Annotated in this window: 52 protein-coding genes (1 of these 52 running past the window's edge); 15 read left to right on the top strand and 37 right to left on the bottom strand. The window is 63.4% G+C overall.

Annotation, left to right across the window (positions count from 1 at the left end; translation table 11 throughout):
- From gyrA to VGH98_10975, 6 genes are all read left to right on the top strand, one after another.
- On the top strand, positions 1 to 93 hold the final stretch of the coding sequence (gene gyrA / locus VGH98_11000; GenBank protein ID HEY2376490.1) for a DNA gyrase subunit A. It extends 2427 nt beyond the left edge of the window; only the last 93 of its 2520 coding nucleotides appear in the window; its start codon lies off the left edge, out of view; its stop codon occupies positions 91 to 93.
- A 380-nt stretch (positions 94 to 473) separates the two neighbouring features.
- Complete coding sequence (locus tag VGH98_10995; protein ID HEY2376489.1) at positions 474 to 1463, top strand: threonine/serine dehydratase; 990 nt, start codon at positions 474 to 476, stop codon at positions 1461 to 1463.
- A complete protein-coding gene (locus VGH98_10990; GenBank protein HEY2376488.1) occupies positions 1456 to 3006 on the top strand; it encodes a diguanylate cyclase in 1551 nt (516 codons plus the stop codon). The genes VGH98_10995 and VGH98_10990 overlap by 8 nt, the downstream gene beginning before the upstream one ends.
- A 176-nt stretch (positions 3007 to 3182) precedes the next feature.
- Positions 3183 to 4118 carry a serine/threonine-protein kinase gene (locus tag VGH98_10985; GenBank protein ID HEY2376487.1) on the top strand — a complete coding sequence of 312 codons (936 nt, stop codon included), beginning with the start codon at positions 3183 to 3185 and terminating at the stop codon, positions 4116 to 4118.
- A 7-nt stretch (positions 4119 to 4125) separates the two neighbouring features.
- On the top strand, positions 4126 to 5850 hold the full coding sequence (locus VGH98_10980; GenBank protein HEY2376486.1) for a M1 family metallopeptidase: 1725 nt from the start codon (positions 4126 to 4128) through the stop codon (positions 5848 to 5850).
- Positions 5851 to 5860: 10 nt separating this feature from the next.
- Entirely contained in the window at positions 5861 to 6871 is a 1011-nt protein-coding gene (locus VGH98_10975) for a hypothetical protein (protein ID HEY2376485.1), read from the top strand.
- Positions 6872 to 6899: 28 nt separating this feature from the next.
- On the opposite strand, the gene VGH98_10970 is transcribed toward VGH98_10975, so the two are convergent.
- A complete protein-coding gene (locus tag VGH98_10970) occupies positions 6900 to 7364 on the bottom strand; it encodes a CoA-binding protein (protein HEY2376484.1) in 465 nt (154 codons plus the stop codon).
- A 181-nt stretch (positions 7365 to 7545) separates the two neighbouring features.
- Between VGH98_10970 and VGH98_10965 the strand changes: the two genes are divergently transcribed.
- Positions 7546 to 8688, top strand: coding sequence for a saccharopine dehydrogenase C-terminal domain-containing protein (locus VGH98_10965; GenBank protein HEY2376483.1), 1143 nt, complete (start codon positions 7546 to 7548; stop codon positions 8686 to 8688).
- Between the two features lie 17 nt (positions 8689 to 8705).
- Here VGH98_10965 and dacB read toward each other — a convergent pair whose 3' ends face one another.
- The 10 genes from dacB to VGH98_10915 all read right to left on the bottom strand — a co-directional run bounded on the left by dacB (position 8706) and on the right by VGH98_10915 (position 20932).
- On the bottom strand, positions 8706 to 10334 hold the full coding sequence (gene dacB / locus VGH98_10960) for a D-alanyl-D-alanine carboxypeptidase/D-alanyl-D-alanine-endopeptidase (protein HEY2376482.1): 1629 nt from the start codon (positions 10332 to 10334) through the stop codon (positions 8706 to 8708).
- Positions 10335 to 10492: 158 nt separating this feature from the next.
- Positions 10493 to 11779 carry a DUF5009 domain-containing protein gene (locus VGH98_10955; protein HEY2376481.1) on the bottom strand — a complete coding sequence of 429 codons (1287 nt, stop codon included), beginning with the start codon at positions 11777 to 11779 and terminating at the stop codon, positions 10493 to 10495.
- A 103-nt stretch (positions 11780 to 11882) separates the two neighbouring features.
- A complete protein-coding gene (locus VGH98_10950) occupies positions 11883 to 12746 on the bottom strand; it encodes a cytochrome c oxidase assembly protein (GenBank protein HEY2376480.1) in 864 nt (287 codons plus the stop codon).
- Positions 12747 to 12768: 22 nt separating this feature from the next.
- Entirely contained in the window at positions 12769 to 13140 is a 372-nt protein-coding gene (locus tag VGH98_10945) for a cytochrome C oxidase subunit IV family protein (GenBank protein HEY2376479.1), read from the bottom strand.
- Between the two features lie 8 nt (positions 13141 to 13148).
- On the bottom strand, positions 13149 to 13871 hold the full coding sequence (locus VGH98_10940) for a cytochrome c oxidase subunit 3 (GenBank protein ID HEY2376478.1): 723 nt from the start codon (positions 13869 to 13871) through the stop codon (positions 13149 to 13151).
- 21 nt (positions 13872 to 13892) lie between these two features.
- Positions 13893 to 15902, bottom strand: coding sequence for a cytochrome c oxidase subunit I (gene ctaD, locus VGH98_10935; protein HEY2376477.1), 2010 nt, complete (start codon positions 15900 to 15902; stop codon positions 13893 to 13895).
- 47 nt (positions 15903 to 15949) lie between these two features.
- Positions 15950 to 17290: a cytochrome c oxidase subunit II gene (gene coxB / locus VGH98_10930; protein HEY2376476.1), complete on the bottom strand. Its 1341-nt coding sequence runs from the start codon at positions 17288 to 17290 to the stop codon at positions 15950 to 15952.
- Between the two features lie 157 nt (positions 17291 to 17447).
- Positions 17448 to 17846, bottom strand: a complete 399-nt coding sequence (locus VGH98_10925) for a hypothetical protein (protein ID HEY2376475.1) — start codon at positions 17844 to 17846, stop codon at positions 17448 to 17450.
- A gap of 102 nt (positions 17847 to 17948) precedes the next feature.
- Entirely contained in the window at positions 17949 to 19010 is a 1062-nt protein-coding gene (locus VGH98_10920) for a hypothetical protein (GenBank protein HEY2376474.1), read from the bottom strand.
- Entirely contained in the window at positions 19010 to 20932 is a 1923-nt protein-coding gene (locus tag VGH98_10915; GenBank protein ID HEY2376473.1) for an aspartate ammonia-lyase, read from the bottom strand. The genes VGH98_10920 and VGH98_10915 overlap by 1 nt, the downstream gene beginning before the upstream one ends.
- A gap of 221 nt (positions 20933 to 21153) precedes the next feature.
- Between VGH98_10915 and VGH98_10910 the strand changes: the two genes are divergently transcribed.
- Positions 21154 to 22323 carry an isoaspartyl peptidase/L-asparaginase gene (locus tag VGH98_10910; protein ID HEY2376472.1) on the top strand — a complete coding sequence of 390 codons (1170 nt, stop codon included), beginning with the start codon at positions 21154 to 21156 and terminating at the stop codon, positions 22321 to 22323.
- Positions 22324 to 22395: 72 nt separating this feature from the next.
- On the opposite strand, the gene VGH98_10905 is transcribed toward VGH98_10910, so the two are convergent.
- Together VGH98_10905 and VGH98_10900 are read right to left on the bottom strand one after the other, a co-directional pair.
- On the bottom strand, positions 22396 to 22932 hold the full coding sequence (locus VGH98_10905; GenBank protein HEY2376471.1) for a plastocyanin/azurin family copper-binding protein: 537 nt from the start codon (positions 22930 to 22932) through the stop codon (positions 22396 to 22398).
- Positions 22933 to 23184: 252 nt separating this feature from the next.
- Positions 23185 to 25401: a methyl-accepting chemotaxis protein gene (locus VGH98_10900; protein ID HEY2376470.1), complete on the bottom strand. Its 2217-nt coding sequence runs from the start codon at positions 25399 to 25401 to the stop codon at positions 23185 to 23187.
- A 118-nt stretch (positions 25402 to 25519) separates the two neighbouring features.
- Here VGH98_10900 and leuS point away from each other — a divergent pair, with 118 nt between their 5' ends.
- A complete protein-coding gene (gene leuS / locus VGH98_10895) occupies positions 25520 to 28081 on the top strand; it encodes a leucine--tRNA ligase (GenBank protein ID HEY2376469.1) in 2562 nt (853 codons plus the stop codon).
- On the opposite strand, the gene VGH98_10890 is transcribed toward leuS, so the two are convergent.
- Entirely contained in the window at positions 28078 to 28596 is a 519-nt protein-coding gene (locus VGH98_10890; GenBank protein ID HEY2376468.1) for a hypothetical protein, read from the bottom strand. The genes leuS and VGH98_10890 overlap by 4 nt on opposite strands.
- A gap of 85 nt (positions 28597 to 28681) precedes the next feature.
- Entirely contained in the window at positions 28682 to 29836 is a 1155-nt protein-coding gene (locus VGH98_10885) for a VIT1/CCC1 transporter family protein (GenBank protein HEY2376467.1), read from the bottom strand.
- Between the two features lie 115 nt (positions 29837 to 29951).
- Here VGH98_10885 and VGH98_10880 point away from each other — a divergent pair, with 115 nt between their 5' ends.
- The 3 genes from VGH98_10880 (at position 29952) to VGH98_10870 (ending at position 34048) form a co-directional block, all read left to right on the top strand.
- The gene (locus VGH98_10880) at positions 29952 to 31436 is read left to right on the top strand and encodes a PDZ domain-containing protein (GenBank protein ID HEY2376466.1); all 1485 of its coding nucleotides are present in this window, start codon (positions 29952 to 29954) and stop codon (positions 31434 to 31436) included.
- Between the two features lie 183 nt (positions 31437 to 31619).
- Positions 31620 to 32792, top strand: a complete 1173-nt coding sequence (locus VGH98_10875) for a DUF1343 domain-containing protein (GenBank protein ID HEY2376465.1) — start codon at positions 31620 to 31622, stop codon at positions 32790 to 32792.
- Between the two features lie 32 nt (positions 32793 to 32824).
- Positions 32825 to 34048, top strand: a complete 1224-nt coding sequence (locus tag VGH98_10870; GenBank protein ID HEY2376464.1) for a phosphodiester glycosidase family protein — start codon at positions 32825 to 32827, stop codon at positions 34046 to 34048.
- 88 nt (positions 34049 to 34136) lie between these two features.
- Here the strand turns inward: VGH98_10870 and VGH98_10865 are convergent, their stop codons facing one another.
- Complete coding sequence (locus VGH98_10865; GenBank protein ID HEY2376463.1) at positions 34137 to 36254, bottom strand: potassium transporter Kup; 2118 nt, start codon at positions 36252 to 36254, stop codon at positions 34137 to 34139.
- 165 nt (positions 36255 to 36419) lie between these two features.
- Positions 36420 to 36893 carry a PadR family transcriptional regulator gene (locus VGH98_10860; GenBank protein HEY2376462.1) on the bottom strand — a complete coding sequence of 158 codons (474 nt, stop codon included), beginning with the start codon at positions 36891 to 36893 and terminating at the stop codon, positions 36420 to 36422.
- Between the two features lie 387 nt (positions 36894 to 37280).
- On the opposite strand from VGH98_10860, the gene VGH98_10855 reads away from it, so the two are divergent.
- Positions 37281 to 37481 (top strand): CsbD family protein, encoded by a 201-nt coding sequence (locus VGH98_10855; protein HEY2376461.1) that lies wholly within the window; start codon positions 37281 to 37283, stop codon positions 37479 to 37481.
- A 167-nt stretch (positions 37482 to 37648) separates the two neighbouring features.
- Entirely contained in the window at positions 37649 to 37927 is a 279-nt protein-coding gene (locus tag VGH98_10850; protein HEY2376460.1) for a hypothetical protein, read from the top strand.
- A 229-nt stretch (positions 37928 to 38156) separates the two neighbouring features.
- Here the strand turns inward: VGH98_10850 and VGH98_10845 are convergent, their stop codons facing one another.
- From VGH98_10845 to VGH98_10790, 12 genes are all read right to left on the bottom strand, one after another.
- Positions 38157 to 39110, bottom strand: coding sequence for a GGDEF domain-containing protein (locus tag VGH98_10845; GenBank protein ID HEY2376459.1), 954 nt, complete (start codon positions 39108 to 39110; stop codon positions 38157 to 38159).
- A complete protein-coding gene (locus tag VGH98_10840; protein HEY2376458.1) occupies positions 39107 to 40801 on the bottom strand; it encodes an HD domain-containing phosphohydrolase in 1695 nt (564 codons plus the stop codon). Before VGH98_10840 ends, VGH98_10845 begins: the two co-directional genes overlap by 4 nt.
- On the bottom strand, positions 40801 to 41433 hold the full coding sequence (locus tag VGH98_10835) for a hypothetical protein (GenBank protein HEY2376457.1): 633 nt from the start codon (positions 41431 to 41433) through the stop codon (positions 40801 to 40803). The genes VGH98_10840 and VGH98_10835 overlap by 1 nt, the downstream gene beginning before the upstream one ends.
- A gap of 156 nt (positions 41434 to 41589) precedes the next feature.
- A complete protein-coding gene (locus VGH98_10830) occupies positions 41590 to 43239 on the bottom strand; it encodes an HD domain-containing phosphohydrolase (GenBank protein HEY2376456.1) in 1650 nt (549 codons plus the stop codon).
- Between the two features lie 86 nt (positions 43240 to 43325).
- Complete coding sequence (locus tag VGH98_10825; protein ID HEY2376455.1) at positions 43326 to 43991, bottom strand: hypothetical protein; 666 nt, start codon at positions 43989 to 43991, stop codon at positions 43326 to 43328.
- Positions 43992 to 44365: 374 nt separating this feature from the next.
- Positions 44366 to 45586 carry an ABC transporter permease gene (locus tag VGH98_10820; GenBank protein ID HEY2376454.1) on the bottom strand — a complete coding sequence of 407 codons (1221 nt, stop codon included), beginning with the start codon at positions 45584 to 45586 and terminating at the stop codon, positions 44366 to 44368.
- A gap of 17 nt (positions 45587 to 45603) precedes the next feature.
- Positions 45604 to 47409 carry an efflux RND transporter periplasmic adaptor subunit gene (locus VGH98_10815; protein HEY2376453.1) on the bottom strand — a complete coding sequence of 602 codons (1806 nt, stop codon included), beginning with the start codon at positions 47407 to 47409 and terminating at the stop codon, positions 45604 to 45606.
- A 111-nt stretch (positions 47410 to 47520) separates the two neighbouring features.
- On the bottom strand, positions 47521 to 48909 hold the full coding sequence (locus VGH98_10810) for a TolC family protein (GenBank protein ID HEY2376452.1): 1389 nt from the start codon (positions 48907 to 48909) through the stop codon (positions 47521 to 47523).
- Positions 48906 to 49334 (bottom strand): hypothetical protein, encoded by a 429-nt coding sequence (locus VGH98_10805; GenBank protein ID HEY2376451.1) that lies wholly within the window; start codon positions 49332 to 49334, stop codon positions 48906 to 48908. Before VGH98_10805 ends, VGH98_10810 begins: the two co-directional genes overlap by 4 nt.
- The gene (locus tag VGH98_10800) at positions 49334 to 49723 is read right to left on the bottom strand and encodes a hypothetical protein (GenBank protein ID HEY2376450.1); all 390 of its coding nucleotides are present in this window, start codon (positions 49721 to 49723) and stop codon (positions 49334 to 49336) included. Before VGH98_10800 ends, VGH98_10805 begins: the two co-directional genes overlap by 1 nt.
- A complete protein-coding gene (locus VGH98_10795) occupies positions 49720 to 50286 on the bottom strand; it encodes a sigma-70 family RNA polymerase sigma factor (protein ID HEY2376449.1) in 567 nt (188 codons plus the stop codon). Before VGH98_10795 ends, VGH98_10800 begins: the two co-directional genes overlap by 4 nt.
- A 115-nt stretch (positions 50287 to 50401) precedes the next feature.
- Positions 50402 to 50965 carry an HD domain-containing protein gene (locus VGH98_10790; protein HEY2376448.1) on the bottom strand — a complete coding sequence of 188 codons (564 nt, stop codon included), beginning with the start codon at positions 50963 to 50965 and terminating at the stop codon, positions 50402 to 50404.
- Between VGH98_10790 and VGH98_10785 the strand changes: the two genes are divergently transcribed.
- Positions 50955 to 51917, top strand: a complete 963-nt coding sequence (locus VGH98_10785) for an AAA family ATPase (GenBank protein HEY2376447.1) — start codon at positions 50955 to 50957, stop codon at positions 51915 to 51917. The genes VGH98_10790 and VGH98_10785 overlap by 11 nt on opposite strands.
- A gap of 138 nt (positions 51918 to 52055) precedes the next feature.
- Here the strand turns inward: VGH98_10785 and VGH98_10780 are convergent, their stop codons facing one another.
- From VGH98_10780 to VGH98_10745, 8 genes are all read right to left on the bottom strand, one after another.
- A complete protein-coding gene (locus VGH98_10780; GenBank protein HEY2376446.1) occupies positions 52056 to 52244 on the bottom strand; it encodes a hypothetical protein in 189 nt (62 codons plus the stop codon).
- A 26-nt stretch (positions 52245 to 52270) separates the two neighbouring features.
- Positions 52271 to 52729 carry a peptidylprolyl isomerase gene (locus VGH98_10775; protein HEY2376445.1) on the bottom strand — a complete coding sequence of 153 codons (459 nt, stop codon included), beginning with the start codon at positions 52727 to 52729 and terminating at the stop codon, positions 52271 to 52273.
- 109 nt (positions 52730 to 52838) lie between these two features.
- A complete protein-coding gene (locus VGH98_10770) occupies positions 52839 to 53315 on the bottom strand; it encodes a hypothetical protein (GenBank protein ID HEY2376444.1) in 477 nt (158 codons plus the stop codon).
- Between the two features lie 59 nt (positions 53316 to 53374).
- The gene (nth, locus tag VGH98_10765; protein HEY2376443.1) at positions 53375 to 54196 is read right to left on the bottom strand and encodes an endonuclease III; all 822 of its coding nucleotides are present in this window, start codon (positions 54194 to 54196) and stop codon (positions 53375 to 53377) included.
- Positions 54197 to 54206: 10 nt separating this feature from the next.
- Positions 54207 to 55937: a PHP domain-containing protein gene (locus VGH98_10760; protein HEY2376442.1), complete on the bottom strand. Its 1731-nt coding sequence runs from the start codon at positions 55935 to 55937 to the stop codon at positions 54207 to 54209.
- A 10-nt stretch (positions 55938 to 55947) separates the two neighbouring features.
- The gene (locus VGH98_10755) at positions 55948 to 56298 is read right to left on the bottom strand and encodes a hypothetical protein (GenBank protein HEY2376441.1); all 351 of its coding nucleotides are present in this window, start codon (positions 56296 to 56298) and stop codon (positions 55948 to 55950) included.
- A gap of 152 nt (positions 56299 to 56450) precedes the next feature.
- On the bottom strand, positions 56451 to 57350 hold the full coding sequence (locus VGH98_10750; GenBank protein ID HEY2376440.1) for an alpha/beta hydrolase: 900 nt from the start codon (positions 57348 to 57350) through the stop codon (positions 56451 to 56453).
- 122 nt (positions 57351 to 57472) lie between these two features.
- A partial coding sequence (locus tag VGH98_10745) for a hypothetical protein (protein HEY2376439.1) occupies positions 57473 to 57671 on the bottom strand: 199 nt, incomplete at its 5' end.

The raw sequence follows: 57671 nt of genomic DNA, 5'->3' as shown, positions 1-57671 counted from the left end.
GCGCGCGTCGTGCCTGAGGATGAGGGCGAAGTTGCCGGCGACGACTCCGGCGAAGTCGTGCCCGTCGGTCCAGAGGACGACGATGAGGAATAGCAACGGAAACCGGACGAAATGACGGACGGTGGCGTATGTGTGCGAACGAACTTTGTACACGTGCCCGCCTCCGCTTTTTTCCGGATTTCCTTCACTGCGGCGTGCTGGCGATCTTGAGTTCTTCTCGGCTTTACCAGCCACTCGTGCAATGCTAGCTTAGGCGGCCCTCCCTTCGCCGCAACGCGTCCCGTCGCTCGACCGGGAACGGGCGCATTCACGCGCCGCAATTACGGCGCGGAGTGACGCTGCCGCGACTTCGGGAGGCTCGACCGAAAAAAAACTTCCTCATTGCGGAAGCGTGACGCGCCCTCGGTTCGCGAAGCTGCGTCCTTGTGTTCTGCGCTCGTGCGCGATGAGCTTGCCAATGGAGTCAAGAACGCATGACGACGATGTCCGCGAGCCAACTCGGCCTCGTGACTCTCGACGACATCGAGAGCGCTGCCCGCGGTCTCGAGGGCGTCGCTGTTCGAACACCCTTGCTTGCTTTCGACGCGGTCTCGGAACGCGTCGGCGCGCCCGTGTTCGTAAAGCCCGAAATGCTGCAGCGCGGCGGGGCGTTCAAGTTCCGTGGCGCTTATACGTATCTGTCCCGTCTCTCAGCCGAAGAGCGTGTTAAGGGCGTGATCGCGCCCTCCTCCGGCAACCACGCACAAGCCGTCGCTCTGGCAGCGAAGCTATTCGGCGTTCCTGCCACCGTCGTCATGCCGACTACCGTCACACCGGCGAAGCGTGCCGGCGCCGAGCGACTCGGCGCGCGCATCGTTCTCGCGGGCACAACTACAAACGACCGCTACGAGAAGGCGCTCGAGATCGTTCACAACGAGGGCGGCACGCTCGTGCCGCCCTACGACGATCCGGCAATCATCGCAGGACAAGGAACTCTCGGTCTCGAGATCGCCGCCGACGCGCCAGAGGTCGGTACCGTCCTCGTTCAGGTAGGTGGTGGAGGGCTGAGCGCCGGCGTTGCGACCGCCGTCAAAGAGCGAGTGCCGTCGGCACGTGTCGTTGCTATCGAGCCGTCTGGTGCCCCGAAGCTGAGCCGCGCCCGCGCGGCTGGGCACCCGGTACGTCTCGAAAAGACGAAGAGTCTCGCCGATGGTCTGATGGCGGTAGAGATCGGGCGTCTTCCTTTCGCCCATCACGAGCGATACGTCGACGAGGTCGTCACGGTCGACGACGCATCACTTGCTCCAGCGGTGCGGCTGCTGCTCGATCGCATGAAGCTCGTGGCCGAACCCAGTGGAGCGATCACGATCGCCGCACTTCTCGAGGGACTCGTTAGGCCCCGGGACTCGCGCCCCGTCGTCGCGGTTTTGAGCGGCGGCAATATCGAGTGGGACGGACTTCAGGAGCTGCTCTCGCGTGCGTGAGAGTTCTGGCGACCCGCTTCCCACCGCTCAACACACCGACGCGCCAACGATTGGTCGGGGTGCTCCGGCCGCGCCGCACGTTTTGGTTGCCAATGACGACCCCCACGCGAGCAGTGCCCTTGCATGGCTGCTGCGCGAGCAGGGTTATCAAGTCACGAGCATTTCCGAGCGACGTCATCTGATCGACGCGCTCGAGCGCAGCAGGCCCGACCTCCTTCTCGTCGACGTCGAGAATCTCGGTCCGGACGGCGAGCAGCTCCTCGAGCGCGTAAAGCGCGACGAGCGCTGGCGCGACGTGCCGATCGTCGTCGCAACGACGCTGCCATCGAATGGGAAAGCCTCGACGGCGCTCGTGCCACCACGGATGGCCGACGATTACGTCACGAAGCCCTTCCGCGTCCCTGAGCTCCTCGCGCGAATTCACACCCAGCTCCGTGCGCAGACCGAGCTCCGCTCTGCTCGTGTCGCGCTCGCCGCTGCTCGCGCCGAGCTCGAACGCGCGCGCGAGGACGTGGCGAGTAATCGCCAGATCGTCGACATCCTGAATGAAGTCACAGGCGAGCTCTCGGCGACGGAGATCTACCGCATTCTCGTCCGCCGCGTCTCGCGCGCCCTTGGGTTGTCGCGCTGTGCCGTGGTCCTGGGAAGCGCCGGGGACACGGTCGGCGTCGTAGCGGCGTCTTGCGAGGATTTGCGAACGCCGAATCTCGAGATCCAGCTCGAGCGCTATCCGGAGATCGTTGCCGCCCTCGGGAATCAGCGCCCCGTGCTGGTCCGCGACGTTCAGGCCGATCCCCTTTTCGAGTCGGCGCGCAAACGCTGGCTCGAGGAGGGCAAGGACGTGCCTCTCCGCTCGGTCGCCGCGCTGCCATTCAGTATCGATCGATGGCGCTCTGGTGTGCTCATGCTCAAGAGCGACCGGTTTGAGAGGAACCTGACGCAGTATGACGTCGAGTTCGCCGAGACGGTCTTGAATGCTGCCGTTGCCGCGATCAAGCGTGCCCAGGCGCTCGAGTCGACGCGGGCCGACAATAGACGCCTCGAGGCGCTTGCCACGACCGATCCCCTCACTCGTCTGCTGAACCGACGGGCGCTACTCGAGCGGCTATCCCGGGAAGTCGACCGCGCCAAGCGCTACGAGTCCATGCTCACGTTGCTCCTCCTGGACATCGATCACTTCAAGCGGATCAACGACGAACGGGGACACCTGGTCGGAGACGGCGTTCTGCGGCAGATCGGTGCGCTCGTAGATGCGTCCGTGCGAACCGTAGACATCGCGGCACGTTACGGGGGCGAGGAATTCGTGCTGATCCTTCCGGAGACGTCTCAGGAGGGCGGGATCATCTTCGCGGAACGCCTCCGGGAGTCGATCGAGCGATATCCGTTCGACGCCAGCAGCGAGGAACCACTCCATTTGACGGCCAGCATCGGCGTTGCCACCTTTCCGTCACCGCGCGTAGACTCAACCGAGGATTTATTCGCGCGAGCCGACGAGGCGCTGTACCGCGCCAAGTCCAGCGGTCGGAACCAGGTGCGCACCTGATGAATCGCTGTCCCGCCTGCGGCACGACATACCCTCCTGACGCGCGGTTTTGCCCTCGCGACGGGTCGCGGCTCGTCTCACGATCGGTTCTGAGCCCCGCGTCGGGAACCAGTGGCTCTGCGCCCGCGGCACCGAGCAATACCCCGCCGCGTCCGACGGAGCCGCCCGTGCGCTCGATGCGGCAAACGCCGCTCACGGCAGCGAACCTCACGGGCAGGACGCTTGACGGTCGCTACAAGATGATTCGGAAGGTCGGCGAGGGCGGAATGTCGTTCGTGTACCTCGCTCACGACGTCGCGACCCAGGAACGGTTCGCGATCAAGGTCCTCTCGCCGGCTTTATCCGAAGACGTGAACGCCATGCAACGGCTGAGGCGGGAGGCAGCGCTCGGCATGCGTCTCGCCCATCCGAACATCTGTCACATCATGCGGCTTGGCGAAACCGAAGATGGTCTGGTCTATGTCGTCATGCCGTTCGTCGAAGGTGAGCTGCTCGCGGATCGTACGAACCGCCTTGGGCAGATCTCACTCGAAGACACCGCGCGCTTTGTGCGAGACATGTCGGAGGGGCTGCATGTCGCGCATCAGCTTAAAATCGTGCACCGCGATCTCAAACCCGAGAACGTGATGATCTGCAGTCGGCCGGATCCAGATGGCACTGAATACGCCGTCGTCATGGACTTCGGACTGGCGAAGGAGCGTCGCGCCGAGGGGGAGCTGCAAAAGCTGACAGCGACGGGGATCATCCTCGGGACCCCGGAGTTCATGAGCCCGGAGCAGTTGCGCGGCAAAACGCTCGACCCCCGTACCGATATCTATTCGCTCGCGTTGCTCGTCTACGAGATGCTCACGGGAAAGCTGCCGTTTCAGGGACGTACCCAGCAGGAGATGATGATCTCGCGTCTCCGCAACGATCCGATTCCACTGCGTCGCATGCGTGCGGAACTCACCTTTCCCGAAGCGGTTGAGCGTGTGCTCAACAAGGCAATGCAGCGCGCGCCCGAGGCTCGATATCAAACGACCCTCGAGTTCGCCGAGGCCTTCACCGCCGCGGCCGTGGACGGCACGACGCCGGGCGACTCGCGCATTCTGGGGAAGTTGTTTGGGCGTTAGGCAAACCGTGCGCGCGCAATGCCTCGCGCCACTCGTTACCGCGTTGGTGATTCCAGCATGCCTGGCGGCGCAGGCGAGCATCGGCCCTGGCGCAACGCGCGACGCGGCAATCGAGCATCGATACCGTCCCGGCGTCGATGTGCAGAGCTACGAGCTCTCGCTCGATCTGCCGGCAGCGGGCAACGTGATCAGCGGCTATGCCGTGCTGCTTATACGTCATACCGAGCGCGTCGACACGCTCGTGCTCGATCTCGTGCGTCTCACCGTCGACAGCGTACGAATGAGCGGCGCGCGCGTGCCATTCACGCGTACGGCGAAGGAGATTCACATTCCTTTTCAGCCACGGGGCAAGCAGTCGATACCCGTCGAGGTTGCATACCATGGAGCGGTAGAAGACGGGCTCATCGTGCGCACCGACAGCGCGGGCCGGTGGACGGGCTTCGGCGACAACTGGCCGAATCGCGCTCGCTTCTGGATCCCGAGTGTGGATCATCCGAGCGACAAGGCCACGGTGAGCTGGACCGTCACCGCACCCGCGGGAAGGACGGTGGTGGCGAACGGGCTGCTCGTCGACCGAACGCCGCTGCCTAACGGACGCGTACGCACGCGGTGGCGCGAGTCGCATCCGATCGCGCCGTATCTCATGGTGATCGCCGCGGCGCCGCTCACCGAGTACTCGCTTGGGCCAACGGCATGTGGCTTCGCGAATGGCGAGAGACGCGAGAGCGAGCGCGAAGCGCGAGCGACTTCAAATAGGCAAGCATCCGCGAGCCCGGCGAGCGGCTGTGTTCAGCAACACGTGTATACGGCACCCGAACAGCGCGCGATGCTGCCGGGGGCTTTCGCGCAGGCTGGCGAGATCGTTCGCTACTTCTCATCGCTCGTGGGTCCGTTCCCGTACGAAAAGCTCGCGCATCTCCAATCGTCGACGCGTTTCGGTGGAATGGAAAACGCGACGGCAATTTTCTACGCCGACGCCTTGTTCCGCACCGGACGAATGGGCGAAGGCATCATCGCTCACGAGACCGCTCACCAATGGTTCGGCGACGCGGTCACCGAGCGAGAGTGGCCACACCTCTGGCTCTCGGAAGGGTTTGCGACCTACTTCGCCGCGCTTTGGAGCCAGCACGCCCATGGCGACAGCGCCTTCCGACACGATATGCAGGGCATTCGGTCGGAGGTGCTCGCTGACTCTGCTGCCGTCCCGACGCACGCAGTAATCGACGCGACGCAGCACGACCTGCTCGCACTGCTCAACGTAAACAGCTACCAGAAGGGCGGTTTCGTCCTCCACATGCTCCGGCGGCAAGTGGGCGACACCGCGTTTTTCGCGGCGCTCCGCAATTACTACTCGAGCTTTCGCGATGGCACCGCACTCACGGACGATCTCCGTGAGGCCATGGAGCGGGCGAGTGGCCAGAAGCTCGACTGGTTCTTTCACCAGTGGCTCGAGCGCCCTGGTTTTCCCGAGATCGACGTGACCTGGTCATCCGATTCGTCGTCGCACCAGATAACACTCGACGTCGTTCAGGCCACTCACTTCGGTGCTTTCCGCTTCCCACTCACCGTGGAAGTTCTAGGTGCCGACGGAGCGCCCCGACGGGCGACCGTGCTCGTGCCAGCGGAGATTCATTCTCACCTCGCGTTTCCGCTGTCGGTGTCGGCGCCACGAATGCTCGTCGCTGACCCCGACGTCGAGCTCCTCGCACGCGTCACCGTCCACCCTCAGTAGCCAGCGACACATGAGAGATCTCGCGCAACGCCTGCTCCCGCGTCGAACAGAGGGGCTGGTGCTCGTCGCCATGTTGGCGGTCCTTCTCGCGTGCGCGACATCGAGCCGCGCGACGGCGCAGCTCGGCGGCGGGATTGCAGAGGCGGACTCGATGCTCGCTGCCGGTCGCGTTGGCGCAGCGGAATCGCTGTACTACTCGGCATCGAGCGCGCGGCCGCGGGACGCAGTTGCTCGTGCCGCGCTCGGCCGCTATCTCGCCGCGCGGGGCGCGCTGCGCATCGGCGCTGTTCTGCTCGAGGAGGCAAGGCTCTTCGGCGGCGACACGACCCGGATCGCTCGCTCGCTGGCCCCGATCTACGGCTCGTTAGGCGATTATCGTGCGCTCGCCTCGCTGCCAGCGACACCGCTGTCACCCGCGGAACAGAAGCGAGTTCGCTGGCTCGTGAGTCACCCGCCCGTGCTCGAGTTTCCCGATTCGGTGGTGACTCTCGGCTACAAGCCGCTCGTTGATGGTTCGGGAGTCGGCGTGGTCTCGCTAGGCATCGGCGAGCATCGCGTCGATGCACTCATCGACCCTCGTGGCTCGGGCGTCCTGCTGCGCGGCCGCGCGGCGCGCAGTCGCGACGGACTGCGCGTGTTCGGTGAAGATTCGAGCGGTGTCGCGGCGGTTGTCTCGGAGCTGCATCTTGGCGACGTCACGCTGAGCAATGTGACAGCGCGATTGGCCACGGACACCAGCCGCCGCGCTAAGCGTGAGCGTCAGAGCGTCGTTATTGGGCTGGACGTGTTACGTCGCCTCACACCGACGTTCGATCCGGTGGCGCAAACGATCACATTGAGGCGCGGACAGATTTCTGCGATGACGGTGGGTACGCGCTGTCCAATGCTCATCGACGAGCAAGGTCTTCGCTTCATCGTCGAGGGTCACTGGGAGACCGGCGCTTCGGCGGCGGCCGCGAAGCTGCTCGGAACGCAGCGCTGGACGAGCGACGCGAAGCACGGCGTACTGCTGCTGCAGTAGGTTCTGTCGTGCTGAGTGAAAAGAAGTGCTACTTCCCGATGTGCTGCAACTCCACCATCAAGCAACGATCCTGCACGACATCGATGCCCGCGCGCGCGAGCTGTTCGGCTGCGTCATCGCTGCGGATGCCGAGCTGAAACCAGACTGATTTGGGTTGCTTGCGAATGATGTCGTCGACATGCGCGGGAATGCGGTGCGGCCGGCGAAAGACATTCACCATGTCGACTTCGCCGGGAATCTCCGCGACGGTTCTGTAGACTCTTTCCCCGAGTATTTCCGTGCACTCCGGGTAGTACACTGGCACCGGGACGATCTCGAACCCGGCCTGCTGCACGTACTCCGGAACATAGAATGCGGGAGCAGCAGATTCTGCGATCTTGATGCCGAGCACGGCGATCCGGCGCGTCTCCTCGAGCACGCGACGAATGCCACGCGTGTCCTCGATGAGATGACGGCGCCAATCGCTGGTGTTCGCGAGCGCGGGCTCGCTCATGTGCATCTCATAGTTATCGGGCCTCGATGATAACGAGGGAGAATCTCCCTTAGGCTGCCGCTCTCAAATTCCATTCCCGGCACATCGATCGACAACCTTAGTCGGGTGCCGTGTGAGAAGGGACGTGTTTAGCTTTTCCGTTGCCCTGCAGCGTTTTCACCACTTGAGGAGACGTTTCTGAATGCGGATGCTCGTTCTCGGTGCCGGTTTACAAGGCTCCGCTTGCGCCTATGATTTGTTGCAGGATAAAGAAGTCGAACAGGTCCGACTCGCAGATCTGAAGATCAATCATCTGCCCGACTTCCTCGCGCCGCATTCCGGCCGTCGTTTGCTTCCGACGCCGCTCGACGTGCGGGACGAAGACGCCGTTCGCGGGCTGATGCGCGAGTGCGACGCGGCCATGAGCGCCATTCCCTACTACTTCAACTTCGACATGGCGCGTCTCGCCGTCGAAGCGGGGGTTCATTTCACCGACCTGGGCGGCAACACGGAGATCGTCAACCAACAGAAAACGCTCGACGCCGAAGCGCGGCGGAAGAGCATCACCGTCGTGCCCGACACGGGACTCGCGCCGGGAATGGTGAACATTCTCGCCGAGTACGGCATTCGGCAGCTCGACAACGTTCGCGCCGTGCGAATCTATGTCGGCGGATTGCCGCAGGAACCGGAGCCGCCGCTCAATTATCAGATCGTCTATTCGTTCGAGGGCGTACTCGACTACTACACGACGCTTTCGTGGGTGCTGCGAAATGGTAAGCGCACACACGTGCGCGCGCTCTCCGAGCTCGAGCCAGTGAACTTCGGGGATGGTGTTGGTACACTCGAAGCTTTTCACACCGCTGGCGGTCTCTCGACGATGGCGTTCCGGTACGAAGGGAAGATCCCGGAGATGGAGTACAAGACGCTGCGCTATCCGGGGCACGCCGAGCGAATGGAAGCAATTCGCGAGCTGGGGCTGCTGGACCTCGATCCAGTCGAGGTCAAGGGGATGAAGATCATCCCGCGCGAGGCGTTCATGGCGATCGTCGGGCCGCGCCTAACGAAACCGGAAGGAAAGGATCTCGTTGCCTTACGCGTCGTCGTGAACGGTACGAAGGGAGGCTCGCAGAAGACGTTGACTTTCGAGCTCATCGACCGCTACGACGAGACGCATCACGTGAGTGCAATGATGCGAACGACGGGCTACTCGCTGTCGATCACCGGCATGATGCAGGTGCGTGGCGAGGTGAAGCCGGCTGGCGTACACACGCCTGACGAGTGCGTTCCAGCCGCGCGCTATATCGAGGAGCTCGGCAAGCGAGGCATTAAGATCCGCCAATCGTAGTCGTCGCCGCGCGTTCTCTAGCGCACGAATTCGGCTAACGTCGCCCCCATCTGATCCATCGCCAGCTTTGCGTTCCAACGATCGCTGCCGTTGTAGATGAACGAGAACGCGAGGATCTCGCCGTTCTTGGCGGTGACGTAGCCGCCTAACGACGCAACGGTATTGGTCGTACCGGTCTTCGCGTGGAGATTACCGCGGGCCGGCGTGTGGCGGGCGCGATGGCGCAGCGTCCCGGACTCCCCCTCGAGCGGCAGCGACGCATGGAACGTCGCGCCCCACGGTGCCTGATGCGCGAACGAGAGGAGCTCGACCATCGAGCGCGGTGTGACGCGGTCGAGCACCGAAAGCCCGCTGCCGTCGGAGACCTGAACGTCCTCGGGACGCGCCGCAACTTTGGCCGAAAGGAGACTCCGAAGCGTGGCGAGCCCCGTCTGCGCGGAGCCAACCTGATCCGGCGCCGCCGCGTGGGCTGCGTCGCGGAAGAGCAGCTCCGCATAGAGATTGATGCTCTCCCGGTTCATCTCGGCGATGATATTCGCCAAGGTCGGTGAGGAGATTGACGCGAGCTCCGTCGCAGTACCTGGTGTCGTACCCACCGTCACGCGGCCATCGACTGTGACACCCGCCTTCTCCAACGCAGCGCGCAGTGCGCCGGTCGTGAACGACGCCGGGTCATCGACGACAAGCGAATATCTTTGCGGCGGTGCACTGCTGCCGATCGAGCCGCGAACGAGAATCGAGCCGTCCTTCTGTCGAACGGCGCTGATGCGGCCACCACTACCACCGACAACGCGAACGGTGCTCTGCACCGGAATCGTCGTCGTGGCCGGGTCGAGCGTGACGACAGCCTTCTTGCCGTCCGCCTGCACGACGACCCACACGAGATTCTCGTTCAACGAAAGTGCCGATACGCGCGCGGCGTACGCGGCACCGAGGTATCGCGTCTGCCAGCCTTCCGGCACGAGTTGCGGATCGAATGCACTCGCATCGCCGACGATGTCACCGTGAATGTGCCGCACGCCCCTGGCGAGGATGAGCTGCGCGAGCGAATCCATCGGGTTTGTCGTGCCCCAGAACCGAGGCGAAAGCGACGGGTCACCGCTCCCACGCAGATAGAGATTCCCCGCGAGAAGACCATCAGGATTGAGCACGCCGTCGTGAAGTGCGGCGGTCTTGAACTGGTACTCAGGCCCGAATCGATCGAGCGCAAGCACAGAGGTGTACATCTTCATCGTCGACGCGGGCTGCATCATTGCGTCGGGACTCTCGCGGAACAGCGTATCACCACGCGTGAGCGAGACGATCATCACGCCCCATTGCCCGCGACGGGTGTGCTGCGTGAGCGCGCTCCGCAGGTCGCTCTCGAGCGACTCCACGCCACGAGGGGATGTCCACAACGGAGCAGCGGCTTTGCTCGCGATCTCGCCGCGGCTGACGTTGCTTCGTGAAGAGCGGCGTCTCGATAGCTTGGACTTGCGCCCGGTCTTGCGCGGCGTCGCGGTCAGCGAATCGGACGCGCCGCCGGCGTCCTGCTGGCTAGCCTGAGCGGATTGGAACCGCGCGCTCGTCGGTGCAGCGCGGAGCTCACGAGCGCCGACTGCCAAGCCCGAGGCACAGAGAAAGAACAGCGCGTGCCGCGAGAGCATGCCGAGACGACGACTCCTGATAGGGGTGCGATTCGCGCTCATGACGTCGAGGGTGGCAACTCGTGTTCCAGACTCCGTACACTCCGCGCGCGGAATCGCTCCGGTTTCGCGCGCGGAGCACGAGACTTTTAGTCGAGTATCGGTGGTCGAAGGCTCGCTTAGACCTTCAGGAAGATCTTGCGTCGGTACAAGACGAGCAGGACGCAGTACCAGAGACCGACGAAGCACAATGCGAAGGCGAGCGACGCGTTCACGGGGGACAGCCAAGACCCGAAAAGCGTCTCGTAGATCGCATTCTCGAGCGAGGTTCGAGAGCCGTGATAATTCACGGAAATCACGGAATAAATGAGCCGCGCGACGAGTCCCGAGCCCATGAACGCGATGAGCGGATTCGTGCCGTAGATGACAAAGAAGTTGGTCCACCGCCGCAAACCGTGGACATCGACGAGCCACATGATTGTCGCGATCGACAAACCCGCCATTCCGGCGGTGAAGATCACGTAGGAGCTCGTCCAGATGCTCTTGTTGATCGGAAAACCCCAGTTCCAGATCATGCCGAACGTCATCGCGAGGCAGCCGGCGGCGAAGAGCCCGTTGAGTCGTTCTTCTATTGCTCGCTCGCTGCCGATCCAGCGGCCCGCGATCACGCCGAGCATGGCCGTGCAGATGGCCGGTATCGTCGAGAGCAAGCCCTCGGGATCGAAGGTGACGCTCCCGGTCCAGATGTGATTGCCCAGACCGAAGCGGCTCCAGTCGAGTAACAAACGATCCCAGTACGCCGCCATCGTTCCGGACGGAACGTCGAGCACCAAACCGCCGAGCGTTCCGCCCGAGCCTGGGACGGGCAACGCGGTCATGATCATCCAATATCCGAGGAGCAGCGCGCCAACGGTGATGACGATTCGTTTGAGTGACGCACCCTGTGTGAGAAGTGCGGCGCACATGTATGCCAGCCCGATACGCTGCAGCACGCCCATGATCCGCCAGTGAAAGAGGCGGTCAACCACCCTGTGCAGGAAGCTCGGATCGGCGATGCCGCTGACATCGCCCCAGGTGAAGAATGGGAATCCGTTGAGGAGGAATCCGAGCAAAAAGATAAGTGCGCCGCGACGAAGGATTTGTCGGCGGATGTCGGTCTCGTCGGCGCCGCGCGCACGGCGAGCGCTGAGCGAAAGGTGAGTCGTTATGCCGACGATGAAAAGGAAGAACGGGAAGACGAGGTCCGTCGGCGTCCAGCCATTCCACGACGCGTGCTCGAGCGGCGGATAGATGGCGCTCCATGTCCCTGGATCGTTCACGAGCAACATTCCCGCGACGGTGAGGCCGCGGAAAACGTCCAGCGAGAGCAGTCTCTCTCGCGATCGCTTGGGTCCGCCAACCGTAGTCTTCGGTCGGCCCGCGACCGTTCCGATTTGTTCGGTGGGCGGAAGAAGAGTTGTACTCATGAACGCCTCGGCTAAAACGCTTCGGATGCCAGGTGACAGGTGCTAGGTGTCAGCGCGCGATTCCGGCACTTCTCACCTAGCACCCAGCACCTAGCAGACGATTCTACCGCGCGACCGGCAAATGCCCGGCCGCTACTTGCGCACCGGCAACTGTCTCGTCGCCGTCGTGCTGCTGCCATCGGAAGAAGATGACCGAGATGATGGTGAAAAAGAACAGGCCGCCGGGGATCCACATGATCAGTCCACCGATGAGCTGGTCCTGCATCGGCGAGATGCCCCAGATGCGTGGCGCGATTGAGTACGCCGGATAAAGCACCGAGTCCGCATACGCGATATACACCGCGACGATCGACATGGGGATGCTCATGAGGAACAGGTAGAGCATCTGCATGGGATACGCGAGCCGCGGGAGCTCGGGCAGCGGACTCAGGATGGGCCACCACATCAGCACCGCTGCAATCAAGAACATGAGGTGCTGGACGATGTGCACGTTGTGGTGCGCCATCGCGAGGTTGTAGAGCGGCGGTAGATGCCAGCCGCACATCACGACGTTGAAGATCGCGAAGGCGCGCAATGGATTGGTCACCCAACGGGCGATGGCAGCGACAGGGCGATTGGCGAGCGCCGGACGGAGCATCCAGCCTGGCGTTGCCATGATGAGAATCGGTGCGACGAGCAGCGCGAGCACGAGGTGCTGGACCATGTGCGCGCTGAACAAATAGGAGTCGCTCAAGTCGTGCAGCCAGCCATTGAGAGAAAGGAAGAGCGTGATCAGAGCAAACGTCAGCAGCGCCGGCTTGCTTCTAACGAGCTCATGTCCCTCACGTGCGCCGACCTGGGCGCGCCAGCGGTAAAGCGCCGCGAGCGCGATGATTCCGATCACCGTGCTGAGATGAACGGAGAAGCGCCACGGACTGAGCGTGGCGCCGGCGTGCAGGAGAGGAAAAAAGAGGAACGGAAGACTCATCCTAGCTTCTTCGGCATGACAGCTAACCCGTCCGAATGACCAGCTTCGCGAACAAAAACATCAGCGCGACGATCGTCGTCATCGCGATGAGCAGCGGCCCGGTGAACAACGCCCGGAACAGCTTATGATCGTACTTGAGATGCATGTAGAAGAGCACGACGATCGCGAATTTCACCGCGGACATGATAAGGAGCGCCGGTACGAACAGACGGGACGCGACGAAGGCGGGGATGTAATACACCCACACCTCCATGATCGTGATCACGGTGAGGATCAGCGCGACCCACTTGTACGTGCCCCAATTGGGGTGCTCGTGTACCACCCCCTCGGCTGCGTGCGCCTCGGCGGCCGCGATCGAATCGCTGCTGGTCTCGTGGACAGGTTCGTGAGCCATAGACACCGCTACCGGATGAGGTAGACAAGAGTAAAGATCGCAATCCAGACGACGTCGACAAAGTGCCAGTACAGCGCCGAAATGTCGACGAGGACTGCGTCGCGCGGTCCGAGACCGCGCTTGATATCGATCGCGAGGAGAGTCAGGAGCCAAAGCACGCCGGCAGTCACGTGTGCGCCGTGGAATCCCGTCAGCGTGAAGAAGGACGATCCGAACAGGTTTGTTTTGATCGTCAGTCCTTCATTGACGAACGAAGTAAACTCGTACGCCTGGTAGCACAAAAAGCCGGCGCCGAGGATGGCGGTCATGAGGAGCCACAACTTTGAGTTCTCGAGCAACCGTGCGCCCCAACCTGGTCCCGCCCACCCGGGCTTGTCCTTGTTCTCGACCGCGGCGAGGGCAAGCACCATTGCCAGCGATGACATGAGCAGCACGAAGGTCGACTGCGACGTCACTGGGATGTTGAGAATCGGCTTGAAGAGGGCGCCAGCTGGACATCCCGCGATCGGAGTTGCCGACGTCGCGTTCGTCGTTTGGCACCAATACTCGTGGGGGAAGGGGCCAACTTTGCTGCGGCCTTTGTAGATCAGGTAGGTCGAGATCAGAGAGGCGAACAGCATGCACTCGGATCCGATGAACGCCCAGATTGCGACCTTGCGGTGATCGACACCCGTGGTGGTCGGGGGATGGCCGGCGTGCCCGTGCGCGTGAGCGACTGCTGAAGTGGACATCGTGGAGGAATGACCTGTGTGCTAGTGCTCGTCTTCGAGCGGCGTGAGGAGCCAACCATACAGCGAAGTCGCGAGCGCGCAGGCGAAGATGATCACGAGCGCGATGGCGAGGTGCAGTTTGTCTTTGTGAATCGCGATCAGTGACGAGAACATCAGCGTCATGAAGAGCGCGACGAACAGCGGCTTGATCGACGGATTCGGCATCGGAATACCGAGCTCGCGCGCGGTCGGGAGTCGACGCGGCGGGACGGGCGTGAGTGGCGATGCCGCTGCCTTTTCCACCGACCCAACGGGGCCACCCGGCGGATTACCGATCGCGCGACCGACCTTCCCGGTGTGATGTCCCCCGACGTCGACGTCGATGCGCTCTTCGCCCATCCGCGAATGTGGGACTTCACTCGTTAGGGCTGGCGACTTGACGTCCCACAGCGGATACCGCGAGGTCACGGTGGGCACGCGCGCGAAGTTGTAGTCTGGTGGTGGAGATGGGATCGACCATTCGAGCGTCGGTGCACCCCACGGATCGTTGCCGGCAATCGCGCCATGCTTCCGGCTTCGCCAGAAGTTCCAGAATCCGATCGCGACGCCGACGGCCTGGAAGATCACCCCAATCGAACTGAGGAGATTAAAAGTCTCCCAACCCTGGCCGACGTCGTAGCGATAGATCCGACGCGGCATCCCGTACAATCCCGAGAAGTGCATCGGGAAGAACGTGAGATTCACGCCGATGAAGAAAAGCCAGAAGTGCCACGAGCCGAGCTTCTCGTCGAGCATCCGGCCCGTGAACTTCGGGAAGTAGAAATACACGCCGGCGAAGAGCCCCATCATCGAGCCGGCGACGAGCACGTAGTGGAAGTGCGCGACGATGAAGTAGGTGTCGGTCTGCTGCAGATCAGCCGGAGGCGACGCGTGCATCACGCCGGAGATTCCGCCCACCGTGAAGAGAGCGACGAGCGTGATCGCGAACTTCATCGCCGTCGTGAAGCGCAGGACGCCGCCCCACATCGTGAAGATCCAGTTGAAGATCTTCACGCCCGTCGGGATTGCGATGAGCATCGTCGTGACGCCGAATGCCGTGTCGGCGATCGGGCCCATGCCAACGGCGAACATGTGGTGCGCCCACACGCCGAAGCCGAGGAACGCGATGAGCATTCCCGAATAGACCATCACGGGATAGCCGAACAGCGGCTTTCGCGAAAAGGTCGGCAGCACCTCGGACACGATACCGAAGGCCGGCAGAATGAGGATGTAGACCTCCGGATGTCCGAAGATCCAGAAGAGGTGCTGCCAGAGCAGGGGATCGCCGCCCTGCGCGATTTCGTAGAAGTTCGTGCCGAAGAAGCGATCGAACTGCAAAAACACGAGCGCGATCGTGATCACCGGAAAGGCGAGCACGATCAGGAACTGCACGATGAACGACATCCAGGTGAACATCGGCATGCGCATGAAGTACATGCCGGGCGCCCGCATGTTGATGATCGTCGTGATGAAGTTGAATCCGGCGCCGAGCGACGAGACGCCAAGGATCTGCAGGCCGAGTACCCAGAAATCGATGTTGAGATTATGCGAATACGCGAGTGTCGTGAGGGGCGTGTAGCCGAACCAGCCACCGTCAGGAGCGGACCCGACAAACCAGGACACGTTGAGAAAAATCGAGCCGAAGAGATACACCCAATAGCTAAAGGCGTTGAGACGTGGAAAGGCCACGTCTCGAGCTCCTATCTGGAGCGGGATGAGCAAATTGAAAAAGGCTGCCGAAAGCGGCATGACGACGAGGAAGATCATCGTCGTCCCGTGCATCGTGAACAGCTCGTTGAAGCGCTCCGCCGACACGACCTGTCCGTTGGGGAATGCGAGCTGCGCGCGGATGATGCTCGCTTCGAGTCCGCCGACGAGGAACCAGAACAGCGACGTCCCGAGGTACAGCGCGGCGATGCGCTTGTGATCGACCGTGGTCAGCCAGCCCCAGAGCCCACTCTCGGCATGTGCTTCGGCGCCGGCGTAGACAGGAGCGGTGGCAGTTGTTGCCATGCGTCTATGTCTCCAGATGTTCGTCGAATGGCCTAACGATGTTCGTGCTACTTCAGCGCCTGCAGGTACGCCACGATGTCGGCGATTTGCTGGTCGGTGAGACCGGCCTTCATCGTCGTGTTCAGCTGCGGATCGTACTCGTTGAGCCCGATCGTCGGCATGAGCACGCCCGGCTTCATCTTGCGCGCGTTCTTGATCCACAGGGCGAGATGTCGCGCGTCGTTGGGATACAGCCCGGCAGCGATCGTGGTGCGGCTCCCGACGTGCGTAAGGTTCGGTCCGATCTGGCCGATCATGCTCGGATTGCCGCGAATCGTATGGCAGCCGAGACATGCCCCCTGACCATGCAGGAGGAGCGTGGCGCCGCGTGCCGGATCGCCGTATGGATCGCTGTACTGGATATCGGGCGTCGGCGTTTCGGGAACCGTGTACGCCGGCATCTTATCACGCGGGAACGCGATGAAGCCGGCCTGCGCGACTGAAGTCGGCGGCGTCACTTCCGGCGCGGCAGCGCGTGCGGCAACCGCGCCGGCGCCGCCCCGTACGGCGGAAGCGGTCGTAGCGGCAACCGCAGCAGCTGGATTTGCCGCGGGTGGCGTTGGAATTGGCGTTGCGAACGCGGCGGGTGTCTCCTGATGCGCGATCCAGCTCGCGAACTCGTCAGGCGTCACGACAAACGTGCGAAACCGCATGTTCGCGTGCGACGCGCCGCAATACTCGACACAAAAGCCGTTGTACGCAGTCGATGCCGCCGAGTCTGGTGTGAACCAGAGATAATTCGTGTGGTTTGCGATGAGGTCGCGCTTGCCCGAAAGCGACGGCACCCAGAACGAGTGAATCACGTCGTTCGAGTGCAGCGTGAAGTTCACGGTGCGGCCCTTCGGCAGGTAGAGCTCGTTCGCCGTGACGACGGTGTCGAGCTTTCCCGTTGGGCTTCGCGACGTGTATTGAGGATATCGGAATTCCCACCACCATTGGTGGCCGATCACTTCGACCTGCAGCGCGCCGCTCGCGGCGCGGCTCTGCGTGCGGAAGATCGTGCGGACCGTAGGAATCGCGATGAACACGAGGATCAACGCGGGGACGATCGTCCACGTGATCTCGAGCGTCGTGTTGCCGTGTACGTGCTCTGGTTGTCGCGCGGTGCCGCTACGTCGACGGAAGCGAATGAGCGTATAGACGAGAATCGCTTCGACGATGACGAATACGATGGAGCCGAACCAGATCAGGATCTCAAAGAGAAATCCGATGTCGCGATTGGTGTCCGTCCGTTGGTGGAAGACCGAATTCGGATATTGAGTGCAGGCGGCAATGACGAGCGAGGAAGCCGCCAGCGCTACCGTCAGCGCGGCACGAGCGAGCCGGCGCGGGCGGAATCGATGATGCATTGCGCTTTCCTTTTTTCCGGCGTGCAGTGCGCCGCTGGCGGCGCGACGTCATGTCGCGCATGCACGGGACGCAAAGTCGAGAGCATGGGCAAGCTACCGGCTGACTCTGGCTGAATCAAGCGGCGAGGTACCCTGCACAGCGCGCGCCGCAACGTGCTCAATGCGCGCTGTTGCCGTCCCTGTTTCCGTCCCCTTTTCCCTCCGCGAGCTCGTGCTTTTCCTTCGTGTGTGCGATCGCGATCTCGAGCGCGGTCTTCACCTGCGCGACGCCTTCGCGCAGTGCGCGCACTCTAATCTGCTCGCTCGCGCCACGGCTCGACACGAGGTGCGTCTGCATCACTTGATCAGCGATCATGCCGAATTGAGCCTTGAGCATTTCGCTGAGATGCGGAAGCTGCCGCCGGAGATTCGTGAGGAATGTCGACCCGGACTGGTTGCGCTTCACCTGTAGCGCGTACTGCTCGACGAGTCCGTTGATGCGCAACAGCGTGTTGAACGCGTCATCGAGCGTTTTCATCTTCGCCTGTCCGGCGCCGTCGAGTCGAAGACCAGCCATTGTCGGGCAGAGGGGAAGTGGGTGACGGGTAGAGGCTTGACGACCGAACCGGCGATTCGCAAACGCTCTATGACCCTCGATGCGCAACGCTCTACCCTCCACTCACTTTGCCCGATCCATCTTCGGATTCGGCCGGAGCTCGCGGCCCACTTTCGCTTGAGGCGTGCCGTCTACGAGAACGATGTCCGCCGTGAAGTCGAACTTGCCATCGTGCACGATCCAGGTGCCGACCGCGTAGACGTCGACCGGCGCTTTCTCCTCCTCGAACTCGCGGACGCGCGCGGCGTTCAATCCGCCCGACACGACGATCTTCACCTCGCCGAATCCCTCGGCGTCGAGCGCGTTACGCACATTCCAAACGAGCAGCGGATTCACGCCCGTCGGACGAAACGCGCCCATCTGTGGAATCACCGACTTGTCGACGAGATTCTCCGACGTGTCCAGTCGCACGCCCCACAATCGTCCCTCGAGGGCTCGCGCGACTTCGAGACTCGTGCGCACGCAATCGTTCTCGTAATCGACGAGCGCAATGAGCTCGACGCCGGAACAATGGGACGCGAATGCCATCGCCGCGCGCGCCGTGTCGCCGTCATACGCCGCGATGAGCGAGTGCGGCACCGTACCAATGCCCGTTCCAGTGAAGAGCGATGCTTGTGCGTCGGTCGAGACGGATGACGCTCCGCCGGTGTGCGCGGCGTAGCCGTCTCCTGGTTGCGCAGCCCAGTAATCTTGCCGCGCACCGAAAAACAACACTGGCTTCGGCCGCGCGGCTTCGACGAGTCGTCGGGTGTTCGTGCAGATGCGAGTGCGCCGCGTAAGGACGCCGAGGTAGAGCGTCTCGAGGTGAGCGAAACACTCGTAAGGCCCTTCGATCGTCATCACGGTGTCCCACGGCTCGAGCTCATCCCCCTCGTACAGCGCGTGAATGATGAGTGCGCTCCAATCTTCGGAGCACAATCGGAGAATCGCGATGGCTTCGTCGATGCCGCTGAGGAATCCCGCGTTCTTGCCGCTCACCTGCATCAGGACACGCGGCGAATGCGAATCCGCGCGCATGATTTCGCGCGTGCGCTCGAAGTACTTGTCGGTGTAAAAGCCTTTCTGGATCTCGTCGACTGGGAGCCGAAAGAGTGCCGGATCGAGACGCTTGCGGCGGCGTGGCATTAGGGCGTTCTCGATCCTCCGTGAGTCTCTGCACCGTCGCCCGTCATCGCTTCCGGATCGAGCAGCCGATCGAGTTCCTGCCGCGTGAGCAAACCCTGCTCGCAAACCACGTCGTACACGCCGCGTCCGCTGTCGAGGGCCTCCTTCGCCACCTGCGTCGCGCGTTCGTAGCCGATTGCCGGTACGAGCGCCGTGACGACACCGATCGACTGCTCGACGAAGTATCGCAGGCGGTCTGCGTTTGCCGTTATACCGCGCACACATCGCTCGCGCAGGACGACGCACGCATTGCGCATCTCACTGATCGCGGACAGCAGTCGGAACGCGATCAGCGGCTCGAAGACATTCAGCTGGAGTTGCCCGGCGCCCGCGGCGAGAGTCACGGCGACATCGGCGGCGATCACGTCGAAGCAGACCTGATTCACCACTTCGGGAATGACAGGATTGACCTTCCCTGGCATGATCGACGAGCCGGGCTGCATCGCGGGAAGGTTGATTTCGCCGAGGCCGGCGCGTGGCCCCGAGCTGAGCAGCCGCAGGTCATCGCAGATTTTCGAGAGCTTCACCGCGCAGCGCTTGAGCACGCCGGACAGCTGAACGAAGACGCCGGTGTCCATCGTCGCTTCGACGAGATCGGGCGCTGTCACCAGCTGCTGCCGCGTTATGCGCGCCAGGTGCTCGCGCACGACATTCGAATAGCCGCGAGGTGCATTGATCCCCGTGCCGATCGCCGTCGCGCCCATGTTGATCTCGCTGATCAGCCGTTGCACTTCGGCCAGTCGCTCGACGTCCTCGAGGATCGTGTGTCCAAAGGCGCGAAACTCCTGGCCTAACGTCATCGGCACGGCATCCTGCAGCTGCGTGCGTCCCATCTTGATCAGCGTCGCGAACTCTTTTCCTTTTGCAAGGAACGCATTGGCAAGCGCCGTTTCCGCGGCGCGCAACTCGTCGATCGAGCGGTGGAGCGCGAGCTTCACCGCCGTAGGATAGACGTCGTTCGTCGACTGGCTGAGATTGACGTGATTGTTGGGATGCACCGACGCATAGTCGCCACGCGGCTTGCCCATCAGCTCGAGCGCGCGATTCGCGATCACCTCGTTGGCGTTCATGTTCGTCGATGTCCCCGCGCCGCCCTGGATCATGTCGACGAGGAAATGCTCATGATGCCGGCCGGCGCGGATCTCTTCCGCCGCGCGCACAATCACATCGGCGATCGACTGGTCGAGAAGTCCAAGCTCGGCGTTCGACAGCGCCGCCGCTTCCTTCACCGCCGCGAGTGCCTCGACGAGCTCGGGGAATTCGCGCAGCGGGATGCCCGTGATCGGAAAGTTCTCCAGTGCGCGGAGCGTCTGCACGCCGTAGAGCGCGTCGTCGGGTACCTCGCGCTCGCCGAGCAGGTCGTGTTCCCGTCGCGTCCGCGATCCGGTAAAACCGAGTGTGCGTCCGTGCCCAACGAGTGTCGCGTCCGTCGCGGCAAGCCGGCGCGAGATCGTGCGCGCCGCGCGCGCGACGAGCGCCGCGTACAGCGCCGGGAGCTCCTTGAGCATTTCCTGAACTTGCGCCGCCGTGATGACATACGCCTCGGTCCGCTGAACCGCGCGAGCGCTCGTCCCATGCGGCGAATCGTCGAGCAGCAATCCCTCACCTAACGCTTCACCGGCGCCGAGCGTCACGAGCCGAACGGGCCGGCCTTGCACCGTCTTCTCGATCGCGACTGCGCCGGTGGCGAGAATCGCCAGAAAAGTGCGCGGCGCGCCCTCGTCGAAAAGCACCGCGTCGCACTCGTAGGTTCGAGCGGTGACGAGTCGCGACAGTTGGTGCAGTGCCGACTCGGTGAGTCCCTCCAGAAATTGCGCCTGACGCAACTGGTCGCGAATCGACGCGCCGGGCGCGGATTGAGCTGGAGGTGGTGGTGCGGCCATGATTGGGCGTCCGGTGATTTCTCTGGCGAAGCGCCGCGGGCCGCAGCGGCGCGGCCCGGTGTCGTGCGGAGCAAAAGCTACGCAGCCCTACGCGCCTTGGGCAGAGGAGTACCTCGGCAACCGGGGACTGCCCAGCAGCCACGACCGCGGGATAACGGCCGCTCCGAACCGGAGGTAGAATACGCGGCTAGCCGTCCCCTTCTGTCCTGACCGGAGGATCCATGTCCGTCTCGCGCCGCGATTTCCTCGGCACCGGTGCCGTCGCCGCCGCCAGCCTCGCGCTCCCCTCTTCCGCCCAAGCGAATCCGTTGATCTCGCTCGCCGAGCTAGGCGCACCAACTGCGACCGCGCCGGCTCGGCGGCCGATTGTGGTGTGCTCGGCAAACGGATTCTATCGCGACAACCCCGGCGGCAGCCCGATCAAGAAGGCCTACGACCTGATCGTCGGCGGTGTCGATCCCCTCGACGCGGCGATCGCCGGCGTCAACATGGTCGAGCTGGATCCGAGCGACATGAGCGTCGGGCTCGGAGGATTGCCTAACGAGGACGGCGTCGTCCAGCTCGACGCGAGCTGCATGCATGGTCCCACGAAGCGCGCCGGCGCCGTTGGCTGCCTCGAAGACATCGCCACGCCGTCGCTCGTTGCCAAAGCGGTCATGGACCGTACCGACCACATCTTCCTCGTCGGTGCGGGCGCGAAGAAGTTCGCGATCGAGATGGGCTTCAAAGAGCAGAACTTGCTCACCGACAAGTCGCGCGAGGCGTGGCTCAAGTGGAAATCGCGTCTGAATCCGAACGACAGCTGGCTCGACGTCCCAGATGATTCCGCCGCTCCCCACCGGCCACGCGTGACGCCCGCACCGCACGGCAACGAGGACGACCACGTCTTCCTCGACGAGCACGGCGTGCCGCACACCTTCGGCACGATCAACATGAACGTGGTCGACGCCAAGGGCGACATCGGTTCGGTGACAACGACCAGCGGCATCTCATGGAAGATTGCTGGCCGGGTCGGCGATAGCCCGATCATCGGCGCGGGACAGTACTGCGACAACGCCATCGGCGCCGCCGGTTCTACTGGACGCGGCGAGTCGAATATCAAGGTCTGCGGCGCCTTCCTCGCCGTCGAGTTGATGCGCCAGGGGAAATCCCCCGAGGAGGCGCTGCTCGAGGTCATGCGTCGAGTGATCGCGATGACCGAGAAGCGCCTGCTCGACGACAAGGGCCGGCCCTACTTTGATCTCAGCTACTACGCCGTGACAAAGGACGGCCGCTACGCCGGGTCGGCGGCGTACGAGGGCGCGACGTTCGCCGTCTGCGACGCGACTGGTCCGCGCATCGAGTCAGCAGTCTACCTCTTCAAGCGCGACGAGCGGCCCGGTCCGCGTTAGGCGCCGGGCAGGGCATCGAAAAGCCCGCGAGCCAGGCTCGCGGGCTTCTCACATCTCTGAAGGGGAGGCCAATCAGTGGACGGTAATCGAGCCGTCCATTCCCGCGTGAATCGTGCAGTGATAGTTGTACGTGCCTGGGGTATTCAGTGTCACCTGGACGGAACCGGATGACATGTCACCGCTGTTCGGGGGCGTCGGGGACGGCGTCGTCAGCCAGGTCAAGTTGTGCGTAACGCCACCTGCCCACGTGAATGTCACCGTGGCACCGGCGCCGATGTCAGCCTGGGCCGGATCGAAGCTGTACGAGCCACCGGGACCAACCGTCACGCCCAGCGAAGTCGGGAAGCTGTTCGTCACCGTGATCGACGCCGCTTGGCTCGTGACCTGATCGACCGTCGCCGTCAACGATGTCGTGCCGAGCACCGATGCCGTGAGCGTCGCCGCCGCGCCGTTCGTCGCCATACTCGCCACGGACGAATTGCTGTTGTTCCACGTGACGGTGTGGCCGGTGATGGTATTGCCGTTCGCGTCTTTCGCCGTCGCCGTAATCGTCGTCGTCTCTGACGGCCTGAGAAGAGCTGAACTCTTGCTGAGGAAGACGCTGCTCACCGTTGCGGTAGGAGGGGGATTGGTGCCACCTCCGTCGCTACTACTGCCACCGCAGGCGATGGCAGGGCAGAGTATTACGGCGAGGATCAGCTTTGCAGCACGCATATGACCGAGCTCCAATGAGTGGATCGAACGTCGAGGAGGGGGGACACACCAAAACACCCCTATCCGCTTTGACGCGGGAATGGTTCCCAGCGCTGAGGAAAATTCGCACGAGCTTTGGCGATCGCTGTGCGATGCGCCACGAACAACCTATGCGGCCGCGGGGTCGGGCAGGTGACCCAGGTCCAGGCCCGCGCGCCGCTCGCTCGCCGCCGCGGATTTTCGCTCTGATGGCGGACCATCCGTCTGCGTCGCCGACTCGAGCCGCAAATTCGCGACGAGCTGCGACAGTCGCTCGGCAGCGCTGGAGAGCGCGGCCGCCGCTGCTGCGATTTCCTGGGTGCTCGCGCTCTGCTCTTCACTCGATGCCGCGACTTGCTGCATGGCGGCGGCGAATGACTCGGTGCCAGAGCTGAGTTGCGTCAGGCGCTTCGTGATCTCGGCGACGAGTGAATTGGCCGACGTCGCCGCTCGCTCGATCGCTGTCGTCCAGGCTTCGTTGCTTTCCACCGCCTCCTGCACTGCGACGAACGAACGTGAGCCGTGTTCGGTGGCTTCGAGCACCTGACGCACCGTCGAGACCGATCGCTCGCTCGACGCGCGAGACTCGTCGATTCCGCGCAATACGCCCCCCATGACCTGCTCCGTGCGCTGCGCCGCCTCAGACGACATTGCCGCGAGTCGGCGAACTTCGCTCGCGACTACCGCGAAGCCCTGGCCATGCTCGCCGGCACGCGCTGCTTCCATCGCAGCGTTGAGCGCGAGCAGCTTTGATTGTCGCGCAAGTTTTTGTACGAGCGTTACGAAGCTCCGAACCTCGAGCGATGCCGAAGCAAGTCCCTCGATCGCGGCGGCGCTCGCGCCGACGTCCTTCGCAAGCATCTCGAGTGCCTTCGAGCTTTCGTCGAGCTTCGTGCGACTCTCGAGTGAGAGGCCGCGCAGCTGCTCGTTCCGCGACACGCCCTCATGTGCGCCGTCTCGAAGCTCACCCGCAATCCGCACGAGCTGCTCCGCGGACGAGGACAACGACTGAATCGACTGCGCCATCCCCGTGGCCTGCTGCGACAACTCGCTTGCCGTATGCGCGATCTCACCGGCCGATGCCGCCATCTCTTCGGTACCAGCAGTAATCTCGGCCGACATCGCGGACGTTTCCTGTGCCGACGAACCAAGTGCACTCGCGAGCCGACGTAGCTCCGCAACCATTGCCGCGACGGCGCGCGTGAGCCGACCGATTTCGTCCTCGCCGCCGGCATGACGTGCTTGCCGTGATAGGTCGCCAGCGGCCACCGCCTCGGCGAGCTCGGCGAGCGCCGCCGCGGGAGAAGTGATGCGACGTTCGATTGATCGGCTCACTAGTATGAGCGCACCAACGACCGCGAAGAGAACGATCACTGCGCCACCGAAGAGTGCCAGCTGCGCTCTGAAAATCGGTGCGTCGAGTGCGGCTTCATTGCCGTGCGCGACGAGTCGCCAGTGTCCATCGTTGGCCACCGCCACCGCGCCCCGCTGCTCCGTCGTCGCCGATCCGAAATACACGATGTTATCGCTGACCACACGCGTCAGCTCGTCGGCCCGAGTGAGAACCCGAAAGCGGGTACCTCCCGCGGAGCTCGCGATGATGTGGCCCGCAGCATCGATGAGATCGACGCGCAGCGACGTACCGACACCGGCCTGAATCAGCGCGGAGTCTACGTTGGCGAGTCCGAACTTCGCCTTGACCACCCCGACGCGCCGACCATGGTCGCGCACCGCTCGCGAAAGCTCGACGACCGTTTCGCCGGTCGCCTGATCTTCCGTCGCGCTGGCGGAGGTCACCCCGCTCTTCCAGGCCTCCTGCCACCAATCCTCGTCGCTCTGCACGAAATCGTTGGAGGGCGACGTGACCACCGCGTTGTATCCGTACTGGTCGGTTAGCACCACCTCCGCGATGTCGAGCTTCGGGAGGAGATCGAGCAAAAATTCGAGCGCGGTGGAGTCGACTTGCTGCGAGCGCGTCGCCTTGAATCGGTCCTCGAGCGCCGAGATGGTCAGAAGCGGAAGGCCGCGCTGGCGCGAGAGAGTGCTTCCTCTCTTCGCCGCGTCGATCACCGACGACTCCCACGCAATGAGATCGACCTGCCGCAACCGCTCCGCGAGGACGCGATCGACCAGCAAAGCGGATCGGCGAGCGGCATCGGAGAGCACGGCGTTCTGTTGCTGCCGCATCGACGTCGAGAGAGCGACGCTGCCGACCGCGGTGACGACGACGAGCAAAGCGATGGCGACGCCGCCGGTGGAGAAGACGTAGCGTCGCCGCAACGAGCCCCCACTCTGCTTCTTCGGCGTGCTGCGGCGAACTCGTTTCCAGATCATGGTCGGCGACATGCGCTCTTCGCGGTTGGCGATGCCATTCGGTTCCGCCTACATTGCCCTATAGAAATCGCTTAACGCCTCAGCGACGGAACCGCGGCTGTTCCGCGGAGCGCACCGTCCCGTCTCGATAATGACTGAAGTGACGCAATCCACTCCGGATTCGGCCACGGAGCCCTCCGGCTACGATCCTGCCGTCGTCGAAAGGAAATGGCAGACCCGATGGGAAGAGCGCGGAACGAACCACACCGACCTCGATGGCGGGGCACGTCCGTTCTACGCTCTGATGATGTTTCCATACCCGTCAGCGGAGGGGCTGCACGTCGGCAACCTCTTCGCGTTCACGGGGAACGACATCTATGGACGATTCCAGCGGCTCCAAGGGCACACGGTCTTCGAGCCGATCGGCTTCGACGCATTCGGCATTCACTCGGAGAATTACGCTCTCAAGGTCGGCATCAATCCGAGGGAGCTGATTCCGCGAAACATTGCCAATTTCCGTCGCCAACTAAAGCGCGCCGGATTGATGATCGATTGGCGGCACGAGCTCTCGACGACGGATCCCTCGTACTACAAGTGGACGCAGTGGATCTTCCTCGAGCTCTTCAAACGCGGGTTGGCGTACCGCGGGCGTGCGGCCGTGAACTGGTGCCCGAAGGACAAGACGGTGCTCGCGAACGAGCAGGTCATCGCCGGCGCATGCGAGCGGTGCGGCACTAAAGTCGAGCAGCGTTTTCTCGAGCAATGGTTCTTCGCCATCACGAAATACGCGGAGCGATTGCTCGCGAATCTCGGCTGGATCGACTGGTCGGAGAGCACGACGACGGCGCAACGGAACTGGATCGGCCGGTCTGACGGCGCGGAGATCGTGTTCCGCGTTCAGGATCTGCTCGAGATGGCTGGCGCGGCGACGGTGGGCTTGAACGTCATGGCGACGACCGCCGAGCTGAATGCGCTGGCGACGGATATCAAAGTCTTCACGACGCGTCCCGACACCATCTTCGGCGCGACGTATCTCGTGCTCGCGCCGGAGCACCCGCTCGTCGACGCGCTGACGACCGACGAGCAGCGTTCGGAAGTAAACGCGTATCGAGCCAGCGCCACCAAGCAGGATATCGTCACGCGCAAGGTGAACAAGGAAAAGACAGGTGTCTTCACCGGCGCATACGCGACCAACCCGGCGACGGGCCACCCGATTCCGATCTGGATCGCCGACTACGTGCTCATGGAATACGGTACCGGCGCGATCATGGCGGTGCCGGGACACGACGAGCGCGATTTCGAATTCGCTAAGGCCTTCGGGCTGCCGGTCGTGCGCGTCGTCGCGCCGCGCGGCGCGCCGGCGGCTCATGTCGATTCGCAAAACCGCGACGAGCACCCGCCGCTCGAGGAGCCGTATCTGGACACGGAGAATGCGCACCTCGTGCATTCACGTCAGTTCAACGGTCTGTCTGTCGAAGACGCGAAGCATGCGATCGTCGCGTGGCTCGCCGAGCACGGACACGCCCAGCCGATCGTGAATTATCGCCTGCACGACTGGTGCGTCTCGCGTCAGCGGTACTGGGGCCCGCCGATCCCGATCATCCACTGCGACAAGTGCGGACCCGTCGCCGTACCGGAGAAGGATCTCCCGGTCGAGCTGCCTAACGTCGAGGACTTCCGCCCCGACGACTCGGGTCTCTCACCGTTGGCGCGCGTCGAATCGTGGTATCGCGTGCCCTGCCCGCAGTGTGGCGCGCAGGCGCGCCGCGAGACGGACGTGTCGGACACGTTCCTCGACAGCGCTTGGTATTTCCTTCGATATCCGAGCAGCGACGTATCGGATCGGCCCTTCGATGCGCGCATGACGCAGAAGTGGCTGCCGGTGAACTCGTACATCGGGGGCAACGAGCACGCCGTGCTCCACCTGCTGTATTCGCGCTTCGTGACCATGGTGCTGCACGACGCAAAGCACCTCGACTTCGAGGAGCCATACGCGAAATTTCGCGCGCACGGCATGATCATCCGCGAAGGGGCGAAGATGTCCAAGAGCCGGGGGAACGTGGTGAACCCGGACGAGTACATCGAGCGCTGGGGCGCGGATTCGTTCCGTACATATCTCATGTTCCTCGGGCCGTACGAGGAGGGTGGGGACTTCCGCGATCAGAGCATCGCTGGCGTTAGGCGCTTCCTCGATCGGCTGTGGGCGAGCGCGCACGATGCGCGCCGTACGGGCGCGCCGGACGAGCCGGTCATGCGCAAGCTGCATCAGACGATCCGCAAGGTCAGCGAGGACACGTCCCGCCTGCAGTACAACACCGCCATCGCCGCGATGATGGAGTACATAAATGTGGTGCGGGCGAAGGAGCGCACGCCCCACATCGACGAGGTCATGCCGCTCGTGCAGTTGGTCTCGCCGTTCGCCCCGCATATCGCGGAAGAACTGTGGGAGCGGTTAGGCGGACGATCGAGCATTTTCGACGCCGGGTGGCCGGCGTTCGATCCGTCGCTCGCCGCCGAGGAGCTCGCAACGGTGGCGGTTCAGGTCAACGGGAAGCTGCGCGGGACGATCCGTCTTGCGCCCGACATGGGTCAGGAGGATGCCGTGGCAGCAGCGCTCGCGGATCCCGCGATCGCCAAGTTCGTTCCGGGTCCGCCGAAGAAGGTGGTGTACAAGCCTGGGCGCATCCTCAGCCTGACAGTTGTCGGACGTTAGAACGTTATGCCGAACGTCACCGGGATCGTCACGAAGGAAGGCCCCTGCGCGAGCGCGAAGTGAAGACGAACCTCAGCATACGCTCCAACACCGGTAATCGGGATCGTTAGGCCCGTCCCGACGTTGAATCCCGCGCTGTTGCCCTGATCCGCGATGTGATACAACCCCATCCCGCCGATCAGATACGGATGCGCCTGCGAGCCCGGCGAGTGGTATACGACATTCACGAGGAATGCGACCGTGCTCGCGTTCGTCGTGAGCGCATTCTTATCATGGGCGAAATACTGGTACAGTACCTCGCCTCGAAGGCCCAATGGCTCGCTCGGGACGCGAAACTCCGCCATCCCGTCGAGGTTGAAGCCAGGCTGGCGATCCTTCGCGATGCCGCCCGCAGGGATGCTGATCCCACCGCCGATCCCGAATACCGGTAAGGGCATCGTTTGCGCCTGCGCGCCAGCGATACGCGCATGCGAGATCAGCGCAACGACAGCTACGACCATCCAGAATCTGCGCATGAAGGGAGGAAGAGGGGTGAACCGAGCGTGCACCACGCGTGCCGGAACCTAATGACGAGACAACGAAAATCGGTGTTTCCCGAGATCACACGACTTTGCTGATCCAGTCGCCGACAAAATAGCCAACGACCGCCACGCCAAGGCCGACGACGAACATGTCGAGCCCCGACCGGAAAACACCGCGTCCGGTGAAGATCGATCGCGCACCGCCGACGAGAAAGTGCGAGAGCATCGATAACACGAACGCCACGACGATCGCGGTGGTACCGCTCCAGATGAGAAAAGACAGAACCGGAATGAATGCACCGACCGCTGTCGCCGCCCCAGTTACCCAGCCCTCCCGCAACGGCGACATGTGCGGCTCGCCAATTCCGAGCTCCTCCTGCACCTGTTCCTCGAGCATGCGCTGCGGATTTGCCATTACTTCTGTTGCCAGCGCGTGCGCACTCTCGGCGCTCATCCCTTTCGTCTCATAAATGATCGCAAGCTCGTCGCGCTCGACGTCCGGCATCAAGGCGATCTCGTCGCGCTCCATTGCGATCTCGTTGGCGTAGACCTCCTGCTCGCTCTTCGCGGCGAGATAGCCACTCGAGCCCATCGACAATGCATCAGCGATGAGCCCCGCAATGCCAGCAACGAGGACCGTCCGATGTGCTTGCGCGGCCGACGCGCCGATCACACCGGCCACCAATCCGAAATTTGCCGTCAGTCCGTCGTTGAAGCCGTACACGACGTTCCGGAGAAATCCACCCGATTCAATGCGATGCCAGGGCTCTCCTTTTCCTCCGGAGATCTCGTTGAGCGTCGTCGCGTGTTCGGCGGATTCGCGCGCCAGCGTGAGCGCTTCACCATGTCCCGCGACGCCACGCGCCGTTGTCCGATGCATATCGAGGTAGCCTTTGACTTCGCGGCCCTCCTCGGCGAGCAGCATCGGCAGCAGGAAGCCCGGTCCCAGCACGCGTCCGAGCACTGCCAAAAGACGCGTCCGCGCGCTCGGGCGAAAGTGCCTAACGGCGCGGCCATGCCGCGCGAGCAGTTTCGCCCAGATCTCGACGTGTCGATCCTCGACCTCCGCCAAACGGCGATACAGGTCCTTTTTCTTCGGATCGGCCTCCGCTTCGGACAGGAGGCGATACAGATAGGCCGCGTCCGCCTCGTCCTGCCAATGGTGCTCGAAGGCATGCAGGTCTGGCGCGGCCAACGCTCGGGGCGGGACGGTGTCTGGAATGCGAACGGTCATAGACTTGAGAGAACGACTACAACAAGCTAATTCCTCCGGTCAGGGGAAACCCTAGCGCCCTTAGCGCGTGTCTGAACAGGTGGAGCAACCACAGAAACTTTGTACTCGAGGTCGTATGCGACTCCACTCCCTGGTGACGCCGGCGTTGATCATCGCGGCCGCCAATCTCGCTTCACCCGCACAGGCCCAGAACGCGCGCATTTTCTCGACGCCTCGCGCTGGCGCTCTGCGCACAAGCGGTGATCAGGCACGAGCGGCACTCGGTCTCACCGTTTCCGGTTCGCCGAGCTCCCGCGACACGCTGGGCCTTCTCGTCACGTCGGTGGCGCCAAAAGGGCCGGCCGATCGCGCGGGAATCGAAGAAGGCGATCGCGTCGCCTCGATCAACGGCGTCAGTCTCCAGGTCTCGTCGGCGGACGCTGACGACTTCGATATGAGCAATGCCATGAGCCGGCGCCTCACGCGCGAGTTGGGTCGCGTGCAGCCCGGCGACGAAGTCGACCTTCGCGTCTACTCCGGAGGCTCGACACACACCGTTCACGTTCGCACGACCGATTCGGACTCACTCTACGGACGCCGTCGCGTCGCGCGCTCGGAGCTGGAGGATCGGCCGACGCTCGGCGTTGGAATCGCCTCGACAGGGAGCCGGCGTGACAGTCTCGGCGTCCTCGTTATGTTCGTCGACGACTCGGGTCCGGCCGGGCGAGCCGGCATCGAAGAAGGTAACCGCATCGCCGAGATCAATGGCGTCGACCTTCGCGTCGGCCGCGGCGACTCCGGCGACGACTCTATGGGCGGAGCGCGCGTCCGCCGGCTTGAGCGCGAGGTTGCCCGGCTCCATCCCGGCGACGATGTCGATCTGCGCGTGTACGCGAACGGGCGGTATCATGACATGAGGCTCCGCGCGGCGCGCGCGTCCGATCTCCCGCATCGCCATGGAAGCATCATGATCAGCGGCGACGGGATGGGGATGATGCCGGGCGCTCTTCCGTTCGGCGTCGATGGCGCGCTTATCGGCGATCAGGTGCGTCGCTCCCTCGAGCGCGCCATGGAGGGCGCCGGGCGTGCGCTCGAGGGCGTCGGCCGCGGGCTTGGTGGTGCGCGTGTCTGGCAGGACAACGACGACACTGACAACGATCGCGCGCCGCGCGTAGAGCCAATCGAGCCGGTTCACGTCGAGCCACTCGAGCCGAGCCGCCTTCGTCGAATGGCGCCGACAAGAGTACCGTACGCGTCGGCGCTCTTGCGCGACCGGAACGGCAGCGGCGACGCGATGGCGTCGGCAATGATGCGCGACGAGGCGGCGAAAGGCGCGGCGCTCGACATCGCGGGCTTGCGGCTCGTTCCCGTTGGAACGGAGCTCGCAACCTATCTCGGTAAAGGCAGCGAGCGCGGCCTGCTCGTCCTCGGCGTTCCATCGTGGGCACGCGGGGCTGTGCGCGCGGGCGACGTCGTTCTCTCCGTCGACGGGCAGCCAGTTCGTCCTGACGATGCATCATCGGACGAAGTGCAATTCGCGCTCCCGCGATTTCGCGACGCCCAGCTCGACATTCTGCGCGACAGCGTGCACCATTCGGTGACTCTTCCCGCGCGCCGTTAGAGAACGTCATCCTGAGGAGCGCCCCTCCCTGTCATCTCGAGGAGCGCCCCTCCCTGTCATCATCAAGAGCGACAGCGACGAAGGATCTGCTCTGACGGCGCGAGAAGCAGATCCTTCTCCTTTTTTCGGATGAGAAAACGCTGTCTCTTGATGCTCGTAGCCGCCACGTCGTGCACGCACCGCATGCAACGGGATCCTACGGAGCAGGCGACCGGCGTTGCGCCAGGCGTCGAGGTTCTGCTTACCGACTCGCTGCAACTCATTCGCGGTAAGCGCGTCGGACTCATCACCAACCAAAGTGGACGCGACCGCCGCGGCACGAGCACGATTGACCTGCTTTACCATGCGCCCGGAGTTCGTCTAACGGCGCTTTTCGGACCCGAGCACGGATTGCGCGGCGTGGCCAAAGCGGGAGAATCCGTCTCGTCAGCGACCGATACCGCTACCGGTGTTCCGATCTACTCGCTGTACGGCGAGACGAATGCGCCGACGGCGGACATGATGCGCGATGTCGACGTCCTCGTCTACGACATCCAAGACGTTGGCGCGCGCGTCTATACCTACGAATGGACGATGGCGTTGTCGGCGCAAGCAGCAGGCAAGCTCGGTAAGAAGTTCATTGTGCTCGATCGTCCCGACCCGATCCGCGGCGATCGCGTCGATGGCAACGTTCTGGATTCGCGCTTTCGTTCCTTTGTGGGTCAGTACCCCGTTGCTCTACGATACGGTCTCACCGCAGGTGAGTTGCTGCGGTATCTCGTGGGCACCGGTCAGGTCACCGCGGACATTGCCGTTGTACCCATGCGCGGCTGGCGTCGCTCGATGTGGTGGGACGAGACGAAGATTCCCTGGGTGAACCCGTCGCCCAATCTCCGCTCGCTCGACGCGACGTTGCTCTATCCGGGAACCGTATTCTTCGAGGGAACGAACGCGACCGAGGGACGAGGCACGGACAAGCCGTTTCAGTTGATTGGCGCGGACTGGCTCACCGACGCCGGCGCGATTGCGCGCGAGATGAACGCGCTCGCGCTCCCAGGCGTTCACTTCGACTCGACCTCGCGCACCATCGAACAGGGTGGTGGCTACAAGTTCGGCGGTAAGTCGATCCCGATGATCGACATTTCCCTCACGGACCGAAATGCGGTGCGGCCGGTGGACGTTGGCGTGCGCCTTCTCCGCGCGCTTTACGAGCGACACCGTGCTGAGTGGCAATGGCGGCCGTCGATCGATCGCTTGGCCGGCACCGACGAGTTGCGTCACGCGGTCGAAAGCGGCACAATCGATGTCCTGCTCGCAAAATGGGCTCGTGAGGCGGCCGAGTGGCAGAACCAAACGCGCCCGTATTGGATTTACTGAGCTCTCGAGAACTGCCCACCGAGGATTTCGACATGCTCAATCAAAAGCGGTGGAGCCGTCTCATCGCGGTTTGCACGCTCGTCGGGTGCGGCTCGCCGGCTCCGATTCGCCAGACGACTGGAGCGCCTTACGATTCCGCCACCACCGAGCCGCTAGCCTCCGGGGTCGTGCACCGGCGTCTGGTTGCCAATCAGGGCCCCTTCACGATCAACGTAGTCCAGGTGGACACACGTCGCCGGGACCTCGTGATCGCGGCGATGCACGCCTTCGACTCGCTGCGCGGACGAGAGCTCACAAGCAACATGGTGAGTCGCCGCGTCGACGCGGGAATGCCCGTCATCGCCGCGGTGAACGCTGATTTTTTCGATCTCAAGACCGGCGAGAACGAGAACAACCAGGTTGTCGACGGCGTCGTGCTCAAAGGTGTGTCGATCACCGACTCGCCATTCGATTCGCTTCACACCGTTCATTCGCAGTTCGGCATGACCTGTGACGGTCATCCCGTCATCGATCGCTTCGTGTTTTCCGGCGCCGTGCTCACGCCGCCGCCGGCGCGCGCGATCCTGCCGCTCGACGCCATCAACTTTCGGCCACGCGCGGACGCAACCATTCTCTACACCGCCGCTTATGGTGTGACCCCCGCCGACGTGTCGGGAGGCCTAACCGTTGAGGTTCCGTTGCGCGTCGTTGGTCAGAGCGGCGACACCATCCTTCTGCAAGGAGCAGGCGCGCCGCGAACGGGGGGCGGTTCGACGATTCATACGGGCGAGGCGATTCTTGCGGGCAGCGGCGCGAGTGCCGAAGTGATTCGCCGACTTGCTGGCTCGCTCGGAGCGTCCTCGCAACTTCGCGTGGTCGCTGGATTCAATCCGCATCGCGGGCATCTCTGCACGCTCGTCGGCGGTTGGCCGCGGCTGGTCGTCGACGGAAGGAGCATCGCCGATAGCGTCGATCGTCTGGAGGGGACTTTTCCGCGCTTCTCGGCGACCCGACACCCGCGAACCGGTGTCGGCTTTTCACGTGATAGCTCAACGCTCTACCTCATTACCGTCGACGGTCGCAGCGAATCCAGCTCGGGAATGACACTCGCCGAATTCGCGTCGCTGATGCAGACGTTAGGTGTGGCGCAAGGTCTCAACCTCGACGGCGGCGGATCGACGACGCTCGTCATCCGCGGCCGGGTCGTCAATCATCCCTCGGATTCCACCGGCGAGCGAAAGGTGGGTAACGCGCTGCTGCTGATGAGACGTCGGTGACGGTTGGTGGTTCGTTGCTGGTGGTTGGTTGCTGGTGGTTGATTGATCGTTCTACCAACCACCAATCACCCACCGCGACCCGCCAGCTTCAAAACTCCACCTGCGCTCCGAGCTCGACCACGCGGTTCGGCGGAATGCCGAAGAATTCCGTCGCCGATCGTGCGTTTCGCGTCATCACCACGAACAGACGCTTCCGCCAGCGGGCGAGTTGCATCGGCCGTGGTGCGCCTTCACTCGGCTCCGGAGCGCGACGCACGCCGGGCTTGGGTGACGGCTCACTCCCCTGACGCTTCTTGTCCGCGATGATGATTCGCTCACGACCAAGGTAGAACGTCGTATCGAGCGCCCGCGCTCGCAGCCCCTGGGCCTTCGCGATCGTCAACACCTCCGGCACGTCGGGCGTCTCCATGAATCCATAACGAGCGGTTACTCGATAAAACCCTTGCTCGAGGCGCTCGACGCCCACGCGCTCCTCCTCGTCCACCTCGGGAACCTCCTCCGTGAGGATGGACATCAGCACGACCTGCTCGTGCAGGACCTTGTTGTGCTTGAGGTGGTGCAGCAAGACGACCGGCACTCCCTCCGCGGACGAGGTCATGAAGACTGCCGTTCCCGGCACGCGCGGCGGCTTGCGTCGCTCGACGTCATCCAGAAAAAGGCTGAGCGGCAAAGAGCCGGCATGCAGCACGTCGTTGAGCAGGATGCGCCCCTTCTTCCAGGTGCTCATCAGCGTGAACACGCCGACGGCAATCGCGACCGGCACCCAGCCACCGTGCTCGAATTTGATCGCGTTCGCGAAGAAGAGGGAAACGTCGACGAACAGGAATGCGGCGGTGAGCGTTCCGATGTGCGCGAGAGACCAGTTCCACCGCGACCTCGCCACAACGTAGAACAGGATCGACGTGATCGCCATCGTGCCGGTGACGGCGATGCCGTAGGCAGCGCCGAGTGCGGTCGAATTGCGGAACGCAACAACGAGCAGCAGGCAGCCCACCATCAATGCGTTATTGATCTCGGGGATGTAGATCTGTCCCACTTGCGAGTGCGACGTGTGGACGATCGTCACGCGCGGCGAATAGCCCAACTGCACGCTCTGCTGCGTGAGCGAGAACGCTCCTGAGATCAATGCCTGCGACGCGATCACCGCGGCGATCGTCGCAATGATGACCAGCGGCCACAAAAGCGATGTTGGGGCGAGAAGGAAGAAAGGATTCGCTGCCGTCGACGGATCGCGCAAAACGAGGGCACCCTGACCGAAGTAATTCAGGAGAAGTGCAGGGAATACGAGTCCGAACCAGGCCAATCGAATCGGCCGCTTGCCGAAATGGCCCATGTCGGCGTACAGCGCTTCTGCTCCCGTCACCGCGAGCACAACCGCACCGAGGACGAGAAATCCGGTCTTACCATTTGCCGCGAAAAATTGCAGGCCATACCACGGATTCAGTGCGAAAAGCACTCGCGGCTCACGGGCAATTTCCGCTGCACCGAGCGCGGCGATCGTGACGAACCAGATTGCCATGATGGGTCCGAAAGTGCCACCGATGCGTGCCGTTCCAAAGCGTTGGAACACGAACAGTCCCAACAAAATGACCAGCGCGACGACTACGATGACAGATTCGGCAAGGTGCGGATGCACGACCTGAACGCCCTCGACGGCGCCCAGTACCGAAATAGCGGGTGTGATGATCCCATCACCGTAGAGCAACGAGGCACCGAACAGGCCTAACGAGACCAGGAACCAACGTCGCCGGCGATCGGCGACGCGTCGCTCTTGTTGCAGCAGCAGCGCAAGCAAGGCGAGGATCCCGCCTTCGCCCCCGTTGTCGGCTCGCATGATGAAGACGATGTACTTGATGCTCACCACGATGATGAGCAGCCACACGATCAACGAGAGGACGCCGTAGACGTTCAGCTGCGACGCTTCGAGACCGTACTCCGGGTCGAAGCATTGGCGTAGCGCGTAGAGCGGACTCGTACCGATGTCCCCGTAGACGATGCCGAGCGCGATGAGCGACAGACCGGCGAGCCGGCGGCCGCTCGGACGCTCCTCGCGTACCTGGCGGTGCGGCCGAACCGCGGCGAAAAGGCCGCTCGCACCGGTCGGCGGTTCTTTGGTCGAGGCGGGAACTGAAGCCTCGGCCGCCTTAGCCGGCGAAGGCTCCGGGGCGGCATTAGCGCCGCCCTTTCGAAGGGGCTCTGCAGTCATCGAGTTTGGCGGGATCGGTCCCGCCGGAGTCTCGTCACGCCCTAAGCTGAAGCTGGAGGAAATCCTCAACCAGAGTGCGACGCAAAAATGGGTCACGCAGCAAGTGCCGTGACCCAAGACCCCAATCTAGCTGCGCGCTCAGACCGGTAAAGCGGCCGAAGCTGTCTAGTGTCCCTGGCCCCCTTCGGTCTTGCCTGTCGTACCTTCTTCCTGCGTGAGCCTCTCGACCTCGGCGGCGGCCTTTTTCAGGATTTCGCTGATCCTGGCGAGCCGCTCCTTATCGTTCGGTGAACGAGAGGCGACGTAGAAAGTGGCCCGGCCTAGGCTGGCCATCGAACGCTTGAGCTCCGCCATCGGGGCGTCGAAAAAGCCTTCGACGAATTTCGCGATGCGTTCGAAGATGTCATCGACCGTGGCGCTATGCTCGTCGAGGTGTTTACGCCCCTCGTCGGTGATCTCATAGATCTTTCGCCCACCTTCTTCGGGCATCGCGCGAGCGAAGCCCAGGTCCTCCAGCATGGTCAGTGTCGGATAGACCGTTCCGGGGCTCGGCGCATAGGCGCCGCTGAATCGATCTCCCAGCTCCTTGATGATCTCATAGCCGTGACGCGGCTTTTCGGCGAGGAGCCGAAGGATCACGTACTTGAGGTCGCCCTGCTCGAAGACGCGGCCCGCTCTCGCCCGCCAGCCCCGGCCTCGCGGACCCCCTGGTCCCCAGAAATCACTCATGAAGCCCTCGAATCCCCAACGTCCACGGAAGCCACCCTGGCCCGAGGGACCGCACTTGGCGAAGTCTTTCAGATCGAAAAATGCGCCGCGCATGTGTTCTCCTTACGATATGCCGTAGATATGTCTTCACTCCCAATTACGATATATCGTGAGATATATCGACGCAATGGGAAGAGACGAGGCGCATGTGTTTGAAGGGGGCACGTGCCTTGCCTTTTTGCCCGGCTCGTGAGCCGCAGAAGGGTCGCTTCTGTGGTGGAAGCGCGGGCGGCTCGACTCATCGGGAGAGCTCATCCAATGTCCGACGATCCTACCAAAGACGGAGTGAAGAATCAGGGCGAAGGGATGGTCGATCAGGTCAAGGGACGCGTTCGCAACACCGTCGGCGGAATGACTGGCGACACGAGCGAGCAGATCAAGGGCAAGGGGCAGGAACTGAAAGGCAAGGTGCAGCGGAAGATTGGCGAAAAGCAGGTGGATCTTGATCGCGAGGACTGACGCTCGGCCGTGGTTGCCAGGTGTTAGGCTTTAGGTCCTAGCAAAATGGAAAACCCCGTGAGGTCGCCGCCTCGCGGGGTTTCGCTGTTCTAGCACCTAGCACCTCGGTACGTCGACAAGAGTCTTGCGGCAAATCATGGAGCCAGAGATGGCGAAACGGCACAGCCATGGTCGTGTCGAGGGAAGCCGCGTTCATGTCGGGTGAAGCCGCGCTCATGTCGTCTGAAGCCACCTTCGTGTCGTCTGAAGCCACCTTCGTGTTGGCTGAAGCCACGTTCGTGTCGTCCGAAGCCACGTTCGTGTTGGGGGAAGCCCCGTTCGTGTGGCACATTGCCGCGTTGCACTCGCCTGGAGCACGCTTCGCCTTCGGTTTTGCGCGCTTCGCCTCGGGAAGTACTGCCTTCGCCCTCGGGTTTTTCGCGTACGCCTCACGATTTGGCACGTGATGCTGCCCATCTGGCAACGGAGCGCGAGCTTTTGCCGCGTTCGCCTTCCGAGTTGGAACGTTCGCCTTCCGAGTTGGAACTTTCGCCTATTTTGCCGGCGGCGCGGCGCAGCCCAGCGGCCGCGTAGCGTTCGCGAAGCTCCGCGACGACATCTGACCAGAGCGAGCGATCGACCTCGGTGAACACGTCGGGTCCTGCGTCAACACCTAACACCTAACATCCAGCAACTTCATCTCGTCGCCGCCACCGCAAGCGGTCCGGGCGGCCTCAGTCCTCGGCCATCGATCAACTTCTTCCGTAGCCGCTTGGCGGTGTACATCGTCGTGTCGGCGCGAGTGAGCAGGTCCTCGGGCGTCATCTGTCCACGCTCGTCGGGTTGAGCGAGGCCGACGCTCACCGATAACGGGAGATCCTTTCTCGTGGCCAGTGCGACGAAGGGCTCGCGCCAGCGTGCCGTCCAGGAGTCGGGTGCCGCGTCGGCAGGCGCTGTCGCAAGGACGGCAAACTCGTCGCCGCCGACGCGCGCGACGATGTCGGTCGAGCGGAAGGCCTGGCGGAGTACGACGGCGACCTCCATCAGCGCGCGATCGCCCGCCCAGTGACCGTACGTGTCGTTGATGATCTTGAGCTCGTCGACGTCGAAGAAGATTTGCCAGATCGTCTTCGGCTCCGCGACCTTGAGCAGCGTGGCGGCGCGCGTGACATATCCGCGTCGGTTGTAGAGGCCCGTGAGCTCGTCCGTGAAGGCGGCCGCGCGCAGCGAAGACGTTAGGCGATGCCGCTCCGCGGCGACGAGCAGAATACGAAGCAGTCCCGGCGTGTCGAGCTGGGCAGCGGTCACACAGTCTTCGGCGCCGAGGCGAATCGCGCTCAGAAAGAGCGCTTCCTCGAACCAGGGGACGACGACGACGATCGCGGCCTCGGGTACGGCGCGGCGCGCAGCCATCATCGAGATGCCGAGTTCGACGGCCGCGCCTAACGCGATGACGACGACGTCGGGCGTGCTCGACGCACTGCGTGAGGCGCCTGTCTCCTCGCTGCGCGACTCGTCTGGCGGCGCGGCTGGAACCAGCTCCACCGCCCTCACGTCGCGCAACAGCACGCGCAGCTCCTCGGCCACGCCATCGGAGCCGTGGTCGATGAGGCCAACGCGTAAACGTGCAGAGGAGTCGAAAGCGATCATGCGGCGAAGGGTGGCACGATGGTGTCCGGGCCGTGACCCGGTTGTTCGCTCACAGGCACCGGTGGAAAGGCAATGGGAGCGAGAGCGGGGAGCGACTCCAGGAGGCGCGCAAAGAGATCGAGGGCATCCGGATCGAATACGCGCCCGCGATCCGCGCGCATCGCCTCGAGAGCTTCGTTAGGCGTATAGGCGGCGCGATAGGGCCGGTGCGTCGTCAAGGCATCATACACGTCCGCGACGCACAGGATCCGCGCGCTCATCGGAATGGCATCGCAGCTCAAGCCATCCGGGTATCCTGCCCCATCCCATCGTTCGTGGTGATGACGAATCATGGGCAGGACATCCCATGGAAACTCGATGTCCTTGAGGAGGTCCGCGCCGGCCGACGCGTGCCGCTCGATGATTGCGCGCTCGGCGGCGGTGAGGGGCGCGGCTTTGTTCAGGATGTCCGAGGGGACGACGATCTTGCCGACGTCGTGGAGCATTGCGCCGATTCGCATCCAGAAGAGCGTCTGCTCGTCGAAGCCCATTGCCTTGCCCATGGCGCAGGTGTAGTCGGCGACGCGCTCACAGTGGCCGAGCGTGTAGCGGTCCTTCGATTCGATCGATTGGCTCCACTGCCTAACGACATCCAGGAAGCGGCGCTCGAGGCGATCGATACGCCGTCGCACATCGGCGATGTCGCGTTGCACACGGAGCTTCGCGAAGAGGCGGTGTGATGCGTTGAGCGATTGCAGCGCGTCGCGGTTGCGGCGGAGCGTCGTGAAGAGCTCCGCCTGTTCGCGCGCGCTTTCCGCGGCGAGCAGGAGATCCTCGCGGCGAAGCGCGCTCTCATAGGCGACGCGGAGATACTCTTCGGCCTCCTCGGTTCGCCCGAGCTCGCGGGCGATGACGCCGCAGTGCTTGTAGACTTCGCTGAGGACGCGGATGTCGTTGAGCGGTCGCGCTTCCTGGAGGACGCGCTCGCACACGACCTGCGCGTCGACGTAATCGCCGCGCGCGATGCGCATCGCCGCGCGATTCACCTCGACCATGAGAGCCGTGCTCGCGTCGCCGCAGACGTCGCACAACGCGAGCGCTTCCTGGTAGGTACTTTCGGCATCGTCCCAACGCGCGAGATCGGCGTAGGCGAGGCCGATATCGTTCAGCAAATTGGCAACGTAGGTGTCGAGCCCGAGCGCACGATAACCGGCGAGGCTCGTCCGATAGTGGCGCAGCGCGCGCGGCACGTCGCCGCGCATGCTCGCGATCACTCCGAGATTCTGCTCGACCATGGCGACGAGTCGGGCGTCGCCGGCGATCTGCGCCATGCGGCCAGACTCCTGATACAGCGCTTCGGCTTCGTCGAGCTGGCCGCGTTGCCAGAGGCTGATGGCAATGATGTTCTTCGCGTTCGCGATCGCCGCCGAATCGCCCCGCAGCTCGGCGACGACGAGCGCGGCGTTCACGCAATCGAGTCCAGCTTCGACGTCGCCGTCATCGAGGTACAACCGTCCGATGCGGCGGAGGATGATCGAGGCCTCTTCCGCCTCCGCGTCCGAGCGCAGCAGATACAACGCACTTTCGTAGCGTCGGCGCGCGAGCTCGCGCTGGCCCGCACGCTCGGCGCGAAGGGCCTCGTCGAGCAGCGTGCCCACTGCGGTTGCGTGTCGGCCACGGCCGAGGCGTCGAGTGGCGCTCGTCGGCCGCATCAGCGCGCGTCCGAGAGGCTGTCGCTCGCCGCGGAGGCGACGGTGTACCCCGAGAAGTGCCGGATCTCGAGCGTCGCGCTGCGCGCTCCGATGTCGACCTGGACGGGCAGGATCTCGATGACGCGCGCGTCGCCGGAGACGGGATCGGTCGCCAGGGAGTCGGTGGCGAAATAGCCGCCAAAGAACTGGGGAACGAAGAGCGGCTGCTCGAGGCGAAGCCCGCGCAGCGATTGCGTGAGCGCGATGGGGAGAGCGAACTGCAGCCCGTGCGGTTCGAAGCGGTACGCGAGCGCCGCCCCTTTGAGTGCGGTGACTGTGATGTGCGTCGTCGTCGACACCGCACCGGCGGGCACGAGAATCGTTAGGCCCGTGGATGGATGGCGGACGAGCGTACCGCTCGGGCCGACATCGAAGCTGAACGTATCGTCGTTGGCGAGCCCGCTCTGACGGCGGACGGGATGCACGCGCGCGCCGGCGGGGTCGCTGACGACGCCCAACGGCGGAGCGCCCTCGAGTCGGGGCGACACGACGGACGCCCCCTCGCCACCGCAAGCGACGACAATCGCGGCGGCGACGAGGACGGTGGCACGTATGGCGGTCGGGCGCTTCGACATCATCAGGCTCTCCGTCATTGTGTGAGCGGCTTCCGTCGATCGAGCAACGGCATTCACTCGCTAGGCATCAGCGCGAGTACATCTGGAGATAACCGTCCGTACCGAACACGGGCCGTGATTCGCATCACGGGTTTTTGGAGGTAACAAAACTCTAAAAAAGCGTGTCTGCTTCGGTTACGCCGCGGCCTGTTTGATCTCGGACATCGTGCCCGCGGCAGCAGCCACAAAGCCCTGAAAACCAGGGACAAGACGCTCGAAAATCGGGAACAGCGTCGGATCGAATGCCTTGCCCGAATCCTCACGCATCATGCGCAGCGCCTCCTGCGGCGAGAACGCTGGGCGATACGGGCGGTCCGAGGTGAGCGCGTCGAACACGTCGGCGAGCGCAAGCACGCGCGCGTGCAACGGGATCTCCTCGCCCGTTAGGCGATCGGGGTAGCCGCGACCATCCCATCGCTCGTGGTGGCTGCGGACCATTGGCAAAACGTCCCACGGGAACTCGACGTCTTTGAGCAGCTCGACACCGGCCACGGGGTGACTTTCCATGAGTGCGCGTTCCTCCGGGGTGAATTTCCCCGGCTTGTTCAACACTTCGATCGGCACATTGATCTTGCCGACGTCGTGGAGCAGCGCACCGATCCGGAACCAGAAGAGCGTGCTCCGATCGGGGTCGAGCGCGAGCAGAATGGCGCACGCGTAATCGGCAACGCGCTCGCAGTGACCGAGCGTGTATGGATCCTTGGATTCGATCGAGCGCGCCCACGCACTGACGATATCGTAGAAGCGCTGCTCGAGGTTGCGCATCCGGCGCGCGACATCGGCAAGATCGCGTTGCGCGCGCAGCTCCGTGAAGAGCCGGTGTGACGTGTTGAGTGCCTGCAGCGTTTCGCGCTCTCGACGCATTACGGAATAGAGCTCGGCTTGCTCGCGCGCGACTTCGGCGGCGAGGAGGAGATCCTCACGAGACGTTGCGGCGGTGAATGCGAGTCGCAGGAATCTCTCCGCGTCGTCCAGTTTCGCTGACTCACGAGAGATGACGCCGAGATGCTTCTGCACTTCAGCGACGGCGCGCGCGTCGTTCAGACCCTGGGCACGTCGAAGCACGCGCTCGCAGACCAGTCGGGCCTCGACGAAGAGGCCGCGAGCAATCTGCGCTTCGGCGCGGTTTCCCTCGACCATGAGCGCGGTGCTCACGTCGCCGCAGGCGGCGCAGATCGCCAATGCTTCCTGATAGATCTTCTCGGCTTCGTCCCAGCGCTCCAAGTCCGCGTAAGCCATTCCCATGTTCGCCAGCAGCTTTCCGATGAACTCGTCGAGGCCGAGCTCCCGGTAGCCGGCGAGGCTCGCCTCGTAATGCCGCAAGGCGCGCGACAAGTCGCCCTGCGTGTTCGCGATGATACCGAGATTCTGATCGACCATCGCCGCGAGCTTCGTGTCCTTGCCAATGCGCGCCGCACGGTACGCAGCAGCGTACAGCTGCTCGGCTTCGCGGAGCATTCCACGTTGCCAGTGGCCGATCGCCATGACGTTATTAGCGTACGCGACGAGCGACTGATCACCAACTGCTTCGGCGGTTGCGAGTGCGACCGTTAGGCAGTCGACACCAGCGGCGAAGTCACCATCATCGAAATAGAGCCGGCCGACTCGCCGCAGGATGACGGACGCCTCGGAGGCGCGCTCCGGACCCTGAAGCAGATACAGTGCGCTCTCGTAGCGACGTCTCGCGAGCTCGCGATGCCCGGCGGCCTCGGCGTGCTCTGCTTCGGCCATGAGTCCGGCGACCAGCGCGTTGCCGGGCAACACTTCGGCCGCCGGAGACGACATCGTCTCGGCGGCCGAAGTTCTAGTCGGGGTGGACGGTTGAGCTTTCATGGGGCTGAATCGCGCCGAATGCAATTCGTCGCGCCAGCTCAGAAGCCGCCAAAGCCGCTATTGTCGCACGATGCGACGACGTACCCAGAGAAGTGTTTGATCTGGAAGGTGACGTACCCCGGCACGCTCACGCTCGGCTCGAGCTCGTTGACGGTCGCCTGACCGGTCTTCGAGTCATAGGTGAGCGTCGGCGCCGCGTAATATGCGCCGCGCAGCGACGTGCTTTTGCCGCCGCCCAGCAGGCCGCCGAGCAATCCACCGAGAAGCGAACTGTTCGAGACGTCTTGCGTGAGGATGACGGGTTTCGCGAACTGTAAACCTTCCGGCTCGAAATGATAATCGTAGACCTTACCAGCCCGCGCCGTGACGGTGATGTGCACATTCTGGCTCAGCGCGCCGGGTGGAATAGTGATCGAGAGGCCCGCGTTGCGATTCCCGGACAGTGCACCAGCAGGGCCGGCATCGAATGACCAGACGACATCCTGCGCCAGCGGCGACGGCCGCACGACGAGCGTGACGACGATGTTGAGCAGCTTGCCGACGGTCCCGACGAGGCCGCCGATGAGACCACCCAGCAGGCTATTCGAAGGCTGCGTCGCAACCGTCGGGGACTCGGGTCCGGTCATGGCGCGATCGGCGCATCCCGCGACGACTGCGCTCGCGAGGAGCGCGGCACCCAGCATTCCAAGAAGACGTTTCCGCATCGAAAGATCTCCAATTATGTCCCGGCGGACGCCGAGCGTCCCGCGCGAGCGCGAAGGTCAACCATCGTCAATCAGCGTTTACACAACGGCCACTCACGAGTTGAGCAGCGTGTCGCGTGACAAAGGAGATAGCAATCCGCGTCAGCACACGCCAGTAACTTTTCTCACACACGACATGCGATGTACGGGCGTGCTGTCACGAAAGACGACAGATCGGCACAATTGACCGACGGTGTCGGACGCGCCGGCTCATAACGATGCCTAACGGCGTCGCTGGTGGTTGGTCGCTGGTGGCTGGCAAAAAGGAATGCCGGCGAGCTGCGCTCGCCGGCATCTCAAACGTTCACCGAGTACCAATCACCAACGACCAGCCACTATTCGTATCGCAGCGCGATGATCGGATCGAGCGCGGCGGCGCGGCGGGCCGGCCACACGCCGAACAACACGCCGACGAGCGCGGAGAACGCAAACGCAAGACCGACCGCCGCTGGCGATACCTCGGTGTTCCAACCGGCGGTCCGGCTCATCACCGTGGCACCGGACGCGCCGAGGAGAATGCCGACCACGCCGCCCATGCAGCAGAGCACCACCGCTTCAATGAGAAACTGCAGCAGGATGTTGCGGCGCGTTGCGCCAAGCGCTTTGCGCACGCCGATCTCGCGCGTGCGCTCGGTGACCGACACCAGCATGATGTTCATGATGCCGATGCCTCCGACAAGGAGGCTCACCGCCGCAATGCCCGAGAGCAAGAAGGTGAAGACTTGTGTCGTCTCGCCCAGGGTGTTCAAAAAGTCAGCCTGGCTGCGAATCTGGAAATCGTCGGGTCGGCCCTGCCGGAGGCGATGCTCGCGTCGGAGGACGCGCTGAATGTCCGCCATTGCCTCGGGAATCTTGTCCTCCGACTCGGCGAGAACGCTGATCGAACGCAGCCGGTCGCTCCCGATCACGCGAAAGCGCGCAGTGTTGATCGGGATGAGAATTTGATCATCGGGATTGCCGAAGGGCGTCCCTTGACCCTTGGACTCGAGGATGCCCACGACCGTGAATTGAATGCCGCGAATGCGAATGCTCTCGCCCAACAGCGCGTCGGGCGTATCGAGGCCCATGTTGGTCGCGACCGTCGGTCCGATGACGGCGACGCGCTGCCGGGCTTCGTCTTCGGCTGAGGTGAACATCCGACCCGAGTGCAGTGCGTACTTGCGCACCTCGAGATAATTGGCAGACGTCCCGACCACCGACGTGTTTGCGTTCTTGTTGCCCCACTGCACCTGAAGACTGCGGTTCATCTCGGGCTGGACGGCGAGCAACGCCGACGCGCGCTCGTCGAGCGCTTTGGCGTCGTCCATGATCAGCTTGGCCTGCGCATCGGCGATTGCCACGCCGAAGCCCCGCTGCTGGCCAGGATTGATGGTGAGCAATGTGGTTCCGAGCGCGGCGATGCGGTCTTTCACTGCCGCCTGCGCACCCGTGCCGAGTGCGATCATCGCGATCACGGCCGCGACGCCGATGACGATGCCGAGCATCGTCAAAACGGATCGCAGCTTGTTCGCCCGAAGCGCACTGAGCGCAACGGCAATCGTTTCACCGAAAAGCATGGGCTCGATCTCTCGCGCTACCGGGCGCCGCCACGAGGGCCACCACCGCCAGCGCCTCGGGGACCGCCTGCGCCAGGTCCAGCGTTAGGCGTGAGCCCCGGGACACCCATTCCCTGACGCAGACGGTCGTTCTGCTGCTGACGCTGTGCCTGCAACGCGAGGGAGGCGAGCAGCGCAACGCGCTCGCCGTCCTTGAGACCGCTCACCACTTCGGTGTAGTCGAAGTTCGCCGCGCCGAGCATAACGACGCGCGGGTGATACGTCTTATGCGCGGTGTCGACGACGAAGACCAGGCCCGGATGGGTGCGGCGTCCGATGCCGCCCGTCTCGGGCGTTGAAAGCTGCAGATTGCCGCCGTTGCCGCCCTGCGCCTGCTGGCCTCCATTCCGGTTACCGCCGCCGCGCTGTGCGTAGCCGCTGCCCGTCTGGGCGCCGGCACCCACGCCGCCACCGTTAGCCTGCATTTCCTTGCGACGACAGGCGCCCGCGACACGCATGTCAACGCCGGCAGTCTTGTACAACTTTTCACTCTCGTCGCGCATCGCGGCGAAGTCGAGCTCACCGGAGCGCGCCTTTGCCCGGAGGTCGTCGAGCTTCTTTTGCAGGTCGGGCTTCTTGGCGAGCGCGACCTTCACATCCGCGCACTGCTTGTCCGTGACCTCGATCTGCTGATGTCCTTGACCAGAGCCCTGTTGCGGCTGCTGGACCGCCTCGCCCTGCGGACTGAGAGACACTTCGCCTTGCGACGACGCGACGCGCGTACGTCCGGACGCCGAGGCACCAATCTGGCCCGCGTCGGCGCGCGAGCGGCCGAAGCCGTTCTGCATCTGCGACCTCACCTCGGCGTTGACGCTGTCGGCATTGAGGCCAAGCATCTGACCGGTGGCAGCCGCCTCACGCACGTTTTTGAGCGCGTCGTTAGGTACCGCGAGCACGTCGTTGACCTGGTCGACGAGCACCGACACCTCGCCATTCATGCCGGGCTTGAGCAGGCTCTCACTATTATCGAGGGTGACGAGCACCGGGAACATGGTCACGTTCTGCTGAACCGTCGCGTTGGGCTCGATCTTCTCGACGACGCCCTGAAAGCGGCGGTCGGGAAATGCGTCGATCCCCACGGCGGCCGTTTGACCCGGCCGCACCTGGCCAATATCGGTCTCGTTGAAGAGCGCGCGCACGCGCACTTTGCCGAGATCCGCCATGGTCAGCAACGTGGTGCCACCGGTCGCCGAACTCGTTGCGGAGGTGATGACCTGGCCGAGCGATACCGTCTTCGTGAGGATCGTACCGGCGGTGGTCGCGTTCACCGTCGCGTCCTCGAGACGCTGCTTCGCGAGGTCGAGATTGGCGGCCGAGCGAATGAGCCCCGCTTTCGCGTTCTCGTACACCAGCGACGCATTCTCGTATTCCTGTGACGTGATGACGCGCGCCTTGAACAACTCGTCGCTGCGCTTTTTCTGCGCCTCCGACACCTGGAGCTGCGCCTGCGCCGCCTTGAGGTCTGCCTCCGCCTGGTTGTACTGGTTCTGGACGTCCCGCGTGTCGATCTGGACGAGCAGATCGCCAGGCTTCACGAGCGTGCCAGTCTCCACGGGCATCTTCGTGATCAAGCCGGAGGCCTTGGACTTCACCTCGACGACGGTGATCGGCTCCACCGAGCCCGTGGCTTCGGCGTCGATCACGATCGTGCGGTGCGACACAAGGGCCGTCTGCACGAACGGCGCTTTGTCCTTATTTCCCGTACACGCGGCGGTGCCGACAACAGCAAGCGCCAGCGCGAGATATCGCTTCACGAGTGGGTTCTCCAGGAGGGGAAGGTGCATCCTGGAGTATACGCGCGTCCCGGGCGATCTGCTGTAGCAAGCGCCTCGGTGTTAGGTGCTAGATGCCAGGTGCTAGTGTTGGGCTAGCGCCTGGCACCTAACACCCGGTGCCTACTGCAGATCGCGCCCGATGACGGCTTCGATTTGCGCTCGCGCCAGCCGGTACGACTGACGCGCTTGGATCAGCGCCGCGCGCTGCTGGTCGAGCGTCGTCTGTGACGTCAGCAGATCGAGGAGCGTCGAGGCGCCAAGCGCGTAACGCTGTTGCTGCACGCGCAAGTCTTCCTCCGCCGACCGGATGGATGCTTGCTGAATGTCGATCTGCTCCTGGGCGGCGCGCAGGGATGCGAGTTGCTGCACGATGTTCTGCTGTGCGGCGAGCCGCGCATCGCGCAGCGTGGCGTCCGCGTCATCCTTTGCGACCTGTGCCTGCGCGAGTGCCAGCTCACGCTGATAGTTGTTGAACAACGGCAAGGATGCGCTCAGCTGAAACGTGTTCGTATACGGATACTGTCTATTGAGAAGCGTGTCGCCACTGGCACCGGCGCCATAAGGCGCAAAACCGCTTCCGCCTCTCGTAAAGGTCAGGTCGACCGTCGGGAGATAAGTCGTCCGCGCCGAGCGCACCGCTGCCTGCGCGGCAACCATCTGCGCACTCGCCTGCGCAACTGCAGGGCCGCGTAGCGCGAGCTGCACCAGCTCGGCGCTGTCAATCGGTGACAGCGACCGATCCAGCGAATCGATTGCCTCCGCCGTGACGAGATACGGCGCGGCGACAAGCCGGGTAAGTGCTGCGCTGGCGGTGCGCAGATTGTTCTGCGCCGTGATCAGCGCAAGGCGTGCATTTCCGACCTCGATCACCGTGCGGAGTGAGTCGGAGAGAGTGGCGGCGCCGGCGCTGACGCGAGCCGCGGCCGCATTCATGTCCGCCTGCGCCTGATCAAGCTGTGCGCCGGCGGCGGACTCCATCTCACGCGCGGCGAGAATCGCGTAGTACTGCGTCTTCACCTGCAGCGCGACGTTGAATTGTTGCGCTACGTCGTTTGCCTCGGCGGAAGTGACGTCTGCCTTTGATTGGGAGATCTGATAGAACCGCTGCCCACCGTCGAATAGACGCAGTGAGGATCGAACTCCAGTCGAGTACGACCAGGGGTGCTTGGGATTGTAGGGAACGATGTTTCCGCTCTGACCCAGGCGGTCACCTGTCTGATTCGACTGTCCCGCGGTAATGGAGACAGCGGGGATCAGTGCCGAATACGCAGCACGGACCGAGGCATTCGCGCTCCGGATCTGGCCGCGCGCCTGAACGGCGATTGGTGCGTTGCGTTGGGCAAGCTCTATGGCGTGCTGCAGACCGATCGGATGGAACGCCGTGTCGCTATCGATCGACACGCGGCGAACCGTATCACGCATCGAGGCGAGGGCAACGGGGGTCCCCTGTGCGAAGATCCCCCGCGCGAGGCAGGGGATCGCGAGGAGACTGATGAGTGTTTTCTTCATTTTCCCTTCTGTTCCAATGTGCGGTGCGTCTCGCTTCGACGCACACTGTCGTCACGTTCTCGGGTGTGGCGCGTGAGGTCGCGCCGCGCAGAATCTTCGCGGACGCGAGTCTCGAACTTCTCGCGCTGCTCAGGCGTGAAGATGCGATAGAACTGCGTGCGCGTATTCGCGCGCACGCTATCGATCTGTGGTCGTACCGGCTTCAAGAGCGAGTCGACGCGGCGGTTCTTCTCGTCGATCACAGAGTCCATCGCCTCGCGCTGCGCGGGCGTCAGGCTCAAATCGTCGTACATCGCCGTCCGCGCCGCCCACGAATGATCCTTGCTGGTGTTCCGCATCACGCGCTCGGCGGAGAATCCAACGACGCCGCCGACGAGCACCGCGCCGAGTAGGAACATGAGCGCCTGCTGCTTAGACCGCTGCATTATGGTCTCCCTTTGCTTCTGTCGTTGCTGCCAACCACGTCGCGAAGCGACGCTTCCCGATCTCCCTCGAGCGTCGGCCGGATCACCGTCTCGACCGGCACCGGGCTCGGCGTGAGAATGTGCTCATACGCGCTCTGCATCTCCGCCTGCCGGGCGCGAAACATCGCCACGCCAGCGGCGAGAACCAGGACCGCGGCTGCCACCAATGCCGGTCTCGCCCACCGATCGAGCTCCGCCCACCAGCCGAGGTCGACCTGGATAATCCGGCCCATGATATGGGCCTCGAGCTCGTTCCAGTACGGCTCACCGGCGGGCGCGGCGTAGATCGCGCGGAGCTCGCGCGTCACGTCCTCATCGCCGCCGTCGTTATGCATTGTGAGCTTTGTCATATGTCACTCCGTACGTCCTTCAACAGCCGCCGCAACGCCGCCCGTGCATGGTGCAGATCCGATCGCGCCGTTCCCTCGGGAATGCCGAGCATCGAACCGATCTCACCATGAGTAAATCCTTCTACATCGTGCAGGACGATCACCGAACGCTGTCGATCCGTCAGCCGGGTGAGCGCCTCCGTCAGTCGACGCCTCAACTCGTCCGCTTCGCCCGGGTCCCGGAAGGGAGCGGGCGACGATTCCGACAGCTCGTCCGCATCGCGCACCTTGCGTCGCCGCACGAGATCGAGCGACGCGTTGGCCATGATGCGATAGAGCCAGGCCCCGAAGGGCTGATCGGGAAGAAAACGATCCAACGCGCGAAATGCGTGGAGGAAGCCCTCTTGCACCGCGTCTTCCGCGTCCTCGTGGGTGAGCACGATCGCTCGGCAGACGGCGTAGGCGCGCCGCTGATGCAGCCGCACCAGCGCGGCGAAGGCCTCGCTACTTCCTTGCTGGGCCGACACCACCAGTGCCCGTTCGTCCGAGCTCCTTCGCGGATCGCCGTCAGATGATGACGGCATCGCGAAGCTTGATTGGACTGCGGTTGCTGCGGTCATCCTTGCTCTGTGAACTCCTGCCAATGTCCACTCGTTGTACGGCGAGTGGGTGCCCGGCGTTGAAAACGGCGGTTTGCACTCAGACACCGCGGCCATCGAGCCCGAGTTCGGCCGCTCGCGCACGCATCGCGTCAATCACGAATTGGATGTGCGCGTCGAGGTCGACGCCGAGCTCCTGAGCGCCCAACAACACATCGTCGCGGTTCACGCCGCGAGCGAACGCCTTGTCTTTCATTTTCTTTCGAACGGAACGGGCGTCGACCTCGTGAAGGCTCTTCGACGGGCGCACGAGCGCCGTGGCGGTGACCAGCCCAGTGAGCTCGTCGACGGCGAAGAGGGCTTTCGCCATCGCCGTTTCGCGAGCGGCGCCGCAGTAGGTCGCGTGGCCGAGTATGGCCTGCAAGATGTCATCAGGCCAACCGCGCTCGCGCAACATGCGAACGCCATGTGCCGGATGTTCCTCGGTCGCCGAATGGGCAGCGTTAGGATAACGCTCGTAATCGAAATCGTGGATCAATCCGGCGAGACCCCATCGCTCGGGATCCTCACCAAATTTGTCGGCGTAGGCGCGCATGGCGGCCTCGACGGCCAGCATGTGCTTCCGCAGCGACTCGCTGGCCGTGTACTCGTGCATGAGCGCCATCGCTTCGGCGCGGGTGGGCAAAGGCATTGGCTTTGAGCGTGTAGCGACGATCGTGGCGCGTGAGCGGGGAATAGAACACTATGCGGCATCGGCCGCCAATCACTTCCAGCAGCTACACACCACTGTCAACGACGATCCCTTGCCTCACCTCCGTTCGGTAGCCAAGTCCGCACCGTCGGACGAGAGTTCCCAGCGATTCCCGTTCAGCGTGCCGGTGGTGCGCGAGCTGGAAAAGCTGTCGGTGGACGCGCCGGTGACGTTCTTTGTCGGGGAAAATGGCTCGGGGAAGTCGACCATTCTCGAGGGGATTGCTGCCGCAGCGGGATTGCCAGCGGTTGGGAGCGCCGTCGTGAAGGACGATGAGACCCTGAGCGCCCAACGCGCCCTGGGCCGTTCGCTGAAGCTCGTGTGGCGCCAGCGTACGCGTCGCGGATTCTTCCTTCGCGCCGAGGATTTCTTCGGGTTCACGAAATCCTTGGCCAAGATGCGAGCGGACTTCCTGACCCGGCTTGCCGATATTGATGTCGAATATGCGGACCGGTCGGCCTATGCGAAGGGCTTCGCCCAGTTGCCGGTCAAACGATCACTCGCCGAAATGGAGGAACGCTACGGCGTCGATCTCGACGCAAACTCACATGGTCAGAGTTTTCTCAAGTTGTTCGTGTCGCGGTTCGTGCCGGGCGGTCTCTATCTCCTCGACGAGCCGGAAGCACCGCTCTCGCCACAGAGCCAACTCGCGCTGATCGCGATGATCGGCGACATGATCGGGCAGGACGCGCAGTTCATCATCGCCACGCACTCGCCGATCCTCCTCGCGTTTCCGAACGCCCTGATCTACAGCTGCGATCGCGTGCCGATCGAGTCGGTGCGATTCGAGGAGCTCGATCACGTGGTGCTCACTCGCGACTTTCTGAACGATCCCGCGAGGTTCTTGAGACACCTGCGAGGGTGACTGGTCGGTGCTGGTGGCTGGTAGCTGGTGATTCGCTACTCGTCAGAGCGAACGGTCAACCACCAACCACCAACCACCAACCACCAACCACCAACCACCAACCACCAACCACCAACCACCAACCACCAACCACCAACATCACCTACTCTCGGCGGCCGCGGGCTTCTCGGATTCGTAGTGACGGTTGGTGAGCTTAACGATCGTGACGACCAGTAGAACGAGCACAACGACGCCGATGATGAGACCGGCGAACGCGGCGATCATGTCGGAGCCGCGCGCGGCGTGCGTAGGGTGCTGGTCGTGTGCGACGGAATGTGTGTCAGCCATGGCGAGAGGATGGTCGTGAGCGTTCGTTAGGCGACGCGCACGCTATTGATGACGTCGTTCTGCTTGATCTTCTTGACTACGTCGAGTCCCTCGACGACTTTGCCGAAGACGGTGTGTTTACCGTTCAGGTGACGGCAATTGGCGTCGTTGAGGACGATGAAGAACTGGCTGCCACCAGTATCCTTGCCGGCGTGCGCCATCGACAGAGCGCCGGCCTCGTGCGTGCGAGGATTCCCAGCCGTTTCGCATTTGATCTGGTAGCCTGGGCCGCCTCGACCGATTTGGGGATCGCCCGGAGGCAGATCGCGCGAGTTCGGATCTCCGCCCTGGATGACAAAATCGGGAACGACGCGATGGAACTTGACGCCATCGTAGAAGCCGCTGTTGGCGAGCTTCTCGAAGTTCTCGACGGTCTTGGGGGCGTCCTTTTCGTATAGATCGGCGACCATCGAGCCGCGATTGGTATCGAATGTGGCGCGTTTCACGTGGGTCCGGTGGTTGGTCCGTTATAGAGTGCAACCACCTAACCTAATCATGAATCGCTCCAATTCGAGCACTCGCGGAATCCTGATCTCTGTTCCTGCCGAGAGTCGATTAGCGGGTGCTGCTCGTTCGAGCCGGCAACGACGACATGAAGTGGTACACGCGTGGGACCCTGCAGCCTGCCAGGAGCGCCGGCGTGAACGTCCACCTCGGCATCACGCTGCGGACGTTCTGGGTGAACCACTTGCTGGAGACTTTCACAACTTTGAACGTCTTCATGTCCGGATGGCCGAGGGTGTCGACGACGACGTCGATCTTGATCTCGGCGCTGCCATCCTTGCGGAGGGCAGACTCGGGGACATCCCTGAACGGCACCGGCTTCATCGAGACGACGGCGGGAATCCGCTCGACCTCGAGATCCGGTTGCAGTGCAGCGCGGCGACGTGCTTCGACGCAATCGCCAGGGGTGAGGGGGCCGGCGATGCGCGCGCCGACTTGCGGTTCCGGCGTCAAGGACGGCGAAGAGTGTGCGCAGGCGGCGAGTAGAGTTACGATCGAGAAGGTGGCGAGTCGGCGAGTCGTCATCATCGAGGTAAGAGTCGGTGCAAGAGCTCGCGCGAAAAACGGCGCGACTCGGACGTCGCCAACTATACTCTCGACGATGGGCAAAGGTCACTGAGCACGCACTGATCGCATTTCGGCGCGCGGGCGATACAGATCTGCCGCCCGTGCTCGATGAGCAGATGAGCGAGCAGCGTCCACTGATCGCGGGGGAAGAGCCGCATCAGGTCCTGCTCGATCTTCACTGGCTCGGTGTGCTTCGTGAGCGCGAGTCGCTGGCTCAATCGCGTCACGTGTGTGTCGACGACGATTCCTTCATTGCGGTCGAACGCATTCCCGAGAATGACGTTCGCCGTTTTGCGACCAACGCCAGGCAAGTCGACGAGTTGCCCCATCTCGGATGGCACTGCGCCAGCGTGCTGCTGGGCGATCGCCGTGGCCATGCCGATCAAGCTCTTCGATTTGCTGCGGAAGAAGCCGGTGCTCTTGATCATCTCCTCGAGCTCTTCCGGCTTCGCCGCGGCAAGTTCGGCGGGGCCTGCATAACGACGGAAGAGCGCCGGCGTTACGATGTTCACGCGCTTGTCGGTGCACTGCGCGCTGAGGATCGTCGCGACGAGCAGCTGATATGGAGACTCGAAATTCAGCGCACAATGCGCATCGGGATAGGCTCGATGCAGACGATCATAGATCTGTGGTGCGCGCACGGCCGCCGGAGCGCGCCGCGAGGCTGGGATGCGTCCACGTCGTCTCGCTGTCGGGCCGCTGGCGGAGGCGCCACGCGGGACTTTCGGACTCGACTTGCCGCGCAACGGCTTCGCCGTCTTCGATGTCGGCATGCGCTTCTTCATCGCCGCGGGCCGCGATTGCGAGAGTGGTTGTCGCGGTGGATTTCGCTTGTTGCGCATGGCACGAAAGCTAACGCCGCCGACTCCGTGCGAAGGTGATCACGCCATCGGCGTCACGAGTGTTGAGCAGGTCGCTCGCCTCGAGCCATCCTTTCCGCGCCATGCCCACGCCAATGACCACGTTATCGAGCGCATTCACGGAGTGCGCGTCGGGGCCGAGGGCTACCGTCGCCCCGCGCCGCTTGGCCTCGATCAGATGCCGCCAGTCCAGATCGAGTCGATGTGGGTCCGCGTTCAACTCGACGGCCACGCCAACAGCGGCGGCTTTCTCGATCACGGCATCAACGTCGATGGCGTACGCGTCTCGAGAGAGCAGGAGACGGCCAGTCGGATGCGCGAGCACCGTGAGAAAGGGATCGTCGAGCGCGCGCAGCACACGCTCCGTCATCGCTGGACCATTCATGCCAAAGCGAGAGTGAATGGATCCGATCACGAAATCGAATTGCGCAAGCAGCTCGGCGTCGTAATCGAGCCGGCCATCGGCGAGGATATCGGCCTCGATTCCCTTGAGTACACGGAAATCCGTCGCGCCGGAGTTCAACTCGTCAATCGCCTCGAGCTGACCAAGGACTTTCTCTCGCGATAATCCCGACGCGTAGAATGCCGCGGCGGAGTGGTCGGATACTCCGAGATAGCTCCAGCCACGCAATTGCGCGCCGCGAGCCATCTCGGCGATCGAGTTCTTGCCATCGGAGTAGTGCGTATGGCAGTGGAGCACACCGCGAATGTCACTCGTCACCAGCAAACGCGGCAGTTCATGTCGTGCCGCGGCATCGACCTCACCTTCCGCCTCGCGAAGCTCGGGCTCAACGTAGTCGAGGCCAGCGGCGCGGTAGAGCGCCTCCTCGTTAGGGATCTCGATCGGACGCGTGGCCTCGAGCAGCTCGTCGCCGATAAGGGATAGACCGCGAAAGGCGAGGCGCGCCCTAACGAGCTCGATGTGCTCGTCGCTGCCGGTCGCCTGCCAGAGAGCAATCGCAAAGCGCGCCGGCGACATGCAGCGGAGCGTGAGCCTGACGCCGTCGACGAAGTGAATGTTGACGCTGTCGGTGTTCTCGCCGGTGGCCTCTCGCACACTGCTGATACGAGTGAAAGATGTCGCGACGTGTTCGGGTACCGCACCCGTGCGACACTGCGCGACGATCGAAACTCCGCTCACGACCTCACGATGGCGGCGGATCGCGCCCGCGATGACCGCCTCCTCGATGTCCGGGTGCTCGCGCACGAGCGTCACGAGATGCTCGGCCCCGATGCGCGCCCGGTGATAGAGCTCGAGGGTTCCGGCTTCGCGCGAGAACGCAATGCCCTTGAGAATTCGCTCGGCGCTCTTCGGGCCAAAGCCGCGGACCCTGGCGAGTCGACCGTCTCGAGCAGCCTCCTCGAGCTGACCGACGTCTGAGATCTGGAGCTCCTCATAGATCTTATGAATCTTCTGCGCAGAAAGGCCGGGAATGCGCAGCATGTCGAGCAAGCCTTCGGGTGTCGACTCGCGCAGCTGATCGAGGTAGCGCGAGGAGCCGATCTCGACGAGATCGCGAACGACGGCAAGGGTGGCTGGGCCGAGTCCGCGTACGCGGCCGATTTCGCCAGAGGCAAGGAGCGGAGCGATGTCGTCTACGCCAAGGGCCAGAATGCCATTCGCCGCCGTCTCGTATGCACGTGCCTTGTACTGATTTTCGCCACGCAGCTCGAGGTAAGCGGCGATTTGGGTGAGGATGTGCGCGGCAGTGCGGCTGTCCATTCGCGCGCCCTCAGCTTTCCACCCCCGCATAGCTCTTCAGCCGATCAATCAGCTCGTGCAGTTGCTTCTCGGTGAGATCGATTTCCTGCGCTGCGCCATCCATGTCGAGCAGGCCGGCGCGCATGGAGATGGCGACCTGGTTCAGGTAACGGATCTTCGAGAGCACTTCTTCAGTCACCTTGCGCAAGCCGACGAAGCGTCGCTTCTCAGCAAGGGCGCGCCGATAGCGCAGGACGAGCTCGGCGGGTGAAAGTCGCTTCGCCAGATTCATGACTTCATCGCGATCCCGGCCGGCTAGAGCGCCGCGATCAGGAATACCGGTGTCGTCCCACGCGTCGTCTGCGAACCAGAGCCGTCCCACGTATTCGATACCGTCGAAGGCAATGCGACAGGAAACGCTGTACCGACGACCCTGGTAATCGATCGTGGTCACGTGCGGCTGGACGGTATCGTCGTGGAGCGGCATTACCTAAAGCTTATCGACGAGTGGCGGGGAGCAGGCAGAGGTTGGAGTCAGCTCTTCGACACGAGGAAATCTTCGATCGCGCGGAAAAGTCCGTCGGGCTGTTCGACGTACGGTACGTGACCGCACTCGTCGAGGACGACCAATCTAGCGTGAAGGGCACTTGCGCATTCCTGCGACGATGCGAGAGGGATGGGGTCCTGCCGGCCATGCACAATGAGTGTCGGCACACTGATCGCGCGGAATGCAGGGTCGGCCGGAAGATCATAGTTGCCGAGGCTCTCCCAAACGGATTGTTGAATTCGTCCGGTGACTCGAAAGGGCGTCAAATCCCGAGCCTTTCGAGGATCGGCAAAATAGCCGGCAACGCTTAGCTCGAAGCTTCGCTGTCGGTAGGCATCGAGGTCCCGTTCTCGGAGCGCGGAGCTCGCGAGCTCGTCGCGCAGTGCCTGAATCTCCGGACCCGACTGACGGCGAGCAAACTCGCGCTCGAATTGATCACGGAAGCGCCGCGCGACTGGTGCAGGATCGACGAGAATCAGGCGAGATGGTTTGATGCGGATTCGCCCCGCCGCCGCCTCTCGCGCAAAGAGCAGCGCAAGCAGGCCACCCCATGAGTAGCCGACGACCGTGAGCGGCCGAACCTCCAGCTCGTCGACGACGCGCTCCAGATCTTTCACCTGCGTCTGCCAGGTTACATCCCCGTCACGGGACTCGGAGCGCGACCGTCCACCGCCACGCTGATCGTAGAAGAGTAGTTCGCGCGATTCCACTCCACCGGGCGAGGCGAGCCGCAGCATCTGCGGAAGGAGATAATCGTGGTGCGCGCCTGGGCCACCATGCAAAACGAGGAGTCGCTCACCGCCTTCGGCTCCGTAGGCGCACCAGTAGAGCGGTACGTCCGTCGTCGTCGTAAAGCCGATCGTGCGCGGTGGAGGAATCGGCGGCATGGCCGCGAAACCTAGCGTAGAGCGTTCGCGGAGCGTGGCGTGAAAAAGGAAACACCCCGTGACTTGGTCACGGGGCGTTCCTCCGCGTCGCGCTCAGCGCTCTGCGCAGTCCAGGCTACGCATCAGGGCACGTAGCAGGCGGGCTCACCATCGCCAGCCGTGGTGATGATCGGGCTCGTGGTGTTCACGCCGATACCGCAGGTCGAACCAGAAAGCTGACTGTGCGTAACCGTCGCCGACCAGTAGCCCGGCCCGGGGGTCACGCCTGGGACGCCGACACCAGACGAGTTCTTGAACCCGTTACGCGCAACGAGCGTCGTC

It is taken from the genome of Gemmatimonadaceae bacterium, from assembly GCA_036496605.1.
GTDB lineage: Bacteria > Gemmatimonadota > Gemmatimonadetes > Gemmatimonadales > Gemmatimonadaceae > AG2.
This window is presented reverse-complemented; position numbering and strand designations above follow the sequence as displayed.

Coding starts and splice junctions, on each gene's coding strand:
- VGH98_10995 (HEY2376489.1), top strand. CDS start 474: ATGACGACGATGTCCGCGAGCCAACTCGGCCTCGTGACTCTCGACGAC.
- VGH98_10985 (HEY2376487.1), top strand. CDS start 3,183: ATGCGGCAAACGCCGCTCACGGCAGCGAACCTCACGGGCAGGACGCTT.
- VGH98_10975 (HEY2376485.1), top strand. CDS start 5,861: ATGAGAGATCTCGCGCAACGCCTGCTCCCGCGTCGAACAGAGGGGCTG.
- VGH98_10970 (HEY2376484.1), bottom strand. CDS start 7,364: ATGAGCGAGCCCGCGCTCGCGAACACCAGCGATTGGCGCCGTCATCTC.
- VGH98_10965 (HEY2376483.1), top strand. CDS start 7,546: ATGCGGATGCTCGTTCTCGGTGCCGGTTTACAAGGCTCCGCTTGCGCC.
- dacB (HEY2376482.1), bottom strand. CDS start 10,334: ATGCTCTCGCGGCACGCGCTGTTCTTTCTCTGTGCCTCGGGCTTGGCA.
- VGH98_10955 (HEY2376481.1), bottom strand. CDS start 11,779: ATGAGTACAACTCTTCTTCCGCCCACCGAACAAATCGGAACGGTCGCG.
- VGH98_10950 (HEY2376480.1), bottom strand. CDS start 12,746: ATGAGTCTTCCGTTCCTCTTTTTTCCTCTCCTGCACGCCGGCGCCACG.
- VGH98_10945 (HEY2376479.1), bottom strand. CDS start 13,140: ATGGCTCACGAACCTGTCCACGAGACCAGCAGCGATTCGATCGCGGCC.
- VGH98_10940 (HEY2376478.1), bottom strand. CDS start 13,871: ATGTCCACTTCAGCAGTCGCTCACGCGCACGGGCACGCCGGCCATCCC.
- ctaD (HEY2376477.1), bottom strand. CDS start 15,902: ATGGCAACAACTGCCACCGCTCCTGTCTACGCCGGCGCCGAAGCACAT.
- coxB (HEY2376476.1), bottom strand. CDS start 17,290: ATGCATCATCGATTCCGCCCGCGCCGGCTCGCTCGTGCCGCGCTGACG.
- VGH98_10925 (HEY2376475.1), bottom strand. CDS start 17,846: ATGGCTGGTCTTCGACTCGACGGCGCCGGACAGGCGAAGATGAAAACG.
- VGH98_10920 (HEY2376474.1), bottom strand. CDS start 19,010: ATGCCACGCCGCCGCAAGCGTCTCGATCCGGCACTCTTTCGGCTCCCA.
- VGH98_10915 (HEY2376473.1), bottom strand. CDS start 20,932: ATGGCCGCACCACCACCTCCAGCTCAATCCGCGCCCGGCGCGTCGATT.
- VGH98_10910 (HEY2376472.1), top strand. CDS start 21,154: ATGTCCGTCTCGCGCCGCGATTTCCTCGGCACCGGTGCCGTCGCCGCC.
- VGH98_10900 (HEY2376470.1), bottom strand. CDS start 25,401: ATGTCGCCGACCATGATCTGGAAACGAGTTCGCCGCAGCACGCCGAAG.
- leuS (HEY2376469.1), top strand. CDS start 25,520: ATGACTGAAGTGACGCAATCCACTCCGGATTCGGCCACGGAGCCCTCC.
- VGH98_10890 (HEY2376468.1), bottom strand. CDS start 28,596: ATGCGCAGATTCTGGATGGTCGTAGCTGTCGTTGCGCTGATCTCGCAT.
- VGH98_10885 (HEY2376467.1), bottom strand. CDS start 29,836: ATGACCGTTCGCATTCCAGACACCGTCCCGCCCCGAGCGTTGGCCGCG.
- VGH98_10880 (HEY2376466.1), top strand. CDS start 29,952: ATGCGACTCCACTCCCTGGTGACGCCGGCGTTGATCATCGCGGCCGCC.
- VGH98_10875 (HEY2376465.1), top strand. CDS start 31,620: ATGCAACGGGATCCTACGGAGCAGGCGACCGGCGTTGCGCCAGGCGTC.
- VGH98_10870 (HEY2376464.1), top strand. CDS start 32,825: ATGCTCAATCAAAAGCGGTGGAGCCGTCTCATCGCGGTTTGCACGCTC.
- VGH98_10865 (HEY2376463.1), bottom strand. CDS start 36,254: ATGACTGCAGAGCCCCTTCGAAAGGGCGGCGCTAATGCCGCCCCGGAG.
- VGH98_10855 (HEY2376461.1), top strand. CDS start 37,281: ATGTCCGACGATCCTACCAAAGACGGAGTGAAGAATCAGGGCGAAGGG.
- VGH98_10850 (HEY2376460.1), top strand. CDS start 37,649: ATGGTCGTGTCGAGGGAAGCCGCGTTCATGTCGGGTGAAGCCGCGCTC.
- VGH98_10845 (HEY2376459.1), bottom strand. CDS start 39,110: ATGATCGCTTTCGACTCCTCTGCACGTTTACGCGTTGGCCTCATCGAC.
- VGH98_10840 (HEY2376458.1), bottom strand. CDS start 40,801: ATGCGGCCGACGAGCGCCACTCGACGCCTCGGCCGTGGCCGACACGCA.
- VGH98_10835 (HEY2376457.1), bottom strand. CDS start 41,433: ATGACGGAGAGCCTGATGATGTCGAAGCGCCCGACCGCCATACGTGCC.
- VGH98_10830 (HEY2376456.1), bottom strand. CDS start 43,239: ATGTCGTCTCCGGCGGCCGAAGTGTTGCCCGGCAACGCGCTGGTCGCC.
- VGH98_10825 (HEY2376455.1), bottom strand. CDS start 43,991: ATGCGGAAACGTCTTCTTGGAATGCTGGGTGCCGCGCTCCTCGCGAGC.
- VGH98_10820 (HEY2376454.1), bottom strand. CDS start 45,586: ATGCTTTTCGGTGAAACGATTGCCGTTGCGCTCAGTGCGCTTCGGGCG.
- VGH98_10815 (HEY2376453.1), bottom strand. CDS start 47,409: ATGCACCTTCCCCTCCTGGAGAACCCACTCGTGAAGCGATATCTCGCG.
- VGH98_10810 (HEY2376452.1), bottom strand. CDS start 48,909: ATGAAGAAAACACTCATCAGTCTCCTCGCGATCCCCTGCCTCGCGCGG.
- VGH98_10805 (HEY2376451.1), bottom strand. CDS start 49,334: ATGCAGCGGTCTAAGCAGCAGGCGCTCATGTTCCTACTCGGCGCGGTG.
- VGH98_10800 (HEY2376450.1), bottom strand. CDS start 49,723: ATGACAAAGCTCACAATGCATAACGACGGCGGCGATGAGGACGTGACG.
- VGH98_10795 (HEY2376449.1), bottom strand. CDS start 50,286: ATGCCGTCATCATCTGACGGCGATCCGCGAAGGAGCTCGGACGAACGG.
- VGH98_10785 (HEY2376447.1), top strand. CDS start 50,955: ATGAGCGCCATCGCTTCGGCGCGGGTGGGCAAAGGCATTGGCTTTGAG.
- VGH98_10790 (HEY2376448.1), bottom strand. CDS start 50,965: ATGGCGCTCATGCACGAGTACACGGCCAGCGAGTCGCTGCGGAAGCAC.
- VGH98_10780 (HEY2376446.1), bottom strand. CDS start 52,244: ATGGCTGACACACATTCCGTCGCACACGACCAGCACCCTACGCACGCC.
- VGH98_10770 (HEY2376444.1), bottom strand. CDS start 53,315: ATGATGACGACTCGCCGACTCGCCACCTTCTCGATCGTAACTCTACTC.
- nth (HEY2376443.1), bottom strand. CDS start 54,196: ATGCGCAACAAGCGAAATCCACCGCGACAACCACTCTCGCAATCGCGG.
- VGH98_10760 (HEY2376442.1), bottom strand. CDS start 55,937: ATGGACAGCCGCACTGCCGCGCACATCCTCACCCAAATCGCCGCTTAC.
- VGH98_10750 (HEY2376440.1), bottom strand. CDS start 57,350: ATGCCGCCGATTCCTCCACCGCGCACGATCGGCTTTACGACGACGACG.